The following is a 44,879-nucleotide window of genomic DNA, read 5'->3' on the forward strand; positions in this document are numbered from 1 at the left end:
CGTCATAATGGCGGGTTCCGGACAGGTTGTGACCTATGCCCAGCTTGAAGCCAATTCGAATCGGGTAGCGCAACTGCTGCGTTCTCTGGGGCTGGGCCATGGCGATACCATTGCCATGTGTATGGAAAACCGGGCGGAGTTTTTCGATCTGGCATGGGGTGCCCAGCGCGCCGGTTTGGTCTTTGTGGCGATCAGCAACCGGCTGACTGCGTCGGAGATCGATTACATCCTGCAGGATAGCGGCTCGCAGGCGTTGTTTACCTCCAACTATTTGGGCGACACGCTTGACCAGATCGAGACGCCGGTGAAGCGCTATATCGTAGGTGGCGAGCGCGCGGGATGGATGCCGCTCGCATCCGAATTGGCCAAAATGCCGACAGATCCGGTCGCCGATGAACGTGCAGGCACCGACATGCTTTACAGTTCAGGCACCACGGGTAGGCCCAAGGGTGTGCGCCTGCCGCTTCCCGAAGACTCCGATATCGCAGCGGTCAACCCGCTGGCGATGATTGCCGCGGGTGCCTTTGGCTTCACCGGCGACAGCATCTATCTCTCGCCTGCTCCGCTCTATCACGCTGCTCCGCTGCGCTGGTGCATGGCGGTGCATCGCCTTGGTGGCACCGTGGTGGTGATGGAAAAATATGATCCCGAAGAGGCGCTGGCCGCCATCGAGAAATACAAGATTACCGACAGCCAGTGGGTGCCGACGCACTTTGTGCGCATGCTCAAGCTGCCTGAAGAGGTGCGTGCGAAATATGATGTATCGTCGCTGAAATGCGCCGTCCATGCCGCCGCCCCCTGCCCGGTTCCGGTCAAGGAAGCGATGATCGCCTGGTGGGGCCCGGTGCTGCGCGAATATTATGCGGGTACCGAAGGTAATGGCTTTACCTTCATTAACAGCGAAGATTGGCTGGCGCACAAGGGCTCGGTCGGTAAGGCATTGAATGCCATCATCCACATCTGTGGCGAGGATGGTGAGGAAGTGCCGGTGGGCGAGGAAGGCGTCGTCTATTTCGAGAGCGAATCGCAGTTCAGCTATCATAACGACCCCGTGAAGACCGCCGAAAGCCGCCACCCGAAACATGCGAATTGGTCGATGCTCGGCGATGTCGGCAAGGTTGATGAAGAGGGCTTCCTCTATTTGACCGACCGCAAGAGCTTCATGATCATTTCGGGCGGGGTGAATATCTATCCGCAGGAAATCGAAAATCTGCTGGTGCACCATCCCAAGGTTGCCGACGCTGCCGTTATTGGCGCGCCCGATGACGATATGGGCGAACGTGTGGTCGCCATCGTCCAGCCGCTCGACTGGGCCAATGCGGGCGACGAACTGGCCGACGAACTCAAGGCCTATCTACGTCCTAGCCTGTCGGGTGTGAAGATGCCACGGCAGATTGACTTCCGCGAAGAGCTGCCCCGCCATGCGACCGGCAAGCTCTACAAGCGGCTGCTGCGCGACGAATATTGGGGCAACAAAGACAGCCGGATCGTTTGAGGAGTTTGACGATATGAACGCACCCGTCGCAAAGCCCGAAACCGCCATCGCGGTGATCGATCCCAAATCCTATGCGGCATGGGATCCGCTGCTCGACCTGTTCGACGAGATTCGGGCGGAAACCCCGGTGCTGCGCATCGAAAGCCCGACCGACGATCACGCGCCCTTCTGGCTGATTACCCGCCATGAAGATGTGATGCGGATCAGCAAGGACAATGCGACCTTCCTTAACAGCCCGCGCCCTTCCGTATTGACCAACCGGGCGGGTGAGGATCTGGCGCGGCAGATCACCGGCGGTTCGCCCAATCTTGTCCAGTCGCTGGTTTCGCTCGATGCGCCCAAGCATCCCAAATTGCGGCGGCTGACCCAGGAATGGTTCATGCCCAAGAACCTGAAACTGATCGAAGCCGATATCAAAGAGCTCGCTAAGCGTACCGTTGATCGGTTGATTGCTGCCGGGCCGGAGGCGGATTTCGTGCCGCTGGTTTCCGCACCCTATCCGCTGCATGTCGTAATGCAGATATTGGGCGTGCCCGAAGAAGACGAACCGCGGATGCTGTTCCTGACGCAGCAGATGTTCGGCGGGCAGGATGAGGATCTGAACAAGACCGGCATGGCTAATCTGTCACCCGAGCAGATCTCGCAGATCGTGCTGGGCGCGGTGAAGGATTTCACCGAATATTTCGAGAAGCTGGCCGAGGACCGGCGCCAGAATCCGGGCAAGGATGTCGCAACTATCCTTGCCAACGGTACGATTGACGGTCAGCCGCTCGATCCGCTCGACCTTGCAGGATACTACATCATTGTCGCCGCGGCCGGGCACGATACGACCTCTGCGAGCACGGCGGGCGCGATGCTCGCGCTTGCCAAAGACCCGGAGCAATTTGCCAAGGTCAAGGCAGACCGGAGCCTTGTCGCAGGCATCGTTGAGGAAGCGATCCGCTGGACCACGCCGGTGCAGCATTTCATGCGCATGGCGAATGAGGATGTCGAAATCGCGGGTGTGCAGATTGCCAAAGGCGATTGGTTGATGCTCAACTATGTCGCCGCGAACCACGATCCGGCGCAGTTCGACGAACCGCGTAAGTTTGAAGCTGCACGTGACCAGAACCGGCATATCGCTTTTGGCGCCGGTGCGCACCAATGCCTCGGCCTGCATTTGGCCCGGCTGGAAATGCGGATCTTGTTCGAGGAGATTCTCGACCGTCTCGATTCGGTCGAGTTAGCCGGCGAACCGAAACGCGCCAATTCGACCTTTGTCGGCGGGCTCAAGACCTTGCCGATACGCTTTCGCGCCAGCTAGGCCCCGGCCCGCCGCTTGGGATTAGCGGCAGCGATAGCGGTCGCGGTCGATTTCGCGTCCAAGGATAGCGCCGCCGGCTGCGCCCAATATGGTGCCGAGCGCGCGATCACCGCGGGTGTCGATGGCGCGACCGATCAATGCGCCACCTGCCGCACCAATGATCAGGCCTGTGGTGCCATCGCTGCGGCGGCAATAATAGCGATCATCGTCGCCACGCCACACCCGCGTATCGCGATAGATCGGCTCGGCATTACGTTGCTTTTTCTTGTAATATCCATGTGCCGGGGCATGGCGCGGTGGATCGGCAAGGGCGATCCCGGGCAAGGCGAGCGCCACGGCAGCGGCGGTTGCGATCAAGGCTTTCATGATCTGTCTCCTTCAAAATGGCTGCGGCCAATGCACCGGTTTTAGATGAACGGAATCTAGACGGAAGCGAATTTGTTGGTCGAACGGTTTCGTGCGAGCGTCGAATCGTGCTGCCGACTAAGCTTGCCATGGAGCGAAGTGCGGCCTAGCTTCGGACTATGGCAAATATCATCGCATTCATCTTCGGCCTGATCGCACTGGTTCTGGCTATTCCCGCATTCTTCCCGCTGCTCGGCTGGCTCAACTGGTTGATCATCGTGATTGCGGGCGCAGGCGTGGCTTTCGGTTTTGCGTCGGAAAAGAATTCGGGCCGCAACTTCTGCCTTGTCGTCGTTGCCATCTGCGCCATCCGGCTGTGGCTGGGCGGCGGGATCATTTGATCCGACCCACGCTTCGATGACCACCGCCAACCAACGAACGCCGCAGGGCGGTGGGCTTCCCTACGCCTTTTCGGCCTATCTGATCTGGGGTTTCCTGCCGGTCTATTTCAAACTGCTGGCCGGGGTTCCGGCGCTCGACATATTGGCGTTCCGCATCGTCTGGTCGGTACCGGTTGTTTTCATCATCCTCTATTTCCGCAGCCAATGGGGAGAGTTTACCGCTGCCATTGCCAATCCCAAGGCTCGCGGTGCGATGATGCTGTCGGCGGTGCTGATTGCGATCAATTGGCTGGTCTATGTCTGGGCGATCACCACCGACCGGGTGTTGGCGACAAGCATCGGTTATTATCTCAATCCGCTGGTCAACGTGCTGCTGGGGCGGTTGTTCCTTGGCGAACGCCTGACCAAGCTGCAGGGCTGGGCGGTCGCCGTGGCTGGGATGGGCGTGGCAATATTGCTCGCCGGTTCGCTCGAAACCGTTTGGATCAGCCTGACTTTGGCTTTCAGCTTTGGCACCTACGGCCTCGTCCGCAAGACCGCGCCGACTGGCTCGGTTCCCGGCCTGGCGGTGGAAATGTGCCTGTTGGGGCCGATAGCGCTGGCTGTGTGCATCTGGAGCGTTTCGCAAGCGGGGGGATTCCGTGACATAGGAACCGAGGCCTTGCTTGCGGCCGGAGGAGCGATAACCGTTATTCCGCTGCTGCTCTTTGCCACGGCCGCGCGGAGGATGAGCTATACCGCGCTGGGGTTCGTGCAATATCTGGCCCCGACAATCGTCTTCTTCCTCGGTGCCTTTGCCTATGATGAACCACTCGATGCGACCAAGCTGGCCTGCTTCGCGCTGATCTGGACCGCGATTGCCTTGTTCAGCGTCGATGCCTTCCGACGGATGCGATCAGGCGGATAGCAGTTTCCAGCCGATGGTTTCGCCCGCGTGGAAGGGTGAAACTGGCGTGCCATTGGCATCGACAGACAGTGGTACGTCTATCAGGGCTTTTTCAAGCGTGACCATCTCGTCATTGAGCGGCAGGCCGTAAAAACGGGGGCCGAATTCGGAGGCGAAGCCTTCGAGTTTTTCCAATGCCCCTTCCTCGTCGAAAACCAACGCGTAGCTTTCGATTGCATAAGGCGCGTTGAAAATGCCAGCACAACCACAGGCAGATTCCTTGGCCGATACCGCATGCGGGGCGCTATCGGTGCCGAGGAAGAATTTGGGGTTGCCCGAAACCGCTGCCTTGCGCAGCGCCAGCCGGTGCTTCTCGCGCTTGGCGACAGGCAGGCAATAGGCATGCGGGCGTATGCCGCCGACGAACATCGCGTTGCGGTTGATATGGAGGTGTTGCGGCGTAATCGTTGCGCCGATATTCGAGCCCGAAGCGGTCACGAAATCGACAGCCTCCGCCGTGGTGATATGTTCGAAAACGATTTTCAACGCCGGATAGTCGCGCACCAATGCCGTCATCGTCCGGTCGATGAACACCGCCTCGCGGTCGAAAATGTCGACCTCATGATCGGTCACTTCACCATGCACGAGCAAAGGCATGCCGATATCTTGCATAGCCTCCAGCACCGAACGGATATTGTCGACTGATGTCACGCCATGTGCGCTGTTCGTCGTAGCATGCGCGGGATAGAGCTTGGCGGCAGTAAACACGCCCGACGCATGGCCGCGCCGGATCTCGTCGGGGTCTGTGCCGTCGGTCAGGTAGCAGGTCATTAACGGGGTGAAGTTGAGGCCCGCCGGTAGCGCAGCCAATATGCGGTCGCGATAGGCGCTGACGCCGGCGACGTCGGTCATCGGTGGCGACAGGTTGGGCATCACGATGGCGCGGGCGAATTGGCGCGCGGTATAGGGCAGCACGCCTTTCAGCATCTCCCCGTCGCGCAGATGTACATGCCAGTCGTCGGGGCGGCGGATCGTCAGAGTCGTCACGGTCATGGCTTCCCTTTAGTCGCGTGCCTCCCTATCTGTCACCCATGTCTGCACCCCGTTTGTTCGATCGCGCCATAATTCGCCTGTCCCCTCAGGAAGAGGGGGAGGATGTGCTAGGGTTTCTGCAAGGCTTGGTGACGCAGGACACGCAAGCGGAACTGCCGCTCTGGGCCGGTCTGCTGACGCCTCAAGGCAAGGCCCTGTTCGATTTCTTCCTGTGGGCGGACGGCACCGATTTGGTGATCGATTGCGAAGCTGCACAGGCCGAGGCGCTTGTTCGTCGCCTTTCCCTTTATCGCCTGAGGCGCAAGATAGCGATTTCCGTTGATCCGGCGCTGGGTGTATATTGGGCCGCAGCAGCACCCGACCGTCCCTCCGATCCGCGCCTTCCGGAACTGGGGGTGCGCTGGATCGCGCCGCTTGCCGATGATGATGTCGATATCAGCGAATTCTATCGAGCGCACCGCCTGTCGCTTGGCGTGCCCGAAGGCGTTGCCGAACTTGGCAGCGATGCGACACTGTGGCTGGAAACCAATGCTGCCGAACTACACGGCGTGTCGTTCACCAAGGGTTGTTATGTTGGCCAGGAAAACACCGCGCGGATGAACTGGCGGCAAAAGGTCAACCGGCGGCTGGTGGTCGTACCGATAGCCGATGCTGATCCGGCGAAGGCGCGTGCCAGCTACCCCGAACTCGGCTTTGCGGTCGAACTGCGCAGGGTCGAGAATATGGCCGAAATGAAGCTTCCGGCATGGCAGGCGGCCGCCATCGCTGCTGATTGACAAGCCGTCCGCAATCTCGCACCGCGCAGATCGCAATATACTGAAGGGAATATCGATGGCAGCAACGCTGCTCCTGATCGCTGCGCTTGCTGCTGCCGAACCGGCACCTGCTGGACAGCCCGCCGACGTGGCAACCGACCAGAAGGCGAACGATGCTGCACTGTTTGATGCCGCCACCGGTTGTGCCGCCTATCATGTCTATACGGCGTCATTGGCTACACCGGGCAGTGAAGAGGCGAAATTCGGTGAACAAAAGGCCATCCTGTTCCTGCTCGCATCCTATGCAAAATTTCCCGAAGACAATCCGGATGCTGCCGAAGCCAAGATCGAGGAAACGGTCGAGGGACTGTATGAGGATTCAGTCTCCGTTGAGCCAGAGCAGCACAAGCGCGAAATGGAAGAATTGAAACAGGTCTGCATCCAGTTTGAACCAGCCGCAGCGGTCATCGTTGACGAAGCCGGTCTTTCTCCCGATCCCCAATGAACCTGTTTGTTCAGCGAACGGTCATGACTTTGGGCTAAGCCGGACCGATGCTCATTCTGCCTTTCCTCCTGCTTGCGCAGCCCGCCGATGCGGAAACTTACGACGCGCTGCTTCGTTGCGCGGCGTTCCACACAATCGAAGGCGAACGTCTGGAAAGGGACGAGGGCGAAGCGGCAGGCGATTCCCAAAAGGCGGTAGCCGCCGATTTTGCCGCAACGGCAAGAGCCATGCTGTCAGACGATAATGATGCCAATGCGGTCGAAACCGATCTCGGCCAGCGTAAAGCCGAATATCTGGAAACGCTGGCGGCAGGAGAGCTGCACGATACGGCCAAACAATGGACGGCACTCGAACTGGCTTGCAAGGAATTATATCCCATGCTTGCCAGGCTGGACAGCAGCCGTTCAGGCGAAATCACCGGGCGGTAGTCGGTATAATATCGTCCAACAAAAATTCTGCTTCAGGGACCATCGCAGTCGTTCCGTCAATCTGCCATTGGATACGGTTCAATCCCGCCGCTTCGCCATTCTCGCTCTCGAACCGTTTGTCGCCTTCGATCACGAATGTGCCTGCTATCCAATAGCGTGGGTCGGATGCCTTACTTTCGGGATCATCCGATTGCGCTATAATATCGCTGTTTCGCAACAGGATCGGTAATCCTGAACCTGCCAGCCCCGGTGCTTTGATTTCGACTTCATTGTCGGTTCGACGGCGTACCGAGACAAAAGGATAGCTGATTTGAACGCCTGGAATGGTCGGGAAAATGAAGTCACGATCCGTTTTTCCGGTGATATGGTACTCGACATCAAATATGCCACGCCCGCGATATCGGACCTGTTTCCAGCCATCATAACGCATCAGTTTCTCGGCGATTGCATGATTGTCCGCATCGTTGAACGGATTGAAACCGAGCAGATTGACGGCCATCGCTTCCTCTTCGCGCTGCTCCTGATGTTTGCGCTCCCATTCCAGTTTGCGCTCGGAAACTTTCTCGGGCGTGCAGGAAGGATCGATCCGGCCTGCTTTGTCTCGGACTGTCTGAAGTTGGCCCTTCTCGTCGTAACAATAAGCCATCATGTCGGACCAGGTTTCGTCGCCCGAAGCATTTCCTTTGCCTACACCCGCGGGTGCAAATCTTATCTGGCCACTATACTGGAACTCAAACTGTCCGTTGCGCGATATCCGCAGCAGGCTCTCATACCGGCCTGGAAGATACAGGCATGACGAAAGCGCCGTCGCAGCGATGACCAGCGCCATTAGCCGGACTATCTGAGATTTAAGGACAACGACAACCACTCTGCCAATCTATGGCAGCCAGTTTCAATCTCCAGTCTAACTATGTACCGGTGCGAATGGGCCTTATACGTCCAGATTGGCGACGTTGAGCGCATTGTCCTGAATGAATTCGCGGCGCGGTTCGACTACATCGCCCATTAGTTTCTCGAAAATCTCGCCCTCTTCCTGGCTGTCTTCAATTGTCACCTGCAACAGCGAACGGGCGGTCGGGTCGAGCGTGGTTTCCCAAAGCTGCTCGGCATTCATCTCGCCCAGCCCTTTATAGCGCGCAATCGACAGGCCCTTGCGGCCGGCCGCCAGCACCGCGTCGAGCAATTCGGACGGGCGGGTGATTGCCTTTTCTGTCGATGCCTTGCGCGCAGAGGGGCTTTGTACTTCTTCGCTGTCCGCGGCTTCAACTTCGGCTTCAGGCTCGGCTGCGGCCGCCCCCGATTTGACCAGTCGGGCGGGCGTCGGATAGCTTTCGGCCTCTTCCATCGCCAGACGGTGCAGCTTGCGGGCCTCTGCACTGATAAGGAAGCTGCGCTCGATGATGTGGTGGTCGGAAACGCCGCGCCAGCGACGCTCGAAATGATAGCCGCCCTCTTCGGCGACACGCCCGGTCCAGACGCTTTCAACGTCCTGCGCATCCATCCATGCAGCTGCCTTGGCGACCGCGGCTTCGCGCTCTGCGCCTTCCAGCTCGGGGGCCAGCGCGCCGTTCAACGCCAGTCCTTCGATGATGGTCGGATCATAGCGCCGCGGCACATAGGCCATCAGGCTGCGCATCTTGCGTGCATGGTCGACCAGCGCCGCCAGATCATTGCCACTGCGTTGGCCTTGCGCGCTTTCAAGCACAACGCCGCCCAACCCTGCATCGACAAGATAATTGTCGAGCGCTGCATCGTCCTTGAGGTAAAGCTCGCTGCGCCCCTTGGCGACTTTGTACAGCGGCGGCTGGGCGATGTAGAGATGCCCTGCCTCAATGATCGGTTTCATCTGCCGGTAGAAGAAAGTCAGCAAAAGCGTGCGGATGTGGCTGCCGTCGACGTCAGCGTCGGTCATAATCACGATTTTGTGATAGCGGAGCTTTTCGAGGTTGAAGTCATCACGGATGCCGGTGCCCATCGCCTGGATCAGCGTGCCGACTTCCTTTGACGAAATCACCCGGTCAAAACGCGCGCGCTCCACATTCAGGATTTTACCCTTCAGCGGCAGGATAGCCTGATAATGGCGGTCGCGGCCCTGTTTGGCCGATCCGCCTGCCGAGTCACCTTCGACCAGGAACAGTTCGGATTTGGCCGGATCTCGTTCCTGACAATCGGCGAGTTTGCCGGGGAGCGAGGCGATATCCATCGCGCCTTTGCGCCGGGTCAGTTCGCGGGCCTTGCGCGCGGCTTCGCGGGCCGCAGCCGCGTCGACGATCTTGCTGATCAGAGTCTTTGCGTGCGCGGGATTTTCTTCAAGCCACTCCGCCATTTTGTCGGCCATCAGGCTTTCGAGTGGCTGGCGGACTTCAGAGGAAACCAGCTTGTCCTTGGTCTGTGACGAGAATTTGGGGTCGGGCAGTTTGACCGAAACAATTGCGGTCAGCCCTTCGCGCATATCCTCTCCGGTCAATGAGACCTTTTCCTTTTTCAGGATGCCCGACTTCTCGCCATAATTGTTGATCGTGCGGGTCAGCGCGGCGCGGAAAGCCGCCAAGTGGGTGCCACCATCGCGCTGCGGAATGTTGTTGGTGAAGCAGAGGACGTTTTCGTAATAGCTGTCGTTCCACTCGAGCGACACATCGATGCCAATGCCATCGCGTTCGGACGAAATCGCAATCGGATCGGGCATGATCGGCTGTTTGTTGCGATCGAGATATTTGACGAACGCTGCGATGCCGCCTTCATAATAAAGATCATGCTCGATCACATCGGCATGGCGCTTGTCACGCAACAGGATGCGCACGCCTGAATTGAGGAAGGCAAGCTCGCGATAGCGATGCTCCAGCTTGTCGAAATCGAACTCGGTGACATTTTTGAAGGTGTCGGTGGAAGCCATGAAGGTCACGCGTGTGCCCTTTTTCGGCTTTCCATCGACCACTGGCGCATCGCCCGTAACTTTGAGCGGGGCAACCGCATCGCCATGTTCGAAACGCATCCAATGCTCTTTGCCCTCACGCCAGATGGTGAGCTCGAGGAATTCGGACAGTGCATTGACCACCGAAACACCCACGCCGTGCAGGCCTCCCGATACCTTATAGGCATTGTCGTCCGACGTGTTCTCGAACTTACCGCCGGCATGCAGCTGCGTCATGATGACTTCGGCAGCCGAAACACCCTCTTCTTTGTGCATGCCCGTGGGGATACCGCGGCCATTGTCCTCGACCGAAACCGAGCCATCGGGATTGAGCTCGATCAGCACCAGATCGCAATGCCCGGCGAGGGCTTCGTCGATTGCATTATCCGAAACTTCGAACACCATATGGTGCAGGCCGGAGCCATCATCGGTGTCGCCAATATACATGCCGGGCCGCTTGCGCACGGCATCAAGTCCCTTCAGCACCTTGATGCTGTCGGCGCCATATTCATTCTTGTTCGGATTGGCAGCGCTATCGCCGCTGGGGGTATTTTCACTCATCGGCGGACTATAGGGGAACGGGTGCGGAAACCCAAGGAAAAGCCGCTCTTTTCCACAAGGATTTGGGCTTCCCTTTTACCGATTCGTCCGCTTAAGCAATCCGGGAAACAAGGAGAGAGACGCGATGACATTCGACCCGGCGGCCGAACTGGAAAAACCCTTTGGAGATTATAGCGGCCTGATCGCCGCTTATGGGCAACTGCGACCGGACCGCGTTGCGCTTGATGACGGAACCGAAACCTTGACATGGAGCGAAGTCGCCGCGCTGGTCGAGCGGATTGCAGCGCAATTGCAACGCGATGGACTGCAAAAGGGGCAGGCCGTCGCGATCCTTGGAACCAGCACGGTGCGTTATGCGCTCGCCTATCTAGGGGCCATTCGGGCCGGTGGCTGCGCCGCGCCGTTGACCACATCGGCAACACCGCAGCAACTGGAAGCGATGCTTGAAGATTCGGGTGCAATCCACCTGTTCATCGATGCGCCCAAGCTGGCTGATCTGGCTGGGCGGGTTTTGCCGCCTGTCAAAACGATTATGTTGGATGCGCCTTTGGGCGACAATCCCGATATTTTCGGCTGGATGGCGGAGGAAGGTGCGGAGGCCGCGCCACATGGATGTGGGCCGAAAGATCCGTTCAACATCATCTATTCGAGCGGGACAACCGGAACGCCCAAGGGCATCATCCATTCGCGTCAGATGCGCTGGCTGCACGCCTGTGTCGGTGCCAACACAGGCTATGGCGCGCCTGAAGCTGCCTCGCTTGCATCGACCCCGCTTTATTCGAACACCACGCTGGCGCTGGTCATTCCGACGCTGGCCTATGGCGGCACGTTGCACATGATGCCCAAATTCGACACCGTTGGCTATCTGGAACGGGCGCAAAAGCACCGCATCACCCACACGATGCTGGTACCGGTTCAGTATAAGCGGTTGATGGAATATGAGAAGTTCGACGATTATGACCTGTCGAGCTATTGGCTGAAATATTGCACCAGCGCACCCTTTGCCCCTGCGCTCAAGGCTGATGTGCTAAAGCGCTGGCCGGGTGGTCTGGTCGAAATCTATTCGATGACCGAAGGTGGCGTCGTCTGCCTGCTGCAGGCGCATGAGCATCCGGACAAGCTGCACACCGTTGGTATACCCTGGAAGGGCAGCGAGGTATTCACCATCGACGAAGCCGGCAATCGCTTGCCTGCCGGAGAAATTGGTGAGCTGGTCGGGCGATCGGCTACTATGATGTCGGGCTATCAGAACCAACCCGACAAAACCCGTGAAGGCTATTGGATCGATCCCGACGATGGCAGTATCTGGCAGCGTATGGGCGATATCGGCCGCGTCGATGCCGATGGCTTTGTCGAGCTGCTCGGGCGTTCGAAGGACATGATCATTTCGGGTGGTTTCAACATCTATCCGGTCGATCTGGAAGGCATATTGCTCGGCTTGCCGGGAGTGGAGGAGGCTGCTGTCATTGGTGTGCCGAGCGAGCGCTGGGGAGAAACGCCCGTGGGATTCGTGACTGGCGCGAAAGGCATCAAGCTGGATACCGATTCCTTGCTGTCTGCGGCCAACGAGCAATTGGGCAAGACCCAGCGATTGTCCACACTCTACCAGATCGACGAAATGCCGCGCAGCCATATTGGCAAGCTGCTAAAAACCGACTTGCGCGAAATTGCGGACAGGATGGTGGCCGCATGATGCAGGAGCATTGGGGCACGGAGCTGAAGACCGTCATTTCGGTGCTTCAGACTGCGCTGACCCCAGCCTTTTTGCTCGTCGCAGTTGGCAGTTTGCTCAATGTCCTCACCGGGCGGCTGTCCCGGATTGTCGATCGGTCGCGCCATCTCGAAGATCGTCATGCCGCAGCGAGCGGGCAGGAGCTTGTCCGACTGGTTCTTGAGCTGCGCATATTGCAACGGCGGATGCTGATTGTCGGCCGTTCGATTCTCCTGTCGGTGCTCGCCGCCGTTGCTGTTTGCGTGATGATCGGCCTGTTGTTTCTGATGGGACTCACGGAAATTTCGATGGCGTGGATCATCGTTGCTGTTTTCATGGTCGCATTGGCCTTGCTGGCATGGGCGCTAGCTGCCTTTGTGCGCGAAATCTCACTTGCGACACATGCAATCAAGGTGCCGAAAGAATATCTGGAGTTGCCCGAGCCTGTAGAAGCTGAATAGGAGTCTTTGGCGCTATTCAGAGTTGGCTTCGGCCATCTGCCACACGACAACCACGCCGACGCCGGCCGCTGCCACCAAGCCTATCCCGATCCACGCCGCTGTAGACATGTTGTAACGCCCGTTAACCTTGGGCACTTCGCGACCATTGAGCATCAGATGCGGGTCTTTGGACAGGCTAAGCCCGATACGGGCTTTTTGGTTGTTCAGATCTTTCAATTCGGTGCCGACAACTGCAACTGATTGTCGGTTGGCGCGGTGATCAAAACCGAGTTCAAGCCGGGGTTTGCGTTCCTGTGCCTTGCCGCCATTGCCAAAGGGCACAGTCAGGCCCAGGCTTATCTTTTTGTCGCTCGGTCGGCCAAGGTCTGAGCTATTATACGATTGAGCGATAGCACTTGCCGGAACGGCAAATATGATAGCCGCCGCCATGACCGAACGTAGCATGTACATTTCCCTTGCTGCTTTTGCCGATCTGATAGGCTGCCTGTCAGCGACTGGTAAGCTCCAGAATGTACTGGTTCTTCGAAGCTTGGAAAAATGCGGATCAAACGCTCTTGCGTTTAATCTCATCCACTCTGCTAACGACTTCATCACGGATGGTGGGCGTTACGAATTTGGAAATATCGCCGCCATAGATTGCAATCTCTTTCACCAGACGGCTTGCAATAGGTTGTAAAGCAACATCGGCCATCAGAAAGATGGTTTCCACCCGGTCATTCAGTTGGCGGTTCATGCCAGTGAGCTGATATTCATATTCAAAGTCGGTCACGCCGCGAATGCCACGGACGACAACGGCGGCGCCTTGCGCATCGGCAAAGTCCATCAGCAATGAGTTGAATCCGACGACTCGGACATTGCTGATTCCCTGACTCGCCACTTCGCGCTCCACCATCGCCATCCGTTCGTCGTCGTTGAACATCGGCGATTTCGCAATATTTGTGGTCACGCCAATCACTAATTCGTCGACCAGCTTTGCACCGCGCGCGATGATGTCCATATGGCCAAGGGTGATGGGGTCGAAAGTTCCTGGATAGACGCCGATACGCTTCATCATTCCCTCTCCCTTAGCGATCCCGTTCGAGCACATAGCGGGCAATGGCGCGAAGCAAGTCCGCTTCGTGGCCATAACCGGCAAGGTGGCTGACCGATTGTTCGACGAGCATTTCGGCCTGCTGCTTGGCGCGTTCAAGGCCCATCAGCGAGACGAACGTGGCCTTTCCGGCATCGGCATCTTTGTGCAACGCCTTGCCCACCAGCGCCTCGTCGCCTTCGACGTCCATGATGTCGTCGACAATCTGGAAGGCGAGACCGATGTCGCGTGCATAGCCGCGCAAATGTGTGCGACCCTCTGGCGGCACATGGCCAAGGATCGCGCCCATTTCGACACTGGCAGCGATCAGTGCGCCGGTTTTCAAGGCCTGCAAACGGGTGACCGTGGGTAGATCGAAACTCGATTCTTCGGCTTCCAGATCCATCATCTGACCGCCCGCCATTCCATCAGGGCCACTGGCCTTGGCTAGTGTGGCAATCAGGTCGCCGCGCACAAATGGATCCGGATGGGTTTCAGGATCGGAGAGGATTTCAAAGGCCAACGCGTGCAGCGAATCTCCCGCCAGCACGGCGGTTGCTTCGTCAAAAGCCTTGTGCACCGTCGGTTTGCCGCGCCGTATATCGTCATCATCCATGCACGGCAGATCATCGTGCACGAGCGAATAGACATGAATTGCTTCGACCGCTGTCCCCGCTCGGAGTGCTTGGATACGGGCCACATTAAAAATGCCTGCCGTCGCGATCACCAGCAGCGGACGCAACCGCTTTCCGCCACCCATTGCCGCATGCCGCATCGCCTCAAACAAACGGGCGCGAGCATCGGTCGGGATCGCCAATAACGCTCCGAACATCGCATCAACGTCAGCCGCGACCTCGGCAATTGCCTGATTGATCGACACGGTCGGGCTTCCCATCAGGGCTCAATCCGCATCAAAGGGACGTGTGCCGGCAGGAGCGCCATCCGCGCCAAGGACGATCTGTTCGATTTTTGCTTGCGCGGCATCCAGTCTTGCCTGGCAAAGCGCGCGCAATTTGTGGCCCTGTTCGTAGAGCGCGATCGATTCATCAAGCGGCGCTTCCCCGCTTTCGAGCTTGCGGACAATCTCTTCAAGCGCCTTGAGCGCCTCTTCAAAACTGGGTTCTGTGCTGTCGCTGGTCATACCGCAGCTTTGGCGCGGGGCAGCTTGTCGGTCAAGCGTTTCGCTTCGTCGATTTTCCACGCCGATTTTACTTTCAGCTGCAACGAAGCTGGTGCAAGGTCCCGATTCTATGAAGAAATCCATTCTCCTGATCGCCCCGTTGTCCATGCTGGCGTTAGCAGCATGCAACAAGTCCGAAACCCCTGCCGCCGAAGGCGAAGCGACCGCCGGTACCGCAGCACCAGCTGCGCCTGTTGCAGAAATGCCACCGGCAATCACATCGCAGGCGACCTATCGTTGCGCCGACAACACCATTGTGCATGTCGATTTCCTCGGCAAGAACGAAGCCGCTGACATCCGCGTGGGTGACAAGACTGCTGCTGCCGTGCGCGTGAAGGCCGAAGCACCCGCCGCTCCGGCTGAAGGTGCGGCTGCTCCTGCTGCTGAAGCACCGGCAGGTCCGCTCAAATCCGAAGATGGCAAGACCATGCTTTCGGGCAGCGGCAAGCAGATCAACCTCAAGCTTGCCGACAAGGGCGCGCAGACCTGCAAAAGCAACTGATATCCAAACCAGTCAGAATAGAGGAAGGGGTCGCTTGCCGACCCCTTTTTCTTGCGCATTGCAGTCGCCGCGCTAGTCTCCGCCGACAGGGGAGGGACCAGCCATGTTTATCGGACATTTTGCACCGGCGATGATCGCCGCGCGCCACACGGATGCGCCCAGCCTACCAGTGTTGTTCGTCGGAGCCCAGCTGGTCGATTGGGCCTTTTTCGGGCTGTTGCTGACCGGCATTGAAAAGATGCGGGTAACGCCGGGAATTTCGGTGATGAACCCGATGGATCTCTATCATATGCCCTATACGCATAGCCTTTTGGGATCAGCCCTATTTGCCACCTTATTTGGTGGTTTGGTGTTTCTGGTTTCGAAAAACCGCATGGCCGGGATTATCTCCGGCCTCGTCGTGCTTTCGCACTGGTTTCTCGACCTGTTGGTGCATGTGCCAGACCTGACACTTATTGGCAGCCCACCCAAGCTGGGGTTAGGCCTCTGGAACCATCCAGCGATCGAAATGCCGCTCGAACTGGCGCTGACTTTCGGCTCGCTCTGGCTCTACGCAAAAATAGCAAAGCCCAAGACGCTGCCCCTGGCTGTGTTGGCCGGCGGGATGTTGCTGTTTCAGGCGGTCAACTGGTTCGGTCCTGTCGAACCCGAAGTGACCACCGGCACCAGCCTTCTCGCTTTCTTCGCCTTTGGCCTGATCACGCTCGCCGCATGGTGGGTTTATCGCAGCGAAGGCCGCAAACAGGCTGGCTAAAGGCGGCATGCAACGCTAAAGCGCCGCGCATGACCCAAGCTGCCTCCCAGATCACCCCGCAAGTCGTCGCCGACCATGGCCTTTCCGAGGAAGAATATCAGCGCATCCTGAATGCGATGGGGCGCGAGCCCAATCTCGTCGAGCTCGGCATCTTTTCGGTGATGTGGTCGGAACATTGCAGTTACAAAAGCTCGCGCATCCATTTGAAAAAGCTGCCGACCGAGGCCCCTTGGGTGATCTGCGGCCCCGGCGAGAATGCGGGTGTGATCGATATCGGCGACGGGCAGGCGGCGATCTTCAAGATGGAGAGCCACAACCACCCCAGCTATATCGAGCCCTATCAGGGCGCGGCGACTGGTGTGGGCGGCATTCTTCGCGACGTTTTCACCATGGGCGCACGGCCAGTCGCGAACATGAACGCGTTGCGTTTTGGCCGACCTGACCATCCCAAGATGAAGCATCTGGTGCAAGGCGTGGTTGCTGGCATTGGCGGCTATGGCAACTGCGTTGGCGTTCCGACCGTGGGCGGCGAAACCAATTTCCATCCGGCCTATGACGGCAATATCCTGGTCAACGCGATGACGGTGGGCGTCGCGGATACCGACAAAATTTTCTATTCGGCGGCGACCGGCGTGGGCAATCCCATCGTCTATGTCGGCTCGAAAACTGGGCGCGACGGCATTCACGGTGCGACCATGGCATCGGCCGATTTTGGCGAAGATGCCGAGGAAAAACGCCCGACGGTTCAAGTGGGCGATCCCTTCACTGAAAAGCTGTTGATCGAAGCCTGCCTCGAACTGATGGCGACCGATGCGATTGTCGCAATCCAGGATATGGGTGCGGCTGGGCTGACCAGCTCCAGCGTTGAAATGGCGTCAAAGGGGGGATGCGGTATCCGGCTCGACATGAATAAGGTGCCACAGCGCGAAATCGGCATGACGCCTTACGAAATGATGCTCTCTGAATCGCAGGAGCGCATGCTGATGGTCCTGAAGCCCGGCAAGGAGCCGATGGCGCAGGCGATATTCGAGAAATGGGAGCTCGATTTCGCTGTGATCGGTGAGGTGACCAATACCGGCCATATGGTGCTCGAATGGAATGGCGAAGTGGTGTGCGACATCCCGCTCGGCCCGCTCGCCGATGATGCCCCGCAATATGATCGTCCCGCGCTGAGCCGTGAGGACTATAAGGCATGGGCCAAGGTGAAGCCCTTGGGTGATATCCCCCAATCGGCGGATCTGGGCGCAGACTTGCTCAAGCTGATGGCATCGTCCGATCTCGCCAGTCGCGCGTGGATCTGGCAGCAATATGACAGCCAGGTAGGCGCCGATACCGCGCAGAAATCGGGCGGTGACGCTGCCGTAGTTCGTGTGCACGGGCATAAAAAGGCGCTGGCCATGTCGACCGACTGCACCCCGCGTTATGTCTATGCCGACCCTTATGAAGGCGGCAAGCAGGCGGTGGCCGAGACCTATCGCAACATTAGCGCGGTTGGCGCAACTCCGCTCGCCATCACCAACTGCCTCAACTTTGCCAACCCGCAGCGCCCCGAAATCATGGCGCAGTTTGTGGGTGCGCTGGAAGGTATGGGCGATGCCTGCCGCGCGCTCGATTATCCGATCGTCTCGGGCAACGTCTCGCTCTACAATGAAAGCAAGGCAACTGGCGGCGGTAGTGCGATCTTGCCGACCCCAGCAATTGGCGGCGTCGGCTTGCTTGACGATGTGTCGAAAATGGCGACCATCGCCTTCAAGGCCGAAGGAGAAATCCTCGCCGTGATCGGCCCCAACTATCCGGAACTCGGTCAGTCGTTATGGCTGCGCGAAATTCACGGCCGCGAAGAGGGCGATCCGCCCTTTGTCGACTTGGCCGACGAGAAATTGAACGGCACTATTGTCCGCCAACTGATCGCCGATGGCGCGGTTACGGCGGTTCACGACATTTCGGATGGCGGTCTGCTGGTCGCCGTGGCGGAAATGGCGCTGGCGGGTGGCATTGGCGCTGAATTGTCGGCGATGGATACAGCCTTTGCCTTCAACGAAACCCAGTCGCGCTATTTGGTGACCTATCCGGCAGACAAACCGCTTGATCGGAACAAAGTGCCGTTTGAGCCCATCGGAACCGTCAGTGGCGATGCCATCCGCGTCAATGGTTCGACGGTTTCGCTGAACGACCTGCGCGCCGCGCATGAGAGCTTCTTCAAACACTGGATGGAAGCCTGATCCAGTAGCTATGCGGCGCTGAAAGTCAGGCAACAGCCTTTTGCTGGCCCAGCAGGTCGTAAGGATCGATGCCCTCGCCGCGCATGATGGCATGCGCGCGCTGATAGGTCACCGGCACGGCAATGTTCAGTTTCTTGCGCGCTTCCGTCAAAGGCATTGCCAGCAAGGCCTCGATGTCCTCATGCGCCGGGCTTTTGGCGACGCGGCCCATGCGTTGCCCTTCACGCACCGCAGCATAGATCGGTGCATCTGTTGACACAGTTTTCTTGAGTTCGCGGGCGCCAGCCCAAGCCAGGAAGAGCACACCCCAGCTGGGGTTCAGGCTGTACGAAAAAGCAAGGACGCACTGTTCGCCAAGTGCATCACGGCCATAGCCGGTCAGCACGTGAAACAGATCGTGCGTGTCGCGCAGTCGGTTGCTGTAGCGTTCGAGCATGTCGTCGTAACGCGGCTTGCCTTTCTGGAACTTCTCAAATTCGTCGACCAGGCCCTGCGAAGTCAGGCCTTCTTTTTCCATGAAGTCGCAATAGGCATGCGCAACGGAGCCCATAGGCAATTTGCGCAGGCGATCATGATCATCGAGCAGGTGCGGCAGATATTCCTTTTTCGCGAGGATTTGCTCGCCCGTCGAGGTGGTGAAGAAATGCTCGGCAGATTTGGCGAAGCGGTTGTCGCGCAAGGCCTCGATAATGTGGAATACCTGTTCGGTATCTTCCTTGTCGGCGATCAGTTTGCGGAAATGGTGTAGCGCCTTCATCGGGCGGAAACCCGAATCGGTGCGGGCGGGGTCGCAAAGGGGAATTGCCTGATCCATGAACATCTTACCTATGTTGCAATCATTGCCGATATCTTACCAACATAAGTGTAAATAGCAAGTTAGCAAGTCACTATCAATAGCGACTGGACGCGGCAAGGCCCAAGCTGTATTGATTCTCTAATACAGGGAGGGGAAAAATCATGTCCAGCCAAGCGCTTGCAACACGCCACATCACATTGGACGCGCTGCGCGGCTTTGCGGTGATGGGCATATTGGCGATGAATATCGTCGCTTTCGCGCTTCCCGAATGGGCCTATGTCGCGCCGGGGACCTATGGTGGAGATAGCGCCGCAGACAAGGCAAGCTGGCTGGTTTCTTTCATTTTCATCGACGGCAAAATGCGCGGATTGTTCTCGCTATTGTTCGGGGCGAGCATGGCGCTGATCATCGAGCGGGCTGAAGCCAAGGGTGAAAATCCGGCGAAGGTTCATTATTCGCGGATGGTCTGGTTACTGCTATTCGGCCTCGCCCATTATCTCTTCATCTGGTGGGGCGACATATTGTTCCTCTACGCCGCTATTGGCTGCATCGCCTACCGGTTCCGCAACTGGGAGGCAAAGCGGCTGATCAAATGGGCGCTGATCATCTATGGCCTCGGTTTCCTTTTGTACGCGTTGCAATTTGGCGGACTGCAGTTCCTCCAGTTCATGGCGACGCAGCCCGGTGCGGATGCGTCGGTAGTGGCGCAATATAAGGAAGTCATCGCAAGCCCCGACTTCGGCCTCGATGCCAGCGCGGAGATTGCCGCCTATAGCGGGAGCTATGCCGAAATTGTCGCACGACGCTGGGATGATGCGCTCAACCTGTTAATACTGATTGCACAATCTTTCGCCGAAACCCTGCCGCTGATGATGCTTGGCATGGCGATGAAGAAGAACGGTTTTCTGACCGGCGAGTGGGATCGCAGCGAGTATGCGCGCTGGGCCCGCAAGATGCTGATTCCCGGTCTTTTGATCTCGACGGGGCTAGGCCTGTGGGTTGCTTCGAGCGGGTTTGACCTGATCACGACTTTAGGCAACTTTCTCGCCTGGAGTTTGATTCCGCGGCTCCTGATGACAATCGGCTATGCCGCGCTGCTGATCATGGCGATCCAGTCCTTCGCCGGTTCGGCATTGATCAGACGGGTTACAGCAGCGGGACGGGCAGCCTTCACCAACTATCTGGGCACCAGCATCCTGATGTCGACGATCTTCTACGGCTATGGACTGGGCCTGTATAATCAGATGGGTCGGGCCAGCCTGTGGTTCTTCGTGCTGGGCGCTTGGGCGTTGATGCTGCTCTGGTCAAAGCCCTGGCTGGAGCGTTTTCACTATGGCCCGTTCGAATGGCTGTGGCGCAGTCTGGCGCGCGGGAAGTTCCAGCCGCTCAAAAAGTGATCGATCACGCCTAACTGCTATTGCAACCAATTCGCATTAACGCTAATGCGATTCCCATGATCGTCTGTGTCTGCAATGCCATCCGTGAAAAAGATCTGCGCGCTGCGGTGCGTTGCGGCAGTGAAAAGCCGGCAGATGTCTACGCACGGCTGGGCCGTAAACCGAAATGCGGCCAATGTCTCTCCTTCGCCAAGGATCTGATCAGCATCAAGCCTGCAAGCGCATAGCAATAGCGCCAGCTTATCCAATTGTAACGGGGATGGTTACAGGGCTTTTCCTGCTTTCCGAACGCCCGCCATCGGCCTATTCTGATGGTATCAAATATCAGGAGAACGGCCATGAAGGGCGACAGCAAGGTCATCGAATTTCTCAACGAAGCGCTCAAGAATGAGCTGACCGCGATCAACCAATATTGGCTGCACTACCGGATGCTCGACAATCTGGGCGTGTCCAAACTGGCGGAATATGAGCGGCACGAATCGATTGATGAGATGAAGCACGCCGACAAGCTGGCGGAACGCATCTTTTTCCTTGATGGTCTGCCCAATTTCCAGATGCTCGGCCGCTTGCGCGTGGGCGAGTCGGTCGAAGAAATTTTGAAGGCCGATCTTGAACTTGAATATGATGCCCTTCCGCTACTCAAAGACGCGATCGCGCATTGTGAAAGCGTGCGGGACTACGTCAGCCGCGATCTGTTTGCCGAAATTCTCGAAAGCGAAGAGGAGCATGTCGACTTCCTCGAAACGCAATTTGATCTGATCAAGCAGATGGGAATCCAGAATTATATCCAGATGCAAACAGAAGCGGCAGAAAGCTGAAATATAAGGGCTTAGAGCCGCCCGAACTGGCTTTGGCCGAAGGTGCGGGCACCGAATTGCGCGCGGCGTTCAACGAGCGGGCTAGCCTCGGCTTCAAGGGCGGACAATGTCGCCTCAAACAAAGGGCGTAACTGGACGACTTTTTCGACCAGTTCTTCGGGACCCTGCCGGATTTCGACATAATGGCGGGCGGCGGCTTCGATTTCCTCCGCAAGCGCTGCCCATCGTTCGGCGCCGCATTGCCAGCTTTCACCCCTCAGCGGGTGTGAGGGCAATACGAAGTTGGGGGAATCGCGTTCACGCATTGCTTGTTCGATCGCCGCGACAGATTTGATGCCGTCCTCGCGGAAATAGCCGAGCACGCGCACAAAGGCCTCTCCGAGCACGGTACGTGTCTCGGCAAAGGTGCCCCAGTTCACAATATCTTCGGCCGTGTGGCTCATCGACTTTGTTGCTCCGCTTGGTTCAACGCTCCAAGCTCGCAGCCATAAACGCGACAGGTAAACAAGCCGTTGACGTTGCGATGACCGCAACGGCTCGTGCCCAGCGTCAATCCTTGTCAGCGAACGGGTTTTTGGATGAGCGGAAGTTCATCCGTACCGGTACCGCCCCAAAGCCCAGATCGCGCCGGATACCGTTGAGCAGATAGCGGCGATAGCTGTCGGGCAGCTGGTCGGTCCGGTTGCCGAACACAATAAAGGTCGGTGGGCGATTGCGTGCCTGCGTCACATAGCGCAACTTGATCCGCTTGCCGCCGGGGGCTGGCGGCGGATTGGCGGCGACGGCTTCTTCGAACCAGCGGTTGAGTTGGCCGGTGGACACGCGGCGGTTCCAGCTTTCGCGCGCTTCGAATGCGGCTTTGAGCATCACGTCGAGCCCCTTGCCCGTCGCGGCGGAGACCGCAAGTACAGGGACGCCCTTCAACTGTGACAGGCCTTCATCAAGTGCGGCCTTGATGCCGTTGAACAGACTGGAGGCATGCTCCGCCACATCCCATTTGTTAATCGCGATGATCAGCGCACGGCCTTCCTCGATCACATGGTCTGCAATTTTCAGATCCTGATGTTCAAGTCCCTTGGTGGCATCAAGCAGCAACACCACGACCTCGGCAAAGTCTATCGCGCGGCGCGTATCCGCGACAGACAGTTTTTCGAGCTTCTCCTGCACTCGCGCCCGCTTGCGCATTCCTGCGGTATCGATCAGGCGGATACGCCGTTCGGCCAGCTCGGGATCGGACGGATTGGGATCGTGCCACACCCAGTCGATTGCGATACTGTCGCGGGTGATGCCGGCTTCGGGCCCGGTCACCAGCCGGTTTTCACCCAGCAGCTTATTGATCAGTGTTGATTTGCCCGCATTGGGGCGCCCGACAATGGCAAGTTGCAGCGGGGCATCAGGGGCTTCGCGATCAAAATGCTCTTCTTCGGCTTCATCGACATGCGGCAGCAGTGCCTGGAACAGATCGGCCATGCCTTCGCCATGCTCGGCGCTGATCGTAATCCCTTCGCCAAGGCCCAAAGCATAGGCTTCCAGCACGGTATTGTCCGCCTGCTTGCCCTCGGCCTTGTTGATGACGAGGATGACCGGCTTGTCACTTGCGCGCAACCAACGGGCGATCTCTTCGTCGAGCGGCGTAATGCCCGCCCGTCCGTCAACGACGAACATTGCGACATTCGCACCCGCGAGCGCAGCCTCGGTCTGCTGGCGCATCCGCCCCGGTAGGGTCGCTGCGTCATCATCTTCATAGCCTGCAGTGTCGACAATGCGGAATTTCAGGTCAAAAAGCTGCGCATCGCCCTCACGCCGGTCACGCGTTACACCCGGCTGGTCATCGACCAGCGCGATTTTTTTGCCGACAAGGCGGTTGAACAAGGTCGACTTGCCAACATTCGGACGTCCGATAATGGCTACCGACGGCAGCATGACGTTATCCTTCTAAAAGGTTTCGGCACCAGCCCTCTCCCCCACCCGGCCTCCCATTACAATACCCTGTTTGGGAGGCCGGGTGGGGGAGAGGGCTGGTGCCGCTGTCCACATAGTGGACCTGAACTATCTAAACGCCGTCAGGCGTCCGCTATCGTCGAGGACATAAAGCGTGTCGTTGGCGACAATTGGTGCAACCGAAACTGGCGCCTTAATGTCCACTAGCAGGTTCGCCGAACCCTCGCCTGACGATACCGACCAGATCTGGCCGTCGCTATTTGCAACAATCAGGCGGCCATTGGCGAGCACGGGGCCACGCCATGTGATCACGCCCTTTTTGTCCTCTTCGTCGCGGTAGCGCGGCAGTTTGGAAATCCAGCGGATCTTGCCACTTGCGCGTTGGACGCAAAGCAATTTGGCGTCGCTGGTCATCACGAAGACCCATTCGCCCGAGACGACCGGGGTCGAAATCCCTGCGATGTTGATTTCCCAGATGCGCTGGCCGGTGACCAGTTCATAGGCTGCCATGCGTCCGCCCTGACCAAGGGCAAAGACGCGGCCCCGGTCAATAACAGGATCGGCATCGATGTCGGTCAGCGTTGAAACGCTGGTCGACATGGCAGTACGAGAGAGCGTGTCGCTCCACAGGCTTCGGCCATTTTCATAGCGATAGGCGGCGAGTTCACCGGTTGAATAACCCGCGATCACCGTGCCTTGTGCGGCAGCGGGAGCAGCGACGCCGAAGATGCCCGACGCACCGACCGGACCAGCTTCATTCCATTGAGGCTCTCCATCACTCATGCGTACGGCGTAAATCTGGTTATCCTGCGTCATCACATAGGCATTGCCATTCGATAATGTGGGGGCGCCGCGTAGCGGCCCTGCGGGGCGCTTGGTCCATTTGATTGCGCCATTGCTTGCATCGAGCGCAGCGACATCACCCACGCCATTGGTGGCGAAGACGCTGGTGCCATCGGTGCTTACGCCGCCGCCGAAGCGCGAGGGCTTGCCGTCCTTGTCGACTGTGAGAGTGGTCGCCCATAATTTCGAACCGCTAGCAGCATCAAAGGCGCTGACCACAGCGTCCGTATCGATGACGTAAAGTTTGCCGTCATGAACGACCGGGGTCGCTGCCAGCCGCATACGGTTGCTGGCACCCGCGATCTGCGCACTCCACGCGCGTTGCGGGGCTTCGGCCAGCATAGAGTGACCGGGCGATTTGGCGGCATTGCCGCCGGGTTGCGACCAGTTGGCATTGGTCGCGGCAGGTGGTAGGATTACAGAAATGCCCGCCAGATTGGGGTCGGCGATGGTGTCCGCCTCGGTACCCAATATGTCGATGCGCTTGCCGATGGTCGGCGTTTCTTTTTTGTCGCCGCCGCCCAGCGCCGAACAGCCACCAAGCAGCGCGATCGCCGCCAGCGAAGAGATTATGGTCGCGTGTTTCTTCACAGACTTACTTGTCCTTTCCTGCATCCGCCGTCGCAGATGCACCAGCCGGCTTTGCGTCAAGCTGAACGGTATCCACCCCTAATGCCCCTGCCATTTGCTGCGCGCGGGCGCGTAAAGTCTGGGGCAAGTCTTCCTGCTTTGCAATCTGGGCGAAAATGGGGCCGGCCAGATTATCCTTACCCAGTTTCATATAAGAGATTGCGGTCATTTCACCCGCGCTGCCGAACCAGGCGGTGCCGGGTTTGGCGAGTGGCTTCAGCCGGTCAATGACCTGCTGCGGCGGCAGCGTGTCAAATTCCACAGTGGTCTGTCGGATCAGCGCCAGATCGCGGAAGGGTTGCGGCAGGCTTTCGTCGCCTGCTACCTTGGCATAATCAGCGACGGCCTTTTTGGTGTTGCCTTCTGCGGCTGTGATGTTGGCGAGCAGGATCTGCGCCATCGCCCGATATCCGGATTGTTCGGCTTTGGCGAGTTTGCCGAGGTCGGTCTTGGCTGCTGCAACATTGCCGCCCTGCAGTTTTTCAACGGCAAGGATAAATTCTTCGCCCTGCTTTTCGGCAGCTGCGGCTTGCTGGTTCTGCCAATAGATCCAGCCACCAAAGGCTGCGAGGCCTATAACGAGAGCAATGGCGAGCCAGCGGCCATAGCGTTTCCAGAAATTTTCAAGGTCGCCCGCGCGGACGGCATCGTCGACTTCGCGCAGGAAAGCCTCATCGGTTGCGGCGCGCTTGTCGGTCGGGGGTAATGCCAAAATGGCCTCCTGTAACTTATACTTGTCGCGTCCTTAGCCATGGATGGCCGGACTTTCTAGTGCGAAGGGTGGCTGGACCTATTCGGGCCGGTAAAGCTGATCGGCGCTGGGGAAGGCGCGCGAGCGGACATCTTCGGCATATTGCTTGACTGCGCCCTCGACATGCTCCTGCATCGCCCCGAACCGTTTGACGAATTTGGGTACGCGATCGAACAGGCCGAGCATGTCTTCCGCCACCAACACCTGCCCGTCGCATTGCGCCGATGCGCCAATGCCGATGGTCGGACATTCGACATTTTTGGTTATCTCGATGGCAATCGGCTCCATCACGCCCTCGATCACCATTGCGAATGCGCCAGCTTTGGCGACCGCTTCGGCGTCTTGCACGATCAGGCGGGCTTCGGCCGCGCTTTTGCCGCGCACGCCATAGCCGCCAAGGATGTTCACCGCCTGTGGGGTGAGGCCGACATGGCCCATAACGGGTATGCCCCGTTGCGTCAGGAATTCGATAGTCGGTGCAATCACCTTGCCGCCTTCGACCTTGACCCCAGCCGCTCCGGTTTCTTTAAGCAAGCGCGAGGCATTGGTGAAGGCCTGTTCGGGCGAGGCTTCATAGCTACCAAAGGGCATGTCGACGATAACCGCGGCGTGATAGCTGCCGCGCACCACCGCCGCGCCGTGCAGCGCCATCATCTCCATCGTGACGGCAACGGTGTGTGGCAGGCCGTAAATCACCTGCGCCAGCGAATCGCCGACCAGAAGCATGTCGCAATGCGGATCCATCAACTGCGCCATGCGGACGGTATAGGCCGTCAGCATCACCAGCGGCTCGCCGCCCTTGCGCTGCCTGATGCGCGGCACGGTGAGGCGCTTCATCGGCTGCGGCGTCGGGTTAGCGCGGCTGGTGGATACAGGAAGGGTGAGCGTTTTGGGCGTCGTCGACATGACTTTGGCGCTTAGCCGCTAAAGCGCAGGGGAAAAAGCGCGAAAGGCCAACGCGTAAATAATATTTGACTCAATGTTAAATATAGCTAACATTAAGTACAAATCACCTAACATGGAGTTTACAATGTCATTTCGCGAGAAAATTCACTGGGTAGCCTTTGTCGGGCTGGTCGCCGGTTTTGGCTGGTACTTCCTGTCCTATCCCTGGGCCACGGCCAACACGCGTTCGGGTATGCTCACTTCGGTTTGGATGCTGTTTCCGACGACGATCATTTTCCTGGTGCCGATGATTGCCGGCAGCGCCTATTTTGCCATCCGCACGCCGAAAGAGGCCAATCTGAAAGAGGATGAGCGTGAAAAGCTGATTCACCTGAAAGGCACGCATGCGGCCTATTATCCGCTGGTGCTCGGCGTTTGGGCGAACATCTTCGCGATGATCAACGGGCTGATGTATGGCTGGTCGGTCAACATCCTGATGGCCACGCTAGTGCTATCCGAACTCGTTCGCGTCGGCGCGCAGCTTTATTATTATCGCAGGGGGTATTGAGCCATGCCGCGCCTTCCCTTTGACAATGATATCAAGACGCTGCGTTTCCTTTCCGGTGAAATGACGCAAGGTGATCTCGGTGACCGTGTCGGCGTCACCCGCCAGACAATCGCCGCAATTGAGCAAGGCAAATATTCCCCCAGCCTTGAGGTCGCATTCCGCATCGCCCGCGTGTTTGACAAGCCTTTGGAGGAGGTCTTCCGCTGGGCTGGCGATTGAAAGCCTATCAGTTTGTGCGTGCACAGCACAGGGGCCCGAACCACCTTCTCCCCAGTTGGGCTGGTTCGGGCCCCGAATTTTGATCGATCAAGCTGCGAGATCGGCCTTCACAAAATCGGCCGCGCGTTCACCGATCATGATTGAAGGTGCGTTGGTGTTGCCGGATACAAGCCGCGGCATGATGCTGGCGTCCGCTACATACAGCCCATCTATTCCGCGAAAACGCAGATGTGTGTCGACCACATCGTCGGCATTTGGGCCCATGCGACATGTACCAACGGGGTGATAGACAGTATCGGCGCGATTGCGGATGATTGCCTCTAGCGCAGCATCGTCGTCGAGCGGCGTCGCGTGCCTGTCTTTTGGCGCAAAGGCCGCCAGTGTTGGCGCCTCGACTATACGATGCATCAGGCGAACACCGGCCTTCAATGTCGCCACATCCCGATCGTCGGTGAGGAAAGCGGGGTCAATAGCAGGAGCGTGCGCCGCGTCGGGCGATGCAAGGCGAACCGTCCCGCGACTATAGGGCCGCAGCACGCAGGCATGAACACTGAAACCATGGCCTTTCACCTTTTCGCGGCCATGATCCTCCAGCATCGCCGGAACAAAGTGATACTGGATATCAGGCGCCGGCAAATCGGGGTTCGATTTCCAGAAGCCACCGCTTTCGGCAAAGCAGGTGGTCATGATGCCGGTGCGCTTCAGGCGGTGTTCGATCACCGCTTTCGCCATCCGCCATGTGCCAGCGAGACTGTCACCGAAGAAATCTTTGGACTGGGTTTCGAAACTTGAAACATAGTCGATATGGTCTTGCAGATCAGCGCCGACCGCTGGTTTGTCGAGCACGACATCAATGCCCAAAGCGCGCAGATGCTCGGCAGGGCCGATTCCGGACAGTTGCAGGATCTGCGGACTGCCAAAGGCCCCGGCAGAAAGGATCACTGCAGCCCGCGCCTTCAATGTGCGGCGATTGCGCCCCTGCCGAATGACTACGCCCGTGGCGCGGCCATTCTCGGTCATGATTCGTTCGGTAAGCGCACCTGAGATGACCTCCAGCCGTCCCGCCGCTTTGGCGGGCTCAACATAAGCGCGCGCGGCTGACCAGCGGTCACCGGCCTTTTGCGTCACCTGGTACAGGCCAAATCCTTCCTGCTGCGCACCGTTGAAATCTGCCGTCCGGGGCAATTGTAATTCGGCTGCGGCCTCGACAAAGGCCTTGCTGCCCGGGTTGGGCCAACGCTGGTCCATAACATTCAGCGGCCCGTCGGTACCGTGGAAGGTATCGCCGCCGCGTTCATTATGTTCGGCGCGTTTGAAATAGGGCAGCACGTCCTTATAGGCCCAGCCCTCGCAGCCGAGCGCCGCCCAATTGTCATAATCATAGGCGTGGCCACGGATATAAACCATCGCGTTGATGGCGCTCGATCCGCCCAGACCGCGACCGCGCGGCTGGTAACCGATCCGTCCATTGAGGCCCTTTTGCGGGACTGTGTCGTAACGGTAATTTGATTTGTCCGGGATGAAGGGCATGAAACCTGGCGTCTTGACCCGCATGATATCATTGGTGCCACCCGCCTCAACGAGGCAGACTTTGTATTTGCCGTCCTCGGATAGCCGCCCAGCCGCAGCACTCCCTGCAGATCCGCCGCCCACAACGATAATATCGAACTCGTCCATACTGACTCCTTTGAAAGTAGGACTTAACCGGACGATTAATTTTGGCAATCGCTATTCGGCAGGTGTCACCTGATTTTGCTGCCGTGCCCGCCAGCGTGCCTTAATGCTGTCGCTGGTGTCGCGGCTGCCGTCATGGCTCCAACCCGGCGGGCGCCAGATATAGCCGAGCTTGTGCCGCCAGGGCGCGGACCAGACATCTTTGGCGATGCTGATCCACTCGTGGAACACGCTATAGAGCAGGTTGAAGGTTCCGAGCTGCTTCACGATACCGTAGCGGATTTTCTCTTCATCGGTTTCGGGGGTGAAGCTGCCGAACAACTTGTCCCAGATGATGAAGACCCCGGCATAATTGGCATCGAGATAGCGGGGGTTGGTGGCGTGGTGGACGCGGTGGTGCGACGGGGTGTTCATCACTGCCTCGAACCAGCGCGGCATGCGGCCTACCGCCTCGGTGTGGATCCAGAATTGATAGATCAGGTTGATACCGCCGCAAAAGGCGATCATCGCGGGGTGGAAGCCGACCAGCGCCAATGGCATGCGGAAGACGAAATTGAACGCGATGAAGCCGGTCCAGGTCTGCCGCAAGGCAGTCGACAGGTTGTAATGCTGGCTCGAATGGTGGTTCACATGGCTGGCCCACAGCCATCGGATGCGATGTGCGCTGCGGTGGAAGACGTAATAGGCCAGATCATCGAGAACAAAACAGGCGATCCATGCCCACCAGGCCCAGCCAATATCGAACAGGCGAAGTTCGTAAAGCCAGAGCATCATCGCGAACACCAGCCCGCCAGTCAGCGCGCCAGCCACCGTGCTGCCTGTACCGAAGGCGAGCGAGGTCAGCGTGTCCTTAGGCTCGTATTTCTCCGGCGCCCTTTTACGCGCCCACAGCATCTCGATGATAATCAACAGGATGAAGACGGGAACGGCATAATCGACGGGATTGAATAACTCTGGCATCATTTCGTCCTATGTTGCCATGTGGCGCAGGCCAGCGGCCCAATATTGTGCATCCTTGCCAAGGTTCAGCGTGACTTTGCCAAAGGTCTTTTCGCCCGTCCCGATAGTCAGGAAATTGTGGTCGAGCCGTGATTCGCTGTGCCGATCCAACAAGCGAGCAACATAGGCGGCGCCGTGGCGGCGGATCAGCATGTGACGGCCGGATGCATCTTTCATCAATGCGCCGATCCCTGCCTTGTCGATGACGATGTCGGTCGGTTCGAAGCCGCAAATTGCTTCATCAGCGAGGGCGCGCGCATGGGCTTCGTCGCGGATGCGTAAGTCACCGCCAAGGTTAAGCCGCTTCGCCAGCCAAGCAAGGAACAGGATCGCAGCAATCGATCCACCCAGCTTGGCCAGCTCGATCAATGCACCTTCCATGGCTCAGGCCCTTGCTTTCAGCATGTCCATCAGCGGGCGCACCGGGCTGACATCATAGCCGGCCTTGGCCGCCATATTGGTCAGCGCATCAGGGTCGCCGCCCCGGCTCGCTTCGGACAAGGCCCATAACAAAGTCGAGCGCGTACCCGAGCGGCAGTAAGCGAGCACTGGTCGGTCGGCTCCTTCCAGTGCGTCGGCCATCGCAACTACTTGCGGTTCGCTGAATCCTGCATGGGTAACGGGGATGGCAACATAGTCGATCCCTGCCGCGCGTGCCGTTGCCTCTATTTCCGCGCCCGGAACCTGATCGTCGCTTTCGCCTTCGGGGCGGTTGTTGATGATCAGTTTGACGCCCATCGCCGCGGCTTCCGCTACGTCCTCAAGGCTGATTTGCGGCGACACGTAAATGTTGTCGGTGAGCTTGCGAAACATGGGCTTATCCTTCCGCTGCTTCCCTTATTACAGACAGGAAGGCTTCGCCATAGGCTTCAAGCTTGCGCGCGCCAACGCCGCTGATCAGGGCGAAATCGGATGTATTGCGCGGACGGCGCTCGGCGAGTTCGCGCAAGGTTGCATCATGAAAGATGACATAGGGCGGTACACCCGCTGTCTCGGCTAGTTCACGCCTTCTGCTGCGCAGGGCTTCGAATAGCGGATCATTGACCGGATTGGCTTCGCTCCGCCGTTCCTTGCGCGTCTTTGGCGGGACGACGATTTCGAGCTTCATCTCGCCCTTCAGGATCGCGCGCGATGCCCCTGCCAGCATCAGCCCGCCATGCTCGTTGGCGGTCAGATGCCCTTGCGCCTGCAACGCCCGCGCGACCGGTTTGATGAGGCGAGCATCGTCACCGGTGACGATGCCGAAGACGCTCAACTGGTCATGCCCGCGCGCCTCGATGCGCTCATCGGTGCGTCCGGTGAGCACCTTTTCCAGATGGCCGACGCCGAAACTCTGGCCGGTACGATAGACGGCGGAGAGCAGCTTTTGCGCGACCTCGGTCGCGTCGACCACGCCGGGGGCATCAAGGCAATTGTCGCAATTCCCGCATTGCGCGGGTGGATCCTCGCCGAAATGGCGGAGCAATACCGCGCGGCGGCATCCGGGGGTTTCGACAAGCGATGACAGCGCATCTATCCTTGCTTTCTCAGCCAGTTGCCTTGCCTCGGGCTGTTCCTTCAACCGCTCACGCGCAAGACTGAAATCGCCCGGAGACCAGAAAAGATGTGCGACTGCAGGGTCACCATCGCGCCCGGCGCGTCCGCTTTCCTGATAATAGGCCTCGATCGATTTGGGGATGCCCGCATGCGCGACGAAACGGACATCGGGCTTGTCGATCCCCATGCCAAAGGCAACGGTCGCCACCATCACCATATCTTCGCTCGCGACGAATTCTGCTTGCGCCGCAGCGCGCGCGGAGGGCTCCATGCCTGCATGATAATAACGGGTGCGCCGCCCAGTGCGCGCAATCAAAGCCGCCAGCTTCTCCGCCCGGTCGCGGGTGGTGGCGTAGACGATGCCTGCTCCGGGCCAACCGCGAATGGCGGAGGCGATGGCCGATCCCTTGCTGGCAGTGTTTGTCACGGCATAGCGGATATTGGGTCGGTCAAAGCCCGAGACGATGGTGCCGCTCGCCGGAATGCCAAGCTGCTGGGCAATATCCTCGCGTGTATGTGCATCGGCCGTCGCGGTCAGCGCCAGCCTTGGTACATTGGGGAATTCATCCATCAAGGGACGCAGCAGGCGGTAATCGGGGCGGAAATCATGCCCCCATTCGGACACGCAATGCGCCTCGTCGATGGCGAACAGCGAGACTTTGGTTTCTGCCAGAAGTCTCTGAAAATCCGCAGTCGAGGCGCGTTCGGGGGCGACATAGAGCAGATCGAGTGCGCCGCTCTGCAGCCGATCAATGGTCTCCGCACGGTTGCTGTCTGCAGAGGTCAGCGTCGCTGCGCGGATGCCGACGGCATTGGCCGCGCGCAGCTGGTCATGCATCAAGGCGATCAACGGCGAGATGACGATGCAGGTGCCGTCGAGCAGCAAGGCCGACAATTGGTAGCAAAGCGACTTGCCCGCCCCGGTCGGCATCACCGCGAGCGTGCTCTGCCTGTCGAGCGTCCGCCGAACCACCTGTTCCTGCACGCCGCGAAACTCGGCAAAACCGAACACACGGTGCAGTACATCGGCAGGGTTTAGAGTATCAGGAACGAGCATCTTCCTGCCCGCTAGGCCGGATAGTTCCTCAAGAATAGAGCGCTCTTCGGGCATCGGCGACTTTCGCTGTGGATAGTCGAGTCGCGAAGGAACATATAAAGAACAAATATTGAAGTAAAGAAAGGCCGTGCTTTAAGTTTACCGTGAGTGCTGAGCCTGTCGAAGCACGTGTGTCAGTACTGCGACCCGCCCTTCGACAGGCTCAGGGCTACGGTTCTATTGTCCGCCTTCACTCCGCGGCAACGGCCTCATCTTCTTTCTCGGCCTGCTGGCGTGCCCACATTTCTGCGTAAAGGCCGTCCTTCGCCAGCAGTTCGGCATGGGTGCCCTGTTCGGCGACCCGGCCCGCATCGAGCACCACGATCTCATCCGCATCAACGACGGTCGAAAGGCGGTGTGCGATGACGATGGTCGTACGCTGCTTCGACACTTCGTCGAGCGTGTCGAGGATTTCGGCCTCGGTGCGGCTGTCGAGTGCACTGGTCGCTTCGTCGAGGATCAGGATAGGCGGGTTTTTAAGCAGGGGGCGCGCAATGGCGACGCGTTGCTTTTCGCCACCAGATAGCTTGAGCCCGCGTTCGCCAACCTGGGTTTCATATTGCTGCGGCTGGGCGGCGATGAAATTGTGGATTTGCGCTCCACGTGCCGCATCCTCAATCTCGGCCTGCGAGGCGCCTTCGCGGCCATAGCCGATGTTGTAGCCGATGCTATCGTTGAACAGCACCGTATCCTGCGGGACGATACCGATTTGCGCGCGCAGGCTTGACTGCGTCACGTCACGTAGATCCTGTCCGTCGATGGTGATCCGTCCACCAGTCACGTCGTAAAAACGATAGAGAAGCCGCGCGATCGTCGACTTGCCCGCCCCCGACGGCCCGACCACCGCAAGCGTTTTGCCAGGCGGAATGCGCAAGGACAGGCCGTTCAATATCTGGCGTTCGGGATCATAGCCGAAGGTCACATCCTCGAACGCCAGTTCCCCGCCGGAAACGCGGAGCATAGTTGCGCCGGGTTTGTCGACTATCTCGGGCGGCGTATCTACCAGATCGAACATCGCAGCCATGTCGATCAAGCCTTGGCGAATGGTACGATAGACCATTCCGAGCATGTCGAGCGGGCGGAACAGCTGCATCAGCAGGGTGTTGACCAGCACCACATCACCCGTGCTGAATCGGCCCTGCGCCCAACCCCACACGCTGAATCCCATCGCGCCCGCCATCATCAGATTGGTGATGAACGACTGGCCGATATTGAGCCAGGCCAGCGAGTTTTCAGATTTGACCGCGGCATCGGCATAGCGGCGCGCGACCTTGGCATAATAGTCGGTCTCGCGGTCCTCGGCATTGAAATATTTGACCGTTTCATAGTTGAGCAGGCTGTCGACCGAACGCGCAACTGTCGCGGTATCGAGTTCGTTCATTTCCTCGCGCAGTTTGTTGCGCCAGTCGGTGACGCGCTGGGTGAAAAGGATATAGGTCACGACCATGACGATGGTGGCGAGCACCAGCCCCAACCCGAATTTGAACCAAAAGATCACCAGCACCGCGATGAGTTCGATGGCTGTCGGCGCGATGTTGAACAGCATGAAATAGAGCATCACGTCGATGCTCTTGGTGCCGCGTTCGATCACCTTGGTCACCGCGCCGGTGCGGCGGTTCATGTGGAAGCGCATCGACAGCCGGTGGAGATGCGCGAAGGTGTTTTCGGCCAAGCGCCGCGTTGCATCCTGCCCGACGCGTTCGAACACGGTGTTCCTCAGATTGTCGAACAATACGCCGCCAAAGCGAGCGCCGGTATAGGCAGTGACCAGCCCGATCGCCATCCAGACGCCCGCCTCCAGTCCCGGCTGCATTCGGTCGATGGCCGCGCCATAAACGAAGCCCATCGACAGCTGCACGCCCTTGGAAACCAGTACCAGCAGCATCGCGATGACGATACGCACGCGCAGCGCGGGCATATCCTTTGGCCACAAATAGGGCAGGAAACGCTTGAGCGTAGCGAAACTCGCCTCCGCCTTCGCTGCTTCCTTTTCTTTCCCGTTTTCCGGCTGTGCCGCCATTCCCTGCATCAGGCCGATATAGGGAAGTATCCGGCTTTAGAAAGTCCCGCTGACGGTGGCGCGGTAAATCAGGCCATATTTGTTGCGCCCGGTGTGGGTGAAATCGACAGGCCCATCGCGGCGGTCGACATAGAACACTTCGTCATAGCCCTCGGTCTGGCCGGCCAGGTTGAAGACCTGCCCGCGCACTTTGAGCCCAAACACATTCTTGTGCTCGATGAACGCCCCGACCATCGGGCCGGTTCTGTAATCGCGTCCAAAGTAGTCCAAGCGATAGAATCCGTAATCGCTGCTATCCTCGGCAAAGGCTCCATAGGCCCATTGCGAATTGGGAATGTCGTGGCGGAAGTCTAGGTTCCAGTAAGTGCGGCCTCGATTGCTGAGCGGGCGTTTTTCGCCGGTCAGCGGATCGCGGAGCGAAGCCGTCTGCCAGGCCCCGATCAGATCGAGCTTGGCGCCCTTGATACCGATGGTGTCGAGCAAGAAGCTGGCATTGATTTCGGTGCGCAGTCGTTTGGCAGTGCCATCGATATTACCCGGTGCTTCGGTGGTCGCGGTGATCGGGATGCGGTCGACCAGATCGCTGATCGATTCGAGGTCAACCTTGAGTTTTACCGATCCCGCCTTCCCAAGTGAGCGGTTGGCCTCGAAATTCAGAAGCCAGCTTTGCGGCGGGACCAGATCGAAATTGCCAGCATTATTGTTGTTATTGCGGACATCGACCGAGGCCAGGAAATCGCCAAAATTCAGCTGCAGCACTTTGCGCTGGAATTTGGCACTGATGTCTAGCGTTGGAGAGGCCTTCCACGCCAAGGCGACCGAGCCTTTCGGGCGCACATATTGCCGGGCATTGCCATTCGGCCCTGTAACTCCCAACTCACTATATTCGCCACCCAATGTAGCTTGCAGCGTCAAATCCTTCGCAATCGGGCGACCATAAGACAGGATAACCTGGCCGCGCTTTTCCTCCACTCGCGCGGTTGCATTGGGCAACGGGACAGGCTGGAACACCCCGCCGCTGTCGAGCTGGAAAAATTCGGATTCAGCGTCGAGATAGTTGAACGCACCTTCTGCAGAAATCTGCCAGTCGGTTTTGCCTGCCTTCCAGCGATATTCGGCGCGCAATACGCTTTCGCCCTCGTCGATCGACTGGATAAATTTCTGCCCGCTTTGGGCGGAACCGTCGGTTGGTGTGACGCGGAACTCGTTGACGAAGGGGCTATGTTCAAAACGGTGGAAGCCGATGAGCTTCAGCCGCCCGCCGCCAAGAGCGAACTCATAATCAGCGCCCAGCTCCATATTCCATTCATCTTCACGGTCCTTACCCGCTTCAAGGATATCCGCTTTGCCTATCTCTTGCTTCAGGAATGTACGGTTGCCGCGAAATTCGAAAAATTCGAGTGCCGCATTGGCGTTCAGGATATTCCCGTTATCGCTTTTGAGCGTGTAGGTACCTGCCAGACGTGGACGGTCCCCCTGCGATCGGACGCGGACGTCGCGGAGGAACAGCCGGTCGCCATTGGCATCGCGCACATCTTCATAGCCCCATCCGCCGCCGCGGAAACCGTCTTTGTTGGAAAGCCCGAGCGTGAAGTTGCCCTTGCCAAGTTTGCCGGAAAGGTTGACTTCGCCAGCGATCCAGAAATCGTCGACCCGTCGCCGCCATTGCGGCCGCCAGGCAAAATTGCCCTGCAGGCTGTCGGGCTTCGTGACCACGTTGAGCACCTGACCATTGAGTCCCGAGACGTTGAGCGTAGCGCCATCTGCAATTTCCAACCGGATGACAGAAGAGGCTGCAATGCTTGACAACGCAGTCTGTGCATCATTGCTCTTGCCGGTGATCCGCTGGCCATTGATCAACACATTCTGGCTGGCTTCGCCCAATCCACGGTCGGCGCTGACCTGGCTGATCTGGAAACCGGGAATCTGCCCGACCATGTCCAATGCGGTCTGCGGTGCGAAGCGGGTGAATTGCGCTGCCTCGTAAATCTGCCGCCCGTTTTCGGCGCGCGGTTCCAGATCGGTTCTGGCTTCCTCGAACTGCGGCGCTGCGGCGCTGCTATTGGCTAAGGCCGGTTGTGCCGCCGCCATGGCGAGCACACTTCCGGAAGTCGCAAATATGCGACGGGCGCACAAATTCATCTAACCCACTCCTGTCGGGCTCTCATGGCCCTTATGTTGTGCTCCCTGAGGAGACGGGTTAGGATTACAATTGTATTCGATACAGCCGCGTTCGATTAGCGACTGATAATTTGGGACAAACTACATCGACGCTCAAAAGCGGCGCGACAGCAGCAGCCAGGCTGCAATCGCATTGAAGGCGGTGTAGGCTGCATATAGGCCAACGATTATCCCTGAATCGGAATAGGCAAATAGCATCGCGCCAAGGAGGATGCCGAACTCCAGAAAATAGCTGCCGTTCCGTCCGAAATGCTTGCCGAAATACAGCTTGGTGTCCTCGACAAAAGGATGGCCCGATTCAACCACCGCCTTGTGCATGGCGAAATTGGCGATGCCGAGCAGGAAGGCGACGATCAGGTACATCTGTCGCCAGCCATGCTCATTTTGCAGCCGATGGTTCGGCTGTATCGGGGCGCAGGCTGGTGCCCGCACGGCCACTACGGAACGATGAGAACCAGCTTGCCGGACTGAGCCCGGTCGAACCGTCGAGCGAGAAGGTGATGATTTCCGCGCGGCCACCGATTCGTTCCCATGCCACCGGGCCGCCAAGCCCGATGGGGGCATCGACGCGGCTGTCCGCGCTATTGTCGCGATTATCTCCAAGCAGATAATAATGGCCTTTGGGAATGCGGATGGGCGCAACATCGTCGGTCGATCCGCGCCGCGCGTCGATCGTGTCATAGCTCACGCCATTGGGCAGTGTTTCGCGCACTATTGTAACATAACAGTGCAGGCTGCCGTCGGCTTCCTGCACCAACGCACCGGGGAAATCGATTTCGGTGCAAGGGTTGTTGGCATCGACCGGCAGATCCTTTACCGGTTGGGCTTCCTGCTTGATCGGTTTGCCATTGAGGTAAACCTGCCCGCCGCGCATTTCGAACAGGTCGCCGGGCATGCCGATCACGCGTTTGATATAATCCTGGTTCTTGCCTTCGGGCGTCAGGATGACAACGTCGCCACGCTCGGGCGTTGAACCCCAGACACGGCCCTTGCTTTCGGGAAGGGTGAAGGCGAGCGAATCGACTTCCTCGCGCAAAACCAGCCACTGGAAAAGTGCCACAGGATTGGGGATGGTCGGCGAAACGAAGCTCCAGCCATAGGCAAATTTCGAAACGAACAACCGGTCACCCACCAACAACGTCGGCATCATCGAGATGGAAGGGATGTAGAAGGGCTTGGCGATGAAGCTGTGAAAGGCGAGAACCGCAAGCAACAGCCAGAACAGACCCTTGATTTCGACCCACAGCGTGTGCAGCCAGCTTTGCTTGACGACAGGTGCGGCGGTGGCTTCGGTTTCGGTGGTAACAGGTTCGCTATTCAAAACAGTCATGCTTTCGAAATCGGGAGCGCTTCGATGATCACAAAGGCCTGCGCCCAAGGGTGATCGTCGGTCAGCGTCAGATGAATGTGCGCCTCATAGCCATTTGGCACCATCGCGTCGAGCCGTGCTTTCGCGCCGCCGGTGAGCGCCAATGTCGGGGCTCCTGATGGCGCGTTGACGACGCCGATGTCCTTCATGAACACCCCGCGCTTGAACCCAGTGCCGACGGCCTTGCTGAAAGCCTCCTTCGCGGCGAAGCGTTTGGCATAGGTGCCTGCCTTGGTAAACGGACGCTTGGCTGCCTTGCCGCGTTCAATTTCGGTGAAGACGCGATTCTCGAACCGTTCCCCAAAACGGTCGAGCGAATTCTGGATGCGCTCGATATTGCAGAGATCGGAACCGAGACCGATGATCACCGCGCTGCATCCATCAATTCGCGCATCTTGCGCACGGCGTTCTCCAGCCCGTCGAAAATCGCCTCGCCGATCAGATAGTGACCGATGTTGAGCTCGGCCAATTGTGGGATTGCAGCGATGGGCTGGACATTGTCATAGGTCAGCCCGTGGCCGGCATGCGGCTCGATGCCATTTTTGGCGGCTAACGCTGCGGTGTCGGCGATGCGTTTGAGTTCGGCTTCTATCCCTGCCGTATCGCCATCAAGCCAGAGATGCGCGTAGCGCCCGGTATGCAGTTCGACCACGGGCGCGCGCAGCCGCATGGCTGCCGCGATCTGGCGCGGGTCGGGCTCGATAAACAGGCTGACGCGAATGTCGGGATCGGTAAGCCGCGATACAATCGGTGCCAGCTGGTTGTGCAGCCCCGCCGCGTCGAGCCCGCCTTCGGTCGTGCGCTCCTCGCGCCGTTCGGGCACGATGCAGGCGGCATGCGGTTTGTGGCGCAGCGCTATCTCCAGCATCTCCTCGGTTGCCGCCATTTCCAGATTAAGTGGCAAGCTGGTCGCGGCCTGAATGCGGGCAAGGTCGCTGTCGCGGATATGTCGTCGGTCTTCGCGCAGATGCGCCGTAATACCGTCGCCACCAACACGCGCGACAATCTCCGCAGCACGCACTGGATCCGGATGGTCGCCGCCGCGCGCATTACGGATAGTCGCGACATGATCGATATTGACGCCAAGGCGAAGGTGGCTTGTCATCTTCAGGCTTTCCGGCTTCCCGGCTTGACGGCTTCCGTCGCGGCCAGCTCTGGCGGCAGTTCATCGGGGGCATAGGTAGGGAAGTTGAGTTCGATGAGCGGAAAGAAAGGCACGCCCAGTTCGACGGCGCCAGCCGAGCGGTCGACGATCGATGCCGCCGCGATCACCTGACCGCCAGCATCTTCAATTGCCTTGATCGCTTCACGCGAGGAAAGGCCGGTAGTGACCACATCCTCAACCATCAGCACCTTTTGCCCTTCCTTCAGGGCAAAACCGCGACGCAAGCCGAACACACCTTCGGGGCGCTCGACAAACAGCGCGTCGACGCCAAGGGCGCGGCCCATTTCATGGCCTATTATAATGCCGCCCATCGCGGGCGAGACCACGACGTCGATTTGGCTGCGGATATCGCGCGGCAATTTCTGTGCGATCGCCACCGCCACCCGGCTCGCGCGCTCCGGATTCATCAGCAAACGTGCGCATTGCAAATAATATGCGCTGTGCCGCCCCGAGGAGAGCAGGAAATGCCCTTCCAGCAAAGCTTCGGCAGCGCGGAACTCGGAGAGAATTTCGTCTTCGGTCATGATTTTGGAGAGGTCCTTGATGGGCGTGCAATCGGTGATGCGCGATTTGCAATGCAAATAGGTGGATTCACCGCACAAATAAATGCAAAAATTGGTATTGAGGCTGCTTGAGGCTTGTGCCAAGCGCGCCTATAAGCCGCGCCAAATCGCGGTTTTATAAAAGCGATATAACAGTTTCGGGCGGGGTCTCCGCGGTAGGATTACGGGGCTAACGTAATGAATATTATGAAAAAGTTTGTTTTGGCATGCGGCATGATGCTGTTGCCCGCAATGGTATCGGCGCAAGCGGCGAATCCCGCTCCCGCACCGGTTGCGGCAGAGGCGAAAGCGGTTCCGGCCCCTGTTCAGGCCGCTCCGACGGCTGCTCCGGCCGAAGAAAAAGCTGCTGAGGCACCTGCTGCGGCCGCCTCAATGGATGGCTCGCTGCCCGGTTACACCCCGATGAAGCCCGACTATGAAAATCATGTCGGCATGCCCAAGGATCGCGGCGTCGATTTCCAGGAGCAGTTCAGCCCTAATGGCCATTATGCCAAGTGGATGAACAATTCGATCCTGCTGCCGCTGATTACCGTAATCTCGCTGTTCGTCCTCGCGTTGCTGCTTTGGGTTATCGTCCGCTATCGCCGTGCGGCCAACCCGACGCCTTCGAAAACCACGCACAACACATTTATCGAGATCGTTTGGACGCTGGTTCCCGTTCTCATCCTGCTCGGCATCGCCTATCCGTCGCTGACCCTGGTTGCGAAGCAATTCAAACCTGCGCCGAAGGAAGCTGTGACCGTCAAGGTGACCGGCTATCAATGGTATTGGGGCTATACCTATCCCGACCATGGCGGCTTTGAAGTCGTCTCGAACATGTTGCAGGAACAGTCGGCTGCGAAGCCGGGCGAACGCTTCCGCACCGAAAATGACGGTCCGAAGCTGCTTGCGGTCGACAACCGCATGGTCGTTCCCGCTGGTGTTCCGATCCGCATCCAAACGACCGCGTCGGATGTGATCCACAGCTTTGCGGTACCCGCACTCTGGTTCAAGCTTGATGCCGTCCCCGGCCGCCTCAACGAAAAGGCTGTGACGATCGAGAAGCCTGGTGTGTATTTTGGCCAGTGTTCGGAACTGTGCGGTGCGCGCCACGCTTATATGCCGATCGTGGTTGAGGCGCTTCCGCCTGAAAAATTCGCGGCATGGGTAAAGGCCAAGGGTGGCCAGATGCCGGGCGACATGGCCGCTGAAGCAGCGCCTGCTGCTGGGGCACCTGCCGCCGCCGTACCTGCTGCAACTACAACTGCACCTGCCGCCGCTCCGGCGCCGGCTGCCAAGTAATAAAGAGGTCGACCAAGATGACGACGATTGCTGCAAATCCCGCCGACCATCATGACAATGCGCATGATGCGGACCACAAGCCGGGCTTTTTCGCCCGCTGGTTCATGTCGACCAATCATAAAGATATCGGTACGCTCTACCTGATCTTCGCGATTACCGCGGGCATCATCGGTGGTGCGATTTCGGGCATGATGCGCCTTGAGCTTGCTGAACCCGGTATCCAGTATCTGAGCGGTTGGGCCTCGATGATGGCAGGCAAGGAAGCCTCGCTCGACGAAGCCTATCATATGTGGAACGTGCTGATTACCGCGCACGGTCTGATCATGGTGTTCTTCATGGTCATGCCCGCGATCATCGGCGGTTTCGGCAACTGGTTCGTGCCGATCATGATCGGCGCACCTGACATGGCCTTCCCGCGCATGAACAATATCAGTTTCTGGCTGACCGCAGTTGCCTTCATCATGTTGCTGGGATCGACTTTTGTGCCCGGTGGCACCGGCCTTGGTGCCGGTACTGGCTGGACGGTCTATGCACCGCTCTCCACTTCGGGATCGGTTGGCCCTGCCGTCGACATGGCGATTTTCTCGCTCCACCTTGCAGGCGCGGCGTCCATCTTGGGTGCTGTCAACTTCATCACCACCATCTTCAACATGCGCGCACCGGGGATGACCATCCACAAAATGCCGTTGTTCGTGTGGTCGGTGCTGGTGACCGCCTTCCTGCTGTTGCTGGCGCTTCCCGTTCTGGCTGCTGCGATCACCATGCTGTTGGTTGACCGTAACTTCGGCGGTGCCTTCTTCGATGCCGCTGCCGGTGGTGACCCGATCCTCTACCAGCACCTCTTCTGGTTCTTCGGTCACCCCGAAGTGTACATCATGATCCTGCCGGGCTTCGGTATCGTCAGCCAGATCGTGGCAACATTCAGCCGCAAGCCGGTCTTCGGCTATCTCGGCATGGCCTATGCGATGGTCGCAATCGGCGTTGTCGGTTTCGTCGTCTGGGCACACCACATGTACACGATCGGCATGAGCGTCGAGATGAAGATGTACTTTACCGCCGCGACGATGGTTATCGCGGTTCCGACCGGCATCAAGATCTTCAGCTGGATCGCCACCATGTGGGGCGGCTCGCTTACCTTCAAGACGCCGATGGTTTGGGCCTTGGGCTTCATCTTCATGTTTACCGTCGGTGGCGTGACTGGTGTTGTCCTGGCCAATGGTGGTGTCGACGATAACCTGCACGACACCTATTATGTGGTCGCGCACTTCCACTATGTGCTCTCGCTGGGTGCCGTCTTCGCGCTGTTTGCCGGTTTCTACTACTGGTTCGGCAAGATGTCTGGCCGCATGCTCAACGAGTTCCTCGGTCACCTGCACTTCTGGGTGTTCTTCATCGGCGTGAACCTGCTGTTCTTCCCGATGCACTTCCTGGGTCAGCAGGGCATGCCGCGTCGCTATCCGGATTATCCCGATGCCTTCGCGCACTGGAACCAGATTGCGTCGCTCGGCTATGCGATCATGGGCGTTGGCGTGATTATCTTCTTCATCAACGTCTTCTGGTCACTCCTGGCCGGCCGCAAGGCTGAAGGCAATTATTGGGGTGAAGGGGCGACCACGCTCGAATGGACATTGTCGAGCCCGCCGCCCTTCCACCAGTTCGAAACGCTTCCGGTCATCAAGTAAGACCGGGAACAAAGCCCCGCCCTCCGGCTAGTCCGCAGGGCGGGTTTTTGGAATAAAGACATGACAATCGCGACTAACAACATCAGTCTTCCCGCAGATTGGCGGGATTTCTGGGCGCTGACCAAGCCCCGGGTGATGTCGCTTGTCGTCTTTACAGCGTTGTGCGGATTGCTGGCTGCTCCGGGGGACATCCACCCTGTCATCGCCTTTACCGCAATCCTCTGCATTGCCACGGGTGCTGGTGCTTCGGGTGCTTTGAACCAATGGTATGAGGCCGAAATGGACGCGAAGATGAAACGCACGGCTGGACGCCCCTTGCCGGATGGCCGGATGGAGCGTGAATCGGCGCTGCAATTCGGCATCGGTCTTGCTGCCTTTTCGGTCGGCATCATGGGCGTTGCGGTAAACTGGCTGTCGGCCGGTGTTTTGGCCTTTTCGATCTTCTTTTACGCGGTCGTCTACACAATGTGGCTAAAGCCTAACACGCCGCAGAATATTGTTATCGGTGGCGCGGCAGGTGCATTCCCGCCGGTGATCGGCTGGGCCGCGGTAACTGGCGATGTGACGCTGCTGCCAGTGTTGATGTTCGCGCTGATCTTTTTCTGGACGCCGCCGCATTTCTGGGCGCTCGCACTGTTCATGAAATCCGATTATGGTGCCGCTGGTATTCCAATGCTGCCCAATGTCGCGGGCCAGCGGGTGACGCGCAACCAGATCTTCGGTTACAGCTTTGTGCTGGCGGCGGTTGCGATAGCGCCCTGGGCTTTGGGAATGACGGGCACGCTCTACGGCGCCACCGCGATTGTTCTGAACCTGCTGTTTCTCGGTCTCGCTTTTGCGGTCTGGCGCAGCGAAACAACCGAGGCAGCTGCGATGAAGGCAGAAAAGCGCCTCTTCGCTTTTTCGATCCTCTACCTCTTCATCGCCTTCGCTGCACTCGCGCTTGATCGGATGGTTTTGGTATGAGTGAGCAGCAATTTGATATGGGTCCGAAAAAAGTCGGCGATCTCAGTCTTGAAGAAAGCCGCGCGGTACGTGCGCGTCAGGCCGGGCGTTCGCGTGTCATGGCAATCGTTTTATTCGGCCTGTGCGCCCTGTTCTTTGCCATCACTATCGTCAAGGTAGGGGTGTGGGGATGACAGCGATGACGCAGCCTCAGAAATCCAATTTGAAAACCGGCCTGCTGGCTGGCGGCCTTGCCGTGGCTATGGTCGGGGTGGGTTTCGCCGCCGTGCCGCTCTATCGTATCTTCTGTCAGGTCACGGGTTTCGGCGGCACCACGATGCGGGTCAGCGAAGCACAGGCCGCGACGATCCCGGTGAGCAACCAGACCATCGTCGTCCGCTTCGATGCCAACCAGCGCGGTCTGCCATGGGAGTTCAAACCCGAACGCCCGACCGATACCGTCAGTATCGGCGCGCGTGACCTGTCGGTGTTCATCGCTGAAAATCTGTCGGACCAGCCCATCAAAGGGATGGCAACCTTTAACGTCAGCCCGGCGCAGGCCGGCAAATATTTCAACAAGGTGCAATGCTTCTGCTTCACCGAGCAGACCCTGCAGCCGAAGCAGCGCGTGCGGATGCCCGTGCTCTATTATGTTGATCCGAAGATCATGACCGATCCGGATACCAAAGATATCGAAGAAATTACGCTCAGCTATACCTTCTACCCCGTGGACGACGCGGATAAGGGAAGCTAAGGGCAAAACTGAAACAGGTTAGGGAATAGGGAAGCAAGCCATGGCCGGTGCCAAGAACCACGATTATCATATTCTTCCGCCGAGCATCACGCCGCTGGTCGGCTCGTTTGCGGCACTTACCATGTTTTTCGGCATGGTGATGATGTTCCCGCCGAAGGTACTGGGCAGTTATGGGAGCCTCGTGTTCGGCGCGGGCCTGATTGGCGTGCTCTACACTTTCTGGA

The 44,879-nt window shown here is 58.5% G+C and carries 48 protein-coding genes and 1 pseudogene; 23 read left to right on the forward strand and 26 right to left on the reverse strand.

Annotated elements, in window-relative coordinates; all coding sequences use genetic code 11:
• Positions 1-1,495: acyl-CoA synthetase (locus Q0239_RS15005; protein ID WP_298604317.1), on the forward strand; the 1,495-nt coding region annotated here is incomplete at its 5' end.
• Positions 1,496-1,508: 13 nt separating this feature from the next.
• Positions 1,509-2,798: a cytochrome P450 gene (locus Q0239_RS15010; protein ID WP_298604320.1), complete on the forward strand. Its 1,290-nt coding sequence runs from the start codon at positions 1,509-1,511 to the stop codon at positions 2,796-2,798.
• Positions 2,799-2,819: 21 nt separating this feature from the next.
• Here Q0239_RS15010 and Q0239_RS15015 read toward each other — a convergent pair whose 3' ends face one another.
• On the reverse strand, positions 2,820-3,164 hold the full coding sequence (locus tag Q0239_RS15015) for a glycine zipper 2TM domain-containing protein (protein WP_298604324.1): 345 nt from the start codon (positions 3,162-3,164) through the stop codon (positions 2,820-2,822).
• A gap of 158 nt (positions 3,165-3,322) precedes the next feature.
• On the opposite strand from Q0239_RS15015, the gene Q0239_RS15020 reads away from it, so the two are divergent.
• Both Q0239_RS15020 and rarD read left to right on the forward strand, forming a co-directional pair.
• On the forward strand, positions 3,323-3,544 hold the full coding sequence (locus tag Q0239_RS15020) for a hypothetical protein (RefSeq protein WP_298604327.1): 222 nt from the start codon (positions 3,323-3,325) through the stop codon (positions 3,542-3,544).
• Positions 3,545-3,560: 16 nt separating this feature from the next.
• Positions 3,561-4,451: an EamA family transporter RarD gene (gene rarD, locus Q0239_RS15025; protein ID WP_298604330.1), complete on the forward strand. Its 891-nt coding sequence runs from the start codon at positions 3,561-3,563 to the stop codon at positions 4,449-4,451.
• Here the strand turns inward: rarD and pyrC are convergent.
• Positions 4,440-5,483 carry a dihydroorotase gene (gene pyrC, locus Q0239_RS15030; protein ID WP_298604333.1) on the reverse strand — a complete coding sequence of 348 codons (1,044 nt, stop codon included), beginning with the start codon at positions 5,481-5,483 and terminating at the stop codon, positions 4,440-4,442. The genes rarD and pyrC overlap by 12 nt on opposite strands.
• A 38-nt stretch (positions 5,484-5,521) precedes the next feature.
• Between pyrC and Q0239_RS15035 the strand changes: the two genes are divergently transcribed.
• The 3 genes from Q0239_RS15035 to Q0239_RS15045 are packed head-to-tail and all read left to right on the forward strand — an operon-like array spanning position 5,522 to position 7,171.
• The gene (locus tag Q0239_RS15035; protein WP_298604336.1) at positions 5,522-6,259 is read left to right on the forward strand and encodes a folate-binding protein; all 738 of its coding nucleotides are present in this window, start codon (positions 5,522-5,524) and stop codon (positions 6,257-6,259) included.
• 55 nt (positions 6,260-6,314) lie between these two features.
• Positions 6,315-6,743 (forward strand): hypothetical protein, encoded by a 429-nt coding sequence (locus tag Q0239_RS15040; protein ID WP_298604338.1) that lies wholly within the window; start codon positions 6,315-6,317, stop codon positions 6,741-6,743.
• A 47-nt stretch (positions 6,744-6,790) separates the two neighbouring features.
• On the forward strand, positions 6,791-7,171 hold the full coding sequence (locus Q0239_RS15045) for a hypothetical protein (RefSeq protein WP_298604341.1): 381 nt from the start codon (positions 6,791-6,793) through the stop codon (positions 7,169-7,171).
• Here the strand turns inward: Q0239_RS15045 and Q0239_RS15050 are convergent.
• Both Q0239_RS15050 and gyrB read right to left on the reverse strand, forming a co-directional pair.
• Positions 7,158-8,000, reverse strand: coding sequence for a hypothetical protein (locus Q0239_RS15050; protein ID WP_298604344.1), 843 nt, complete (start codon positions 7,998-8,000; stop codon positions 7,158-7,160). The genes Q0239_RS15045 and Q0239_RS15050 overlap by 14 nt on opposite strands.
• A 102-nt stretch (positions 8,001-8,102) precedes the next feature.
• Positions 8,103-10,643 carry a DNA topoisomerase (ATP-hydrolyzing) subunit B gene (gene gyrB, locus Q0239_RS15055; RefSeq protein ID WP_298604347.1) on the reverse strand — a complete coding sequence of 847 codons (2,541 nt, stop codon included), beginning with the start codon at positions 10,641-10,643 and terminating at the stop codon, positions 8,103-8,105.
• 124 nt (positions 10,644-10,767) lie between these two features.
• Here gyrB and Q0239_RS15060 point away from each other — a divergent pair, with 124 nt between their 5' ends.
• On the forward strand, positions 10,768-12,336 hold the full coding sequence (locus Q0239_RS15060; protein WP_298604350.1) for a class I adenylate-forming enzyme family protein: 1,569 nt from the start codon (positions 10,768-10,770) through the stop codon (positions 12,334-12,336).
• On the forward strand, positions 12,333-12,815 hold the full coding sequence (locus tag Q0239_RS15065) for a DUF2721 domain-containing protein (RefSeq protein ID WP_298604353.1): 483 nt from the start codon (positions 12,333-12,335) through the stop codon (positions 12,813-12,815). Before Q0239_RS15060 ends, Q0239_RS15065 begins: the two co-directional genes overlap by 4 nt.
• A gap of 12 nt (positions 12,816-12,827) precedes the next feature.
• Here Q0239_RS15065 and Q0239_RS15070 read toward each other — a convergent pair whose 3' ends face one another.
• The 4 genes from Q0239_RS15070 to Q0239_RS15085 all read right to left on the reverse strand — a co-directional run bounded on the left by Q0239_RS15070 (position 12,828) and on the right by Q0239_RS15085 (position 15,025).
• Entirely contained in the window at positions 12,828-13,259 is a 432-nt protein-coding gene (locus Q0239_RS15070) for a hypothetical protein (RefSeq protein WP_298604356.1), read from the reverse strand.
• 100 nt (positions 13,260-13,359) lie between these two features.
• Positions 13,360-13,869, reverse strand: a complete 510-nt coding sequence (gene coaD, locus Q0239_RS15075; protein WP_298604359.1) for a pantetheine-phosphate adenylyltransferase — start codon at positions 13,867-13,869, stop codon at positions 13,360-13,362.
• 10 nt (positions 13,870-13,879) lie between these two features.
• Entirely contained in the window at positions 13,880-14,779 is a 900-nt protein-coding gene (locus Q0239_RS15080; RefSeq protein ID WP_298604362.1) for a polyprenyl synthetase family protein, read from the reverse strand.
• Between the two features lie 6 nt (positions 14,780-14,785).
• Complete coding sequence (locus Q0239_RS15085; protein WP_298604365.1) at positions 14,786-15,025, reverse strand: exodeoxyribonuclease VII small subunit; 240 nt, start codon at positions 15,023-15,025, stop codon at positions 14,786-14,788.
• Between the two features lie 109 nt (positions 15,026-15,134).
• Between Q0239_RS15085 and Q0239_RS15090 the strand changes: the two genes are divergently transcribed.
• From Q0239_RS15090 to purL, 3 genes are all read left to right on the forward strand, one after another.
• On the forward strand, positions 15,135-15,566 hold the full coding sequence (locus Q0239_RS15090; protein ID WP_298604368.1) for a hypothetical protein: 432 nt from the start codon (positions 15,135-15,137) through the stop codon (positions 15,564-15,566).
• Positions 15,567-15,669: 103 nt separating this feature from the next.
• Positions 15,670-16,320, forward strand: coding sequence for a hypothetical protein (locus Q0239_RS15095; protein ID WP_298604371.1), 651 nt, complete (start codon positions 15,670-15,672; stop codon positions 16,318-16,320).
• A gap of 29 nt (positions 16,321-16,349) precedes the next feature.
• Complete coding sequence (gene purL, locus Q0239_RS15100) at positions 16,350-18,542, forward strand: phosphoribosylformylglycinamidine synthase subunit PurL (RefSeq protein WP_298604373.1); 2,193 nt, start codon at positions 16,350-16,352, stop codon at positions 18,540-18,542.
• Positions 18,543-18,567: 25 nt separating this feature from the next.
• Here the strand turns inward: purL and Q0239_RS15105 are convergent, their stop codons facing one another.
• Entirely contained in the window at positions 18,568-19,362 is a 795-nt protein-coding gene (locus tag Q0239_RS15105) for a Coq4 family protein (protein ID WP_298604376.1), read from the reverse strand.
• A gap of 137 nt (positions 19,363-19,499) precedes the next feature.
• Here Q0239_RS15105 and Q0239_RS15110 point away from each other — a divergent pair, with 137 nt between their 5' ends.
• The 3 genes from Q0239_RS15110 (at position 19,500) to bfr (ending at position 21,553) form a co-directional block, all read left to right on the forward strand.
• Positions 19,500-20,735, forward strand: coding sequence for a DUF418 domain-containing protein (locus Q0239_RS15110; protein WP_298604379.1), 1,236 nt, complete (start codon positions 19,500-19,502; stop codon positions 20,733-20,735).
• 56 nt (positions 20,736-20,791) lie between these two features.
• A complete protein-coding gene (locus Q0239_RS15115) occupies positions 20,792-20,962 on the forward strand; it encodes a (2Fe-2S)-binding protein (protein ID WP_115550326.1) in 171 nt (56 codons plus the stop codon).
• A 111-nt stretch (positions 20,963-21,073) separates the two neighbouring features.
• Entirely contained in the window at positions 21,074-21,553 is a 480-nt protein-coding gene (gene bfr / locus Q0239_RS15120) for a bacterioferritin (protein ID WP_298604383.1), read from the forward strand.
• Positions 21,554-21,564: 11 nt separating this feature from the next.
• Here bfr and Q0239_RS15125 read toward each other — a convergent pair whose 3' ends face one another.
• The 5 genes from Q0239_RS15125 to panB all read right to left on the reverse strand — a co-directional run bounded on the left by Q0239_RS15125 (position 21,565) and on the right by panB (position 26,624).
• A complete protein-coding gene (locus tag Q0239_RS15125) occupies positions 21,565-21,996 on the reverse strand; it encodes an Hpt domain-containing protein (RefSeq protein ID WP_298604385.1) in 432 nt (143 codons plus the stop codon).
• A 106-nt stretch (positions 21,997-22,102) separates the two neighbouring features.
• Positions 22,103-23,476 carry a ribosome biogenesis GTPase Der gene (der, locus tag Q0239_RS15130; protein WP_298604387.1) on the reverse strand — a complete coding sequence of 458 codons (1,374 nt, stop codon included), beginning with the start codon at positions 23,474-23,476 and terminating at the stop codon, positions 22,103-22,105.
• 126 nt (positions 23,477-23,602) lie between these two features.
• On the reverse strand, positions 23,603-24,928 hold the full coding sequence (locus Q0239_RS15135) for a PQQ-binding-like beta-propeller repeat protein (RefSeq protein WP_298604390.1): 1,326 nt from the start codon (positions 24,926-24,928) through the stop codon (positions 23,603-23,605).
• 4 nt (positions 24,929-24,932) lie between these two features.
• The gene (locus Q0239_RS15140) at positions 24,933-25,679 is read right to left on the reverse strand and encodes a tetratricopeptide repeat protein (protein WP_298604393.1); all 747 of its coding nucleotides are present in this window, start codon (positions 25,677-25,679) and stop codon (positions 24,933-24,935) included.
• Between the two features lie 78 nt (positions 25,680-25,757).
• Entirely contained in the window at positions 25,758-26,624 is an 867-nt protein-coding gene (panB, locus tag Q0239_RS15145; RefSeq protein ID WP_298604396.1) for a 3-methyl-2-oxobutanoate hydroxymethyltransferase, read from the reverse strand.
• A gap of 124 nt (positions 26,625-26,748) precedes the next feature.
• On the opposite strand from panB, the gene Q0239_RS15150 reads away from it, so the two are divergent.
• Positions 26,749-27,171 (forward strand): hypothetical protein, encoded by a 423-nt coding sequence (locus Q0239_RS15150; protein ID WP_298604400.1) that lies wholly within the window; start codon positions 26,749-26,751, stop codon positions 27,169-27,171.
• Positions 27,172-27,174: 3 nt separating this feature from the next.
• Positions 27,175-27,390 carry a helix-turn-helix transcriptional regulator gene (locus tag Q0239_RS15155; RefSeq protein ID WP_298604402.1) on the forward strand — a complete coding sequence of 72 codons (216 nt, stop codon included), beginning with the start codon at positions 27,175-27,177 and terminating at the stop codon, positions 27,388-27,390.
• Between the two features lie 87 nt (positions 27,391-27,477).
• On the opposite strand, the gene Q0239_RS15160 is transcribed toward Q0239_RS15155, so the two are convergent.
• The 12 genes from Q0239_RS15160 to pyrE all read right to left on the reverse strand — a co-directional run bounded on the left by Q0239_RS15160 (position 27,478) and on the right by pyrE (position 39,954).
• Complete coding sequence (locus Q0239_RS15160; RefSeq protein WP_298604405.1) at positions 27,478-29,067, reverse strand: GMC family oxidoreductase; 1,590 nt, start codon at positions 29,065-29,067, stop codon at positions 27,478-27,480.
• 51 nt (positions 29,068-29,118) lie between these two features.
• Complete coding sequence (locus tag Q0239_RS15165; RefSeq protein ID WP_298604447.1) at positions 29,119-30,024, reverse strand: sterol desaturase family protein; 906 nt, start codon at positions 30,022-30,024, stop codon at positions 29,119-29,121.
• A gap of 9 nt (positions 30,025-30,033) precedes the next feature.
• Positions 30,034-30,444 (reverse strand): hypothetical protein, encoded by a 411-nt coding sequence (locus tag Q0239_RS15170; RefSeq protein ID WP_298604408.1) that lies wholly within the window; start codon positions 30,442-30,444, stop codon positions 30,034-30,036.
• A gap of 3 nt (positions 30,445-30,447) precedes the next feature.
• Positions 30,448-30,876: a TIGR01244 family sulfur transferase gene (locus tag Q0239_RS15175; RefSeq protein WP_298604411.1), complete on the reverse strand. Its 429-nt coding sequence runs from the start codon at positions 30,874-30,876 to the stop codon at positions 30,448-30,450.
• A gap of 4 nt (positions 30,877-30,880) precedes the next feature.
• Complete coding sequence (gene recQ / locus Q0239_RS15180) at positions 30,881-32,656, reverse strand: DNA helicase RecQ (RefSeq protein ID WP_298604414.1); 1,776 nt, start codon at positions 32,654-32,656, stop codon at positions 30,881-30,883.
• 229 nt (positions 32,657-32,885) lie between these two features.
• The gene (locus tag Q0239_RS15185) at positions 32,886-34,715 is read right to left on the reverse strand and encodes an ABC transporter ATP-binding protein/permease (protein ID WP_298604450.1); all 1,830 of its coding nucleotides are present in this window, start codon (positions 34,713-34,715) and stop codon (positions 32,886-32,888) included.
• A 36-nt stretch (positions 34,716-34,751) separates the two neighbouring features.
• Positions 34,752-36,806 (reverse strand): hypothetical protein, encoded by a 2,055-nt coding sequence (locus Q0239_RS15190; RefSeq protein ID WP_298604417.1) that lies wholly within the window; start codon positions 36,804-36,806, stop codon positions 34,752-34,754.
• 183 nt (positions 36,807-36,989) lie between these two features.
• The gene (locus Q0239_RS15195; protein ID WP_298604420.1) at positions 36,990-37,259 is read right to left on the reverse strand and encodes a hypothetical protein; all 270 of its coding nucleotides are present in this window, start codon (positions 37,257-37,259) and stop codon (positions 36,990-36,992) included.
• Between the two features lie 16 nt (positions 37,260-37,275).
• Positions 37,276-38,226, reverse strand: coding sequence for a signal peptidase I (gene lepB / locus Q0239_RS15200; RefSeq protein WP_298604423.1), 951 nt, complete (start codon positions 38,224-38,226; stop codon positions 37,276-37,278).
• Positions 38,223-38,633: a holo-ACP synthase gene (acpS, locus tag Q0239_RS15205; RefSeq protein ID WP_298604425.1), complete on the reverse strand. Its 411-nt coding sequence runs from the start codon at positions 38,631-38,633 to the stop codon at positions 38,223-38,225. Before acpS ends, lepB begins: the two co-directional genes overlap by 4 nt.
• Positions 38,630-39,370: a pyridoxine 5'-phosphate synthase gene (locus Q0239_RS15210; protein ID WP_298604427.1), complete on the reverse strand. Its 741-nt coding sequence runs from the start codon at positions 39,368-39,370 to the stop codon at positions 38,630-38,632. The genes acpS and Q0239_RS15210 overlap by 4 nt, the downstream gene beginning before the upstream one ends.
• Positions 39,371-39,372: 2 nt before the next feature.
• Positions 39,373-39,954 (reverse strand): orotate phosphoribosyltransferase, encoded by a 582-nt coding sequence (pyrE, locus tag Q0239_RS15215; RefSeq protein WP_298604430.1) that lies wholly within the window; start codon positions 39,952-39,954, stop codon positions 39,373-39,375.
• Between the two features lie 216 nt (positions 39,955-40,170).
• Between pyrE and coxB the strand changes: the two genes are divergently transcribed.
• The 6 genes and pseudogenes from coxB to Q0239_RS15245 all read left to right on the forward strand — a co-directional run.
• Positions 40,171-41,274, forward strand: a complete 1,104-nt coding sequence (gene coxB, locus Q0239_RS15220) for a cytochrome c oxidase subunit II (RefSeq protein ID WP_298604432.1) — start codon at positions 40,171-40,173, stop codon at positions 41,272-41,274.
• Positions 41,275-41,291: 17 nt separating this feature from the next.
• On the forward strand, positions 41,292-42,956 hold the full coding sequence (gene ctaD / locus Q0239_RS15225; RefSeq protein ID WP_298604435.1) for a cytochrome c oxidase subunit I: 1,665 nt from the start codon (positions 41,292-41,294) through the stop codon (positions 42,954-42,956).
• A gap of 60 nt (positions 42,957-43,016) precedes the next feature.
• Positions 43,017-43,922 (forward strand): heme o synthase, encoded by a 906-nt coding sequence (gene cyoE, locus Q0239_RS15230; protein WP_298604438.1) that lies wholly within the window; start codon positions 43,017-43,019, stop codon positions 43,920-43,922.
• Positions 43,919-44,095, forward strand: coding sequence for a hypothetical protein (locus Q0239_RS15235; protein ID WP_298604441.1), 177 nt, complete (start codon positions 43,919-43,921; stop codon positions 44,093-44,095). Before cyoE ends, Q0239_RS15235 begins: the two co-directional genes overlap by 4 nt.
• Positions 44,092-44,655 carry a cytochrome c oxidase assembly protein gene (locus Q0239_RS15240; protein WP_298604444.1) on the forward strand — a complete coding sequence of 188 codons (564 nt, stop codon included), beginning with the start codon at positions 44,092-44,094 and terminating at the stop codon, positions 44,653-44,655. The genes Q0239_RS15235 and Q0239_RS15240 overlap by 4 nt, the downstream gene beginning before the upstream one ends.
• A 40-nt stretch (positions 44,656-44,695) precedes the next feature.
• Positions 44,696-44,879, forward strand: a pseudogene (locus Q0239_RS15245) (cytochrome c oxidase subunit 3); the annotation flags it as partial.

It is taken from the genome of uncultured Sphingorhabdus sp. (assembly GCF_937872355.1).
Taxonomy (GTDB): domain Bacteria; phylum Pseudomonadota; class Alphaproteobacteria; order Sphingomonadales; family Sphingomonadaceae; genus Sphingorhabdus_B.

Coding starts and splice junctions, on each gene's coding strand:
- Q0239_RS15010 (WP_298604320.1), top strand. CDS start 1,509: ATGAACGCACCCGTCGCAAAGCCCGAAACCGCCATCGCGGTGATCGAT.
- Q0239_RS15015 (WP_298604324.1), bottom strand. CDS start 3,164: ATGAAAGCCTTGATCGCAACCGCCGCTGCCGTGGCGCTCGCCTTGCCC.
- Q0239_RS15020 (WP_298604327.1), top strand. CDS start 3,323: ATGGCAAATATCATCGCATTCATCTTCGGCCTGATCGCACTGGTTCTG.
- rarD (WP_298604330.1), top strand. CDS start 3,561: ATGACCACCGCCAACCAACGAACGCCGCAGGGCGGTGGGCTTCCCTAC.
- pyrC (WP_298604333.1), bottom strand. CDS start 5,483: ATGACCGTGACGACTCTGACGATCCGCCGCCCCGACGACTGGCATGTA.
- Q0239_RS15035 (WP_298604336.1), top strand. CDS start 5,522: ATGTCTGCACCCCGTTTGTTCGATCGCGCCATAATTCGCCTGTCCCCT.
- Q0239_RS15040 (WP_298604338.1), top strand. CDS start 6,315: ATGGCAGCAACGCTGCTCCTGATCGCTGCGCTTGCTGCTGCCGAACCG.
- Q0239_RS15045 (WP_298604341.1), top strand. CDS start 6,791: ATGCTCATTCTGCCTTTCCTCCTGCTTGCGCAGCCCGCCGATGCGGAA.
- Q0239_RS15050 (WP_298604344.1), bottom strand. CDS start 8,000: ATGGCGCTGGTCATCGCTGCGACGGCGCTTTCGTCATGCCTGTATCTT.
- gyrB (WP_298604347.1), bottom strand. CDS start 10,643: ATGAGTGAAAATACCCCCAGCGGCGATAGCGCTGCCAATCCGAACAAG.
- Q0239_RS15060 (WP_298604350.1), top strand. CDS start 10,768: ATGACATTCGACCCGGCGGCCGAACTGGAAAAACCCTTTGGAGATTAT.
- Q0239_RS15065 (WP_298604353.1), top strand. CDS start 12,333: ATGATGCAGGAGCATTGGGGCACGGAGCTGAAGACCGTCATTTCGGTG.
- Q0239_RS15070 (WP_298604356.1), bottom strand. CDS start 13,259: ATGCTACGTTCGGTCATGGCGGCGGCTATCATATTTGCCGTTCCGGCA.
- coaD (WP_298604359.1), bottom strand. CDS start 13,869: ATGATGAAGCGTATCGGCGTCTATCCAGGAACTTTCGACCCCATCACC.
- Q0239_RS15080 (WP_298604362.1), bottom strand. CDS start 14,779: ATGGGAAGCCCGACCGTGTCGATCAATCAGGCAATTGCCGAGGTCGCG.
- Q0239_RS15085 (WP_298604365.1), bottom strand. CDS start 15,025: ATGACCAGCGACAGCACAGAACCCAGTTTTGAAGAGGCGCTCAAGGCG.
- Q0239_RS15090 (WP_298604368.1), top strand. CDS start 15,135: ATGAAGAAATCCATTCTCCTGATCGCCCCGTTGTCCATGCTGGCGTTA.
- Q0239_RS15095 (WP_298604371.1), top strand. CDS start 15,670: ATGTTTATCGGACATTTTGCACCGGCGATGATCGCCGCGCGCCACACG.
- purL (WP_298604373.1), top strand. CDS start 16,350: ATGACCCAAGCTGCCTCCCAGATCACCCCGCAAGTCGTCGCCGACCAT.
- Q0239_RS15105 (WP_298604376.1), bottom strand. CDS start 19,362: ATGTTCATGGATCAGGCAATTCCCCTTTGCGACCCCGCCCGCACCGAT.
- Q0239_RS15110 (WP_298604379.1), top strand. CDS start 19,500: ATGTCCAGCCAAGCGCTTGCAACACGCCACATCACATTGGACGCGCTG.
- Q0239_RS15115 (WP_115550326.1), top strand. CDS start 20,792: ATGATCGTCTGTGTCTGCAATGCCATCCGTGAAAAAGATCTGCGCGCT.
- bfr (WP_298604383.1), top strand. CDS start 21,074: ATGAAGGGCGACAGCAAGGTCATCGAATTTCTCAACGAAGCGCTCAAG.
- Q0239_RS15125 (WP_298604385.1), bottom strand. CDS start 21,996: ATGAGCCACACGGCCGAAGATATTGTGAACTGGGGCACCTTTGCCGAG.
- der (WP_298604387.1), bottom strand. CDS start 23,476: ATGCTGCCGTCGGTAGCCATTATCGGACGTCCGAATGTTGGCAAGTCG.
- panB (WP_298604396.1), bottom strand. CDS start 26,624: ATGTCGACGACGCCCAAAACGCTCACCCTTCCTGTATCCACCAGCCGC.
- Q0239_RS15150 (WP_298604400.1), top strand. CDS start 26,749: ATGTCATTTCGCGAGAAAATTCACTGGGTAGCCTTTGTCGGGCTGGTC.
- Q0239_RS15155 (WP_298604402.1), top strand. CDS start 27,175: ATGCCGCGCCTTCCCTTTGACAATGATATCAAGACGCTGCGTTTCCTT.
- Q0239_RS15160 (WP_298604405.1), bottom strand. CDS start 29,067: ATGGACGAGTTCGATATTATCGTTGTGGGCGGCGGATCTGCAGGGAGT.
- Q0239_RS15165 (WP_298604447.1), bottom strand. CDS start 30,024: ATGCCAGAGTTATTCAATCCCGTCGATTATGCCGTTCCCGTCTTCATC.
- Q0239_RS15170 (WP_298604408.1), bottom strand. CDS start 30,444: ATGGAAGGTGCATTGATCGAGCTGGCCAAGCTGGGTGGATCGATTGCT.
- Q0239_RS15175 (WP_298604411.1), bottom strand. CDS start 30,876: ATGTTTCGCAAGCTCACCGACAACATTTACGTGTCGCCGCAAATCAGC.
- recQ (WP_298604414.1), bottom strand. CDS start 32,656: ATGCTCGTTCCTGATACTCTAAACCCTGCCGATGTACTGCACCGTGTG.
- Q0239_RS15185 (WP_298604450.1), bottom strand. CDS start 34,715: ATGGCGGCACAGCCGGAAAACGGGAAAGAAAAGGAAGCAGCGAAGGCG.
- Q0239_RS15190 (WP_298604417.1), bottom strand. CDS start 36,806: ATGGCGGCGGCACAACCGGCCTTAGCCAATAGCAGCGCCGCAGCGCCG.
- Q0239_RS15195 (WP_298604420.1), bottom strand. CDS start 37,259: ATGTACCTGATCGTCGCCTTCCTGCTCGGCATCGCCAATTTCGCCATG.
- lepB (WP_298604423.1), bottom strand. CDS start 38,226: ATGACTGTTTTGAATAGCGAACCTGTTACCACCGAAACCGAAGCCACC.
- Q0239_RS15210 (WP_298604427.1), bottom strand. CDS start 39,370: ATGACAAGCCACCTTCGCCTTGGCGTCAATATCGATCATGTCGCGACT.
- pyrE (WP_298604430.1), bottom strand. CDS start 39,954: ATGACCGAAGACGAAATTCTCTCCGAGTTCCGCGCTGCCGAAGCTTTG.
- coxB (WP_298604432.1), top strand. CDS start 40,171: ATGAATATTATGAAAAAGTTTGTTTTGGCATGCGGCATGATGCTGTTG.
- ctaD (WP_298604435.1), top strand. CDS start 41,292: ATGACGACGATTGCTGCAAATCCCGCCGACCATCATGACAATGCGCAT.
- cyoE (WP_298604438.1), top strand. CDS start 43,017: ATGACAATCGCGACTAACAACATCAGTCTTCCCGCAGATTGGCGGGAT.
- Q0239_RS15235 (WP_298604441.1), top strand. CDS start 43,919: ATGAGTGAGCAGCAATTTGATATGGGTCCGAAAAAAGTCGGCGATCTC.
- Q0239_RS15240 (WP_298604444.1), top strand. CDS start 44,092: ATGACAGCGATGACGCAGCCTCAGAAATCCAATTTGAAAACCGGCCTG.